This is a genomic window from Bradyrhizobium sp. 197 (assembly GCF_023073375.1).
Classification (GTDB): domain Bacteria; phylum Pseudomonadota; class Alphaproteobacteria; order Rhizobiales; family Xanthobacteraceae; genus Bradyrhizobium.
Window position 1 is genome coordinate 286,499 of the sequence record NZ_JADPJJ010000092.1, and the last position, 55,262, is coordinate 341,760.

At 64.0% G+C, this 55,262-nt stretch carries 56 protein-coding genes and 1 pseudogene (2 of these 57 running past the window's edge); 19 read left to right on the forward strand and 38 right to left on the reverse strand.

What is annotated here, in order from left to right; all coding sequences use genetic code 11:
• Positions 1-678, reverse strand: the 5' portion of a protein-coding gene (locus tag IVB27_RS21835) for an aliphatic sulfonate ABC transporter substrate-binding protein (RefSeq protein ID WP_247445283.1). It extends 276 nt beyond the left edge of the window; the window shows 678 of its 954 coding nt (coding positions 1-678); it begins with the start codon at positions 676-678; its stop codon lies beyond the left edge, outside the window.
• A gap of 21 nt (positions 679-699) precedes the next feature.
• Entirely contained in the window at positions 700-921 is a 222-nt protein-coding gene (locus IVB27_RS21840; protein ID WP_247445464.1) for a hypothetical protein, read from the reverse strand.
• A 390-nt stretch (positions 922-1,311) separates the two neighbouring features.
• On the opposite strand from IVB27_RS21840, the gene IVB27_RS21845 reads away from it, so the two are divergent.
• Positions 1,312-2,043 (forward strand): SDR family NAD(P)-dependent oxidoreductase, encoded by a 732-nt coding sequence (locus IVB27_RS21845; RefSeq protein ID WP_247445284.1) that lies wholly within the window; start codon positions 1,312-1,314, stop codon positions 2,041-2,043.
• Between the two features lie 274 nt (positions 2,044-2,317).
• Here IVB27_RS21845 and IVB27_RS21850 read toward each other — a convergent pair whose 3' ends face one another.
• Genes IVB27_RS21850 through phnG form a run of 9 tightly spaced genes read right to left on the reverse strand, consistent with a single transcriptional unit; the run spans position 2,318 to position 9,313 of the window.
• Positions 2,318-2,929, reverse strand: a complete 612-nt coding sequence (locus IVB27_RS21850; RefSeq protein WP_247445285.1) for a pyridoxamine 5'-phosphate oxidase family protein — start codon at positions 2,927-2,929, stop codon at positions 2,318-2,320.
• A 25-nt stretch (positions 2,930-2,954) separates the two neighbouring features.
• Entirely contained in the window at positions 2,955-3,548 is a 594-nt protein-coding gene (gene phnN, locus IVB27_RS21855; RefSeq protein WP_247445286.1) for a phosphonate metabolism protein/1,5-bisphosphokinase (PRPP-forming) PhnN, read from the reverse strand.
• Complete coding sequence (locus IVB27_RS21860) at positions 3,545-4,702, reverse strand: alpha-D-ribose 1-methylphosphonate 5-triphosphate diphosphatase (RefSeq protein WP_247445287.1); 1,158 nt, start codon at positions 4,700-4,702, stop codon at positions 3,545-3,547. The genes phnN and IVB27_RS21860 overlap by 4 nt, the downstream gene beginning before the upstream one ends.
• A 12-nt stretch (positions 4,703-4,714) precedes the next feature.
• On the reverse strand, positions 4,715-5,413 hold the full coding sequence (gene phnL, locus IVB27_RS21865; RefSeq protein WP_247445288.1) for a phosphonate C-P lyase system protein PhnL: 699 nt from the start codon (positions 5,411-5,413) through the stop codon (positions 4,715-4,717).
• Positions 5,414-5,435: 22 nt separating this feature from the next.
• Entirely contained in the window at positions 5,436-6,248 is an 813-nt protein-coding gene (phnK, locus tag IVB27_RS21870; protein WP_524536498.1) for a phosphonate C-P lyase system protein PhnK, read from the reverse strand.
• Entirely contained in the window at positions 6,241-7,131 is an 891-nt protein-coding gene (locus tag IVB27_RS21875; protein ID WP_247445289.1) for an alpha-D-ribose 1-methylphosphonate 5-phosphate C-P-lyase PhnJ, read from the reverse strand. Before IVB27_RS21875 ends, phnK begins: the two co-directional genes overlap by 8 nt.
• Positions 7,128-8,231: a carbon-phosphorus lyase complex subunit gene (locus tag IVB27_RS21880; protein ID WP_247445290.1), complete on the reverse strand. Its 1,104-nt coding sequence runs from the start codon at positions 8,229-8,231 to the stop codon at positions 7,128-7,130. Before IVB27_RS21880 ends, IVB27_RS21875 begins: the two co-directional genes overlap by 4 nt.
• Before the next feature lie 4 nt (positions 8,232-8,235).
• Positions 8,236-8,844 carry a phosphonate C-P lyase system protein PhnH gene (gene phnH, locus IVB27_RS21885; protein ID WP_247445291.1) on the reverse strand — a complete coding sequence of 203 codons (609 nt, stop codon included), beginning with the start codon at positions 8,842-8,844 and terminating at the stop codon, positions 8,236-8,238.
• Between the two features lie 4 nt (positions 8,845-8,848).
• Positions 8,849-9,313: a phosphonate C-P lyase system protein PhnG gene (gene phnG / locus IVB27_RS21890; RefSeq protein ID WP_247445292.1), complete on the reverse strand. Its 465-nt coding sequence runs from the start codon at positions 9,311-9,313 to the stop codon at positions 8,849-8,851.
• A 119-nt stretch (positions 9,314-9,432) separates the two neighbouring features.
• Here phnG and phnF point away from each other — a divergent pair, with 119 nt between their 5' ends.
• A complete protein-coding gene (phnF, locus tag IVB27_RS21895) occupies positions 9,433-10,161 on the forward strand; it encodes a phosphonate metabolism transcriptional regulator PhnF (RefSeq protein ID WP_247445293.1) in 729 nt (242 codons plus the stop codon).
• 13 nt (positions 10,162-10,174) lie between these two features.
• On the opposite strand, the gene phnE (IVB27_RS21900) is transcribed toward phnF, so the two are convergent.
• From phnE (IVB27_RS21900) to phnC, 4 genes are all read right to left on the reverse strand, one after another.
• Positions 10,175-11,023, reverse strand: a complete 849-nt coding sequence (gene phnE, locus IVB27_RS21900) for a phosphonate ABC transporter, permease protein PhnE (protein WP_247445294.1) — start codon at positions 11,021-11,023, stop codon at positions 10,175-10,177.
• Positions 11,020-11,904: a phosphonate ABC transporter, permease protein PhnE gene (gene phnE / locus IVB27_RS21905; protein WP_247445295.1), complete on the reverse strand. Its 885-nt coding sequence runs from the start codon at positions 11,902-11,904 to the stop codon at positions 11,020-11,022. The genes phnE (IVB27_RS21900) and phnE (IVB27_RS21905) overlap by 4 nt, the downstream gene beginning before the upstream one ends.
• Positions 11,905-11,979: 75 nt before the next feature.
• Positions 11,980-12,915, reverse strand: coding sequence for a phosphonate ABC transporter substrate-binding protein (phnD, locus tag IVB27_RS21910; protein WP_247445296.1), 936 nt, complete (start codon positions 12,913-12,915; stop codon positions 11,980-11,982).
• Positions 12,916-12,976: 61 nt separating this feature from the next.
• Positions 12,977-13,786 (reverse strand): phosphonate ABC transporter ATP-binding protein, encoded by an 810-nt coding sequence (gene phnC, locus IVB27_RS21915; protein WP_247351362.1) that lies wholly within the window; start codon positions 13,784-13,786, stop codon positions 12,977-12,979.
• 183 nt (positions 13,787-13,969) lie between these two features.
• On the opposite strand from phnC, the gene IVB27_RS21920 reads away from it, so the two are divergent.
• The 3 genes from IVB27_RS21920 to IVB27_RS21930 are packed head-to-tail and all read left to right on the forward strand — an operon-like array spanning position 13,970 to position 16,578.
• Entirely contained in the window at positions 13,970-14,644 is a 675-nt protein-coding gene (locus tag IVB27_RS21920) for a transferase hexapeptide repeat family protein (protein WP_247351363.1), read from the forward strand.
• Positions 14,641-15,834: an alpha-D-ribose 1-methylphosphonate 5-triphosphate diphosphatase gene (locus IVB27_RS21925; RefSeq protein ID WP_247445297.1), complete on the forward strand. Its 1,194-nt coding sequence runs from the start codon at positions 14,641-14,643 to the stop codon at positions 15,832-15,834. The genes IVB27_RS21920 and IVB27_RS21925 overlap by 4 nt, the downstream gene beginning before the upstream one ends.
• Positions 15,835-15,852: 18 nt before the next feature.
• Complete coding sequence (locus IVB27_RS21930) at positions 15,853-16,578, forward strand: DUF1045 domain-containing protein (protein WP_247445298.1); 726 nt, start codon at positions 15,853-15,855, stop codon at positions 16,576-16,578.
• Here the strand turns inward: IVB27_RS21930 and IVB27_RS21935 are convergent.
• From IVB27_RS21935 to IVB27_RS21965, 7 genes are all read right to left on the reverse strand, one after another.
• Positions 16,556-17,149 carry a hypothetical protein gene (locus IVB27_RS21935; protein WP_247445466.1) on the reverse strand — a complete coding sequence of 198 codons (594 nt, stop codon included), beginning with the start codon at positions 17,147-17,149 and terminating at the stop codon, positions 16,556-16,558. The two genes, IVB27_RS21930 and IVB27_RS21935, sit on opposite strands and share 23 nt — an antisense overlap.
• 77 nt (positions 17,150-17,226) lie before the next feature.
• A complete protein-coding gene (locus tag IVB27_RS21940; protein WP_247445299.1) occupies positions 17,227-18,627 on the reverse strand; it encodes a selenium-binding protein SBP56-related protein in 1,401 nt (466 codons plus the stop codon).
• Positions 18,628-18,858: 231 nt separating this feature from the next.
• The gene (locus IVB27_RS21945) at positions 18,859-19,800 is read right to left on the reverse strand and encodes a dihydrodipicolinate synthase family protein (protein WP_247445300.1); all 942 of its coding nucleotides are present in this window, start codon (positions 19,798-19,800) and stop codon (positions 18,859-18,861) included.
• Positions 19,801-19,924: 124 nt separating this feature from the next.
• Positions 19,925-22,006 (reverse strand): methyl-accepting chemotaxis protein, encoded by a 2,082-nt coding sequence (locus tag IVB27_RS21950; protein WP_247445467.1) that lies wholly within the window; start codon positions 22,004-22,006, stop codon positions 19,925-19,927.
• A gap of 121 nt (positions 22,007-22,127) precedes the next feature.
• Positions 22,128-22,913, reverse strand: a complete 786-nt coding sequence (locus tag IVB27_RS21955; RefSeq protein WP_247445301.1) for an enoyl-CoA hydratase — start codon at positions 22,911-22,913, stop codon at positions 22,128-22,130.
• Positions 22,914-22,924: 11 nt separating this feature from the next.
• The gene (locus tag IVB27_RS21960) at positions 22,925-23,365 is read right to left on the reverse strand and encodes a MarR family winged helix-turn-helix transcriptional regulator (RefSeq protein ID WP_247351374.1); all 441 of its coding nucleotides are present in this window, start codon (positions 23,363-23,365) and stop codon (positions 22,925-22,927) included.
• A 44-nt stretch (positions 23,366-23,409) separates the two neighbouring features.
• Positions 23,410-24,018: a TetR/AcrR family transcriptional regulator gene (locus IVB27_RS21965; protein ID WP_345946905.1), complete on the reverse strand. Its 609-nt coding sequence runs from the start codon at positions 24,016-24,018 to the stop codon at positions 23,410-23,412.
• A gap of 142 nt (positions 24,019-24,160) precedes the next feature.
• Here IVB27_RS21965 and IVB27_RS21970 point away from each other — a divergent pair, with 142 nt between their 5' ends.
• From IVB27_RS21970 to IVB27_RS21980, 3 genes are all read left to right on the forward strand, one after another.
• Positions 24,161-25,408 carry an HlyD family secretion protein gene (locus IVB27_RS21970; protein WP_247445302.1) on the forward strand — a complete coding sequence of 416 codons (1,248 nt, stop codon included), beginning with the start codon at positions 24,161-24,163 and terminating at the stop codon, positions 25,406-25,408.
• Complete coding sequence (locus IVB27_RS21975; protein ID WP_256468459.1) at positions 25,356-26,969, forward strand: DHA2 family efflux MFS transporter permease subunit; 1,614 nt, start codon at positions 25,356-25,358, stop codon at positions 26,967-26,969. The genes IVB27_RS21970 and IVB27_RS21975 overlap by 53 nt, the downstream gene beginning before the upstream one ends.
• A 107-nt stretch (positions 26,970-27,076) precedes the next feature.
• The gene (locus tag IVB27_RS21980) at positions 27,077-28,783 is read left to right on the forward strand and encodes an ATP-dependent Clp protease adaptor ClpS (RefSeq protein ID WP_247445303.1); all 1,707 of its coding nucleotides are present in this window, start codon (positions 27,077-27,079) and stop codon (positions 28,781-28,783) included.
• A 34-nt stretch (positions 28,784-28,817) separates the two neighbouring features.
• On the opposite strand, the gene IVB27_RS21985 is transcribed toward IVB27_RS21980, so the two are convergent.
• The 5 genes from IVB27_RS21985 to IVB27_RS22005 form a co-directional block, all read right to left on the reverse strand.
• Positions 28,818-30,479: a tannase/feruloyl esterase family alpha/beta hydrolase gene (locus tag IVB27_RS21985; RefSeq protein ID WP_247445304.1), complete on the reverse strand. Its 1,662-nt coding sequence runs from the start codon at positions 30,477-30,479 to the stop codon at positions 28,818-28,820.
• An 89-nt stretch (positions 30,480-30,568) separates the two neighbouring features.
• Positions 30,569-32,023, reverse strand: coding sequence for a GntP family permease (locus tag IVB27_RS21990; protein ID WP_247445305.1), 1,455 nt, complete (start codon positions 32,021-32,023; stop codon positions 30,569-30,571).
• A 3-nt stretch (positions 32,024-32,026) separates the two neighbouring features.
• Positions 32,027-33,046 (reverse strand): patatin-like phospholipase family protein, encoded by a 1,020-nt coding sequence (locus IVB27_RS21995; protein ID WP_247445306.1) that lies wholly within the window; start codon positions 33,044-33,046, stop codon positions 32,027-32,029.
• A gap of 127 nt (positions 33,047-33,173) precedes the next feature.
• Positions 33,174-34,418: a phosphoglycerate dehydrogenase gene (serA, locus tag IVB27_RS22000; RefSeq protein ID WP_247445307.1), complete on the reverse strand. Its 1,245-nt coding sequence runs from the start codon at positions 34,416-34,418 to the stop codon at positions 33,174-33,176.
• A gap of 99 nt (positions 34,419-34,517) precedes the next feature.
• Positions 34,518-35,750: a rhodanese-like domain-containing protein gene (locus IVB27_RS22005; protein ID WP_247445308.1), complete on the reverse strand. Its 1,233-nt coding sequence runs from the start codon at positions 35,748-35,750 to the stop codon at positions 34,518-34,520.
• Between the two features lie 12 nt (positions 35,751-35,762).
• On the opposite strand from IVB27_RS22005, the gene IVB27_RS22010 reads away from it, so the two are divergent.
• Positions 35,763-36,602 (forward strand): hypothetical protein, encoded by an 840-nt coding sequence (locus tag IVB27_RS22010; protein ID WP_247445309.1) that lies wholly within the window; start codon positions 35,763-35,765, stop codon positions 36,600-36,602.
• Here the strand turns inward: IVB27_RS22010 and IVB27_RS22015 are convergent.
• Complete coding sequence (locus IVB27_RS22015; protein WP_247445310.1) at positions 36,548-36,925, reverse strand: PepSY domain-containing protein; 378 nt, start codon at positions 36,923-36,925, stop codon at positions 36,548-36,550. The genes IVB27_RS22010 and IVB27_RS22015 overlap by 55 nt on opposite strands.
• Positions 36,922-37,806: a dihydrodipicolinate synthase family protein gene (locus IVB27_RS22020; RefSeq protein WP_247445312.1), complete on the reverse strand. Its 885-nt coding sequence runs from the start codon at positions 37,804-37,806 to the stop codon at positions 36,922-36,924. Before IVB27_RS22020 ends, IVB27_RS22015 begins: the two co-directional genes overlap by 4 nt.
• A gap of 180 nt (positions 37,807-37,986) precedes the next feature.
• On the opposite strand from IVB27_RS22020, the gene IVB27_RS22025 reads away from it, so the two are divergent.
• The gene (locus IVB27_RS22025; RefSeq protein ID WP_247445313.1) at positions 37,987-39,399 is read left to right on the forward strand and encodes an FAD-binding oxidoreductase; all 1,413 of its coding nucleotides are present in this window, start codon (positions 37,987-37,989) and stop codon (positions 39,397-39,399) included.
• 8 nt (positions 39,400-39,407) lie between these two features.
• Positions 39,408-40,073 (forward strand): GntR family transcriptional regulator, encoded by a 666-nt coding sequence (locus IVB27_RS22030; protein ID WP_247445315.1) that lies wholly within the window; start codon positions 39,408-39,410, stop codon positions 40,071-40,073.
• 6 nt (positions 40,074-40,079) lie between these two features.
• On the opposite strand, the gene IVB27_RS22035 is transcribed toward IVB27_RS22030, so the two are convergent.
• Entirely contained in the window at positions 40,080-40,244 is a 165-nt protein-coding gene (locus IVB27_RS22035; RefSeq protein ID WP_247445316.1) for a hypothetical protein, read from the reverse strand.
• 146 nt (positions 40,245-40,390) lie between these two features.
• Between IVB27_RS22035 and IVB27_RS22040 the strand changes: the two are divergent.
• The 3 genes and pseudogenes from IVB27_RS22040 to IVB27_RS22050 form a co-directional block, all read left to right on the forward strand.
• Positions 40,391-41,293: pseudogene (locus IVB27_RS22040) on the forward strand (DUF3362 domain-containing protein); the annotation flags it as partial.
• 518 nt (positions 41,294-41,811) lie between these two features.
• Complete coding sequence (locus IVB27_RS22045; RefSeq protein ID WP_247445317.1) at positions 41,812-42,270, forward strand: Rrf2 family transcriptional regulator; 459 nt, start codon at positions 41,812-41,814, stop codon at positions 42,268-42,270.
• A 27-nt stretch (positions 42,271-42,297) separates the two neighbouring features.
• Complete coding sequence (locus IVB27_RS22050) at positions 42,298-42,981, forward strand: class I SAM-dependent methyltransferase (protein ID WP_247445318.1); 684 nt, start codon at positions 42,298-42,300, stop codon at positions 42,979-42,981.
• 240 nt (positions 42,982-43,221) lie between these two features.
• Here IVB27_RS22050 and IVB27_RS22055 read toward each other — a convergent pair whose 3' ends face one another.
• The gene (locus IVB27_RS22055) at positions 43,222-43,497 is read right to left on the reverse strand and encodes a hypothetical protein (protein WP_247445319.1); all 276 of its coding nucleotides are present in this window, start codon (positions 43,495-43,497) and stop codon (positions 43,222-43,224) included.
• A 662-nt stretch (positions 43,498-44,159) separates the two neighbouring features.
• Between IVB27_RS22055 and IVB27_RS22060 the strand changes: the two genes are divergently transcribed.
• Positions 44,160-44,462 carry a DUF1127 domain-containing protein gene (locus IVB27_RS22060; RefSeq protein ID WP_247445321.1) on the forward strand — a complete coding sequence of 101 codons (303 nt, stop codon included), beginning with the start codon at positions 44,160-44,162 and terminating at the stop codon, positions 44,460-44,462.
• A 229-nt stretch (positions 44,463-44,691) separates the two neighbouring features.
• On the opposite strand, the gene IVB27_RS22065 is transcribed toward IVB27_RS22060, so the two are convergent.
• Together IVB27_RS22065 and IVB27_RS22070 are read right to left on the reverse strand one after the other, a co-directional pair.
• Positions 44,692-45,054 (reverse strand): hypothetical protein, encoded by a 363-nt coding sequence (locus IVB27_RS22065; protein WP_025576246.1) that lies wholly within the window; start codon positions 45,052-45,054, stop codon positions 44,692-44,694.
• A 17-nt stretch (positions 45,055-45,071) separates the two neighbouring features.
• Positions 45,072-45,767, reverse strand: a complete 696-nt coding sequence (locus tag IVB27_RS22070; protein ID WP_025576406.1) for a hypothetical protein — start codon at positions 45,765-45,767, stop codon at positions 45,072-45,074.
• A gap of 167 nt (positions 45,768-45,934) precedes the next feature.
• On the opposite strand from IVB27_RS22070, the gene IVB27_RS22075 reads away from it, so the two are divergent.
• The 3 genes from IVB27_RS22075 (at position 45,935) to IVB27_RS22085 (ending at position 49,695) form a co-directional block, all read left to right on the forward strand.
• Positions 45,935-47,497 (forward strand): winged helix-turn-helix domain-containing protein, encoded by a 1,563-nt coding sequence (locus tag IVB27_RS22075; protein WP_247445322.1) that lies wholly within the window; start codon positions 45,935-45,937, stop codon positions 47,495-47,497.
• Between the two features lie 577 nt (positions 47,498-48,074).
• Positions 48,075-48,545 (forward strand): hypothetical protein, encoded by a 471-nt coding sequence (locus tag IVB27_RS22080; protein ID WP_247445323.1) that lies wholly within the window; start codon positions 48,075-48,077, stop codon positions 48,543-48,545.
• A gap of 127 nt (positions 48,546-48,672) precedes the next feature.
• A complete protein-coding gene (locus tag IVB27_RS22085) occupies positions 48,673-49,695 on the forward strand; it encodes an LLM class flavin-dependent oxidoreductase (RefSeq protein WP_247445324.1) in 1,023 nt (340 codons plus the stop codon).
• Between the two features lie 376 nt (positions 49,696-50,071).
• Here the strand turns inward: IVB27_RS22085 and IVB27_RS22090 are convergent, their stop codons facing one another.
• From IVB27_RS22090 to IVB27_RS22100, 3 genes are read right to left on the reverse strand one after another with little or no spacing between them, the layout of a single operon-like run.
• On the reverse strand, positions 50,072-50,671 hold the full coding sequence (locus IVB27_RS22090; protein WP_247445325.1) for an NADPH-dependent F420 reductase: 600 nt from the start codon (positions 50,669-50,671) through the stop codon (positions 50,072-50,074).
• Between the two features lie 32 nt (positions 50,672-50,703).
• A complete protein-coding gene (locus tag IVB27_RS22095; RefSeq protein ID WP_247351414.1) occupies positions 50,704-51,456 on the reverse strand; it encodes an SDR family NAD(P)-dependent oxidoreductase in 753 nt (250 codons plus the stop codon).
• Positions 51,457-51,506: 50 nt separating this feature from the next.
• Positions 51,507-52,241, reverse strand: coding sequence for an SDR family NAD(P)-dependent oxidoreductase (locus tag IVB27_RS22100; RefSeq protein WP_247445326.1), 735 nt, complete (start codon positions 52,239-52,241; stop codon positions 51,507-51,509).
• Positions 52,242-52,510: 269 nt separating this feature from the next.
• On the opposite strand from IVB27_RS22100, the gene IVB27_RS22105 reads away from it, so the two are divergent.
• Positions 52,511-53,407: a LysR family transcriptional regulator gene (locus IVB27_RS22105; RefSeq protein ID WP_247445327.1), complete on the forward strand. Its 897-nt coding sequence runs from the start codon at positions 52,511-52,513 to the stop codon at positions 53,405-53,407.
• A 330-nt stretch (positions 53,408-53,737) separates the two neighbouring features.
• Here IVB27_RS22105 and IVB27_RS22110 read toward each other — a convergent pair whose 3' ends face one another.
• Both IVB27_RS22110 and IVB27_RS22115 read right to left on the reverse strand, forming a co-directional pair.
• Complete coding sequence (locus IVB27_RS22110; protein ID WP_247445328.1) at positions 53,738-54,508, reverse strand: TIGR02391 family protein; 771 nt, start codon at positions 54,506-54,508, stop codon at positions 53,738-53,740.
• Positions 54,505-55,262, reverse strand: the 3' portion of a protein-coding gene (locus IVB27_RS22115) for a hypothetical protein (protein WP_247445329.1). The gene runs 34 nt beyond the window's last position; the window shows 758 of its 792 coding nt (coding positions 35-792); its start codon lies beyond the right edge, outside the window — the gene reads right to left on this strand; the stop codon is at positions 54,505-54,507. Before IVB27_RS22115 ends, IVB27_RS22110 begins: the two co-directional genes overlap by 4 nt.

The window sequence follows — 55,262 nt, forward strand, 5'->3', positions numbered from 1 at the left end:
GGGATACTTCTCGACGAAATCGGTGTTGGCGATGTAGTAGGCGTTCGGCTTGTGCACATCCTTGTCGAAGACGAGAACCCGAGCGTTCTCCTTCAATTCGGCGAGCGCCAAATAAGGATCCCAGATCGACCAGGCATCGACCGCGCCCTTGACGAAGGCCGCCGTCGCATCGGCCGGCGCGAGCGGCGCCGGGGTGATATCGGACCAGGACAGGCCTCCCTTTTCGAGCGCCACGACCAGGAGATTGTGTGCGCTCGATCCTTTGCCGAAGGCGATGCGCTTGCCCTTGAGGTCCGCCAGCGATTTGATCGGCGAATCCTTCGGCACGATGATCGCTTGATTGTCGCCGTCGGACTTCACGGCCGCGACATAGCGGATCCTGGCGCCGCCAGCTTGCGCGAAGATCGGCGGCGTATCGCCGACAAAGCCGAAATCGACGCTGCCGACATTGATGGCCTCCAGCAGCGGCGGGCCGAACTGGAAGTCGATCCACTTGATCTCGATGCCGAGCGGCTTGAAGGCGCTTTCGAGCGTTTGACGTTGGCGAACCGCAGGGAAGAAGCCGCCCTTCTGCGTACCGATGCGGATTTCGACCGGCTTGTCCTCAGCGCGCGCCGGTGCGGCAAAGGCGGTCGCGAGCAGAAGCGACGTTGCGAGAATGTGTCGTCGATTCATCATGACGTGGCCCTTTCGGTGGGATCAGTTGGCGAAAAGTAGGGAATTCGCGCGCCGGCTTCGTTCGGAGAACACGGCACGTGCGGCGCGCTCGGCCTCGCGCGCGGACCGGAACTGCCGGCCTTCGAGACTGTCGAACAGGCGCTCGGAGGAGAAGAAGCGAAAGCCGCGCTGATCCCTCGTGACGATGCCGGCGGCGCGGTCGTGGATTTCGATGATGTAGGCGTTCGACTGAGTTTGGGACATGACTGCTCGCTCGCCGGGGTCTCGGCGTTCCTGTCTTGCGATTTGCTGCGTGAGGTGCTGTGAGGCGGCGGTCAGCAGCAACAACAGGCGCCGGTTGCCGCCGAGAAACAGCGCCGCGTCATGCACGCATGCATGTCGTTATTGTTGCGCTGGTGATCGGTTCTCATGTGGCGGCTTCGGCTCGAGGAGCAGTTTCGATGCTGCGAATATCGAGGGATTGACGCGTTCGGTCAATGAAATGGGTATCCATATTTGCCACCGGCGCGCATCGGCACTTCTCCCGGTGCGAGCGCAGGCAAACGAATTTATCTCGCGATGAGTTCAACGCCGGTGCGCGGCCGGCCGTGATACTGTCCGCTCCATAAGCAACAGCTGACAGGGAGGCCGATCATGGCGGAGGTTCTGAAGGGACGCACGGCGCTCGTCACCGGCGGCTCGCGGGGAATCGGCGCTGCGGTCTGCGGTGCGCTGGCCGAGGCCGGCGCGGCCGTGGCGATCAACTGCCGCGAGCGGATCGGGCAGGCCGAGCAACTGGCGGATGAGATCGGCAAGCGCGGCGGCCGCGCCATCGCCGTCGCTGCGGACGTATCGCAGCGCGAGGCCGTGACCGCGATGGTCGACCGCGCCACGGCCGAGCTCGGCCCCATCGACATCCTCGTCAACAATGCGGGTATCGCCATCACGCGCGGCATCGACGATCTCACCGAGGACGATTTCGACCGGACGATCCTGGTCAACCTGAAATCCGTCTTCCTGTGCACGCAGGCGGTGCTGCCGACGATGCGCGCGAAGAAATGGGGCCGCATCGTCAACATCTCCTCCGGTGCCGCGCGCGGCGCCGGCGCGATCGGACCGCACTACAACGCGTCCAAGGCCGGCCTGGAGGGCCTGACGCGCGGCTATGCGGCGCGGCTGGTGAAGGAAGGCGTCACCGTCAACGCGGTGGCGCCGTCGCTGATCGAGACCGACATGATGAGTGGCCAGCCGCAGCTCGTCAGCCGCATTCCGCTCGGCCGCTTCGGCACGGCGGAAGAAGTAGCGAAGGCCGTGATGCTTCTGGTCGACAACGCCTACATGACCGGGCAGACGGTCGCGCTCAGCGGCGGCATGGCGTTCAATTAGGGGCAGCACTCGCAGCGAGCTCCCCCTTCACTCTCTCCTCCAGGACGGGGCTATCGCATATGAAGAAAAACGTGGCGGGGAGCTCGCCTGCGGCCATCCTTCGAGACGCCCGCCTCACGGCGGGCCCTCAGGATGAGGTCGCGTTTCGCGGCGAGATGATCCTCATGGTGAGGAGCCCGCCAAAGCGGGCGTCTCGAACCATGCAGGCCGAGCACGTCACGCGACCTCAGAGCCCCTCTCCCCGCACGAGCAGGACGAGGAAGACGAGAGAGCGTCACCACATCGTCGCGGCCGCGCGCTCCGGCCAGATTCGGTCATACTCCGCACCGCCGATCTTGTTCTCGCTCATCTCGGCGAGGATCTGCCCCGGTGTCGGCAGCGTCTTGGGGTCGATACGCTTGTCGGGATTCCAGAGGTCGGAGCGGACGATGGCGCGGGCGCACTGGAAGTAGATTTCGTCGACCGTCATCACCATGACACTGCGCGGCGCCTTGCCTTCGACCTTGAACGAGGCGAGCAATTCGGGATCGATGGAGAGATGCGCCCGCCCATTGGCTCGAACCGCATTGCCGGAGCCGGGGATCAGGAACATCAGCGACACCCTGGGGTCACGCACGATGTTGCGCAAGGAATCGACCCGGTTGTTGCCGCGGCGATCCGGCAGCATCAGAGTCTTCGGGTCATGAATGCGGACGAAGCCGGAGAGATCGCCGCGTGGCGAGCAGTCGATGCCCTCGGGTCCGATGGTGGCAAGCGCTGCGAATGGCGCCTTCTCGATGAAGACCCGATAGAGCGGGGTGACGTGGTCGGCGACTTTCACAGTCGAGGCGTCGTTGGTGACGCCGTAGATGGCCTCTAACTGCTCGACCGTTTCGATCACCGACATTCCAACCTCCTTGGTGCGCCGACCGCTATTCGTGCCAGCCTTCATTCCTGATCACGCGCACGAGATGGCGGCTGTGATATTCGGCGCTGCCCGCGTTGAGGATGGTGACATCGGCATTGCCCGACGCGTCGACGCTGCGCGACAGCCTCTCCGCGACGTTGCCATCGCTAATCCGCGCTCGGGCGGCAAGCCGCTGCGCCAGCACATCCGGCGGCGCCGTGACCGCGACCACGACGACGTTTGCATACGCTTGACGCAGTGCGCCAATGACGGTGCGTGAAACGTTGATGACGACAGCGCGCCCGGCACGGATATCGTCGTTGATCTCAAGCGGCAAAGCGTAGGAATGCCCGTGCGCCTCCCAATGCACGGCAAAATCGCCGTGCTCGCGCGCGCGCCGGAATTCGTCGGCGCTCACCGCGACATTGTCCTCGTCAGCGGAGGATTCGCGCGTCACGACACGGCGCGGAAAGACGACGTCGCGATCATCGACACAAGCCGCCTGCGCGAGCCGCAGCAAGGTGTCCTTGCCGGCGCCGCTGGGGCCGACCACGAGCACGAGCCGCCCGGGTCCAATCCCGCCTGCCGCGTCCTGCGCCATGGTCACAGTCTCGCTCATGCGACACGGCTTCCTTCGCGCCAGACGCTGCGGACGACGGGAACGCTGCCCGCGACGTGCACGCGGATCAGATCGGCGCGCTTGCCTATCGCGACCTCGCCGCGATCGGTGAGGCCAACCGCTTCCGCAGGCGCCTTCGTCACGGTGCGAACCGCCGCCGAAAGGCTGATGGCGGGCACGTGCTCAGGCAAATGCAGCGCAGCCATCAGGAGGCTCGAGGGAATGTAATCCGACGACAGAATATCGAGCAGGCCTTCGCGGGCGAGATCGACCGCGGCGATGTTGCCGGAGTGCGAGCCGCCGCGCACGACGTTCGGTGCGCCCATCAGGATGTCGATGCCGGCCTGGTGCAGGCTGCGCGCGGCCTCCAGCGTGGTCGGGAACTCGGCGACCGAAACGCCATCGCGCAGGGCGTCCGCGACGTTTTCCTCGGTGGTGTCGTCATGGCTGGCGAGCGGGATCTTGTACTCATGCGCCAGCGCCACGATCTCACGCATGTTGGCCGCGGCATAAAGCTTCTGATATTCGAAGCGCTTCGCGAACAGCTCGTCGAGCTCGGCATCGGTCTTGCCGCCACCCTTGCCGCGATAATAGTCACGCAGCTTGACCTCGTCGCGGAACTGGCGCTGGCCGGGCGTGTGGTCCATCAGCGACATGAGCCGCACGTCGGGACGGTCGATCAGCTCCTTGGCCTCCTCGACCACGCTCGGCATCGGGATTTCGCAGCGCAGATGCAGGAAGTGGTCGGCGCGCAGCAATTTGGCATCGCGCGCGGTCGCGATCGCGGCGGCAAGCACGCCAGCGCGGCCATCGACTTCTTCAGCGCCGTCCTCGCGCCAGACCCGGAGCGAGTCGAACACCGTGGTGATGCCCGATGTCGCGAGCTGGCCGTCATAGGAGACGACGGCAGCAACCGGATTCCAGAACACTTTTGGCCGCGGCACGTAATGCGCTTCGAGATGGTCGGTGTGGAGCTCGATCAGGCCGGGCATGATCAAATCGCCGCCGGCATCCTCGGCGCCCGCGGGCGCCCTGCCCTCACCGATCTCGGCAATGCGTCCGTCCGCGAGAGCGAGCCAGCCCTGCTCGATCACCCGTTCCGCCAACACGATCCTGGCGTTGGCGATCACGATGTCGTTCGGCTTGGCGTTCATTTCCCTCTTCCTTCAGGCGGCGGCGGCAAAGCTGGTGACGTCGACGATGCGGTCGGCAATCAGATGACGGATTTCGTCGTCATGGACAATGGCGACCATGGCGACGCCCTGGCGCTTCTTTTCGGCGACCAGCTCGACCACGACGGCGCGGTTTGCGGCATCTAACGAGGCGGTTGGTTCGTCGAGCAGCAGGATCGGCAGATCCGAGATGAAGCCGCGCGCGATGTTGACGCGCTGCTGCTCGCCGCCGGAGAAGGTCGCGGGCGGAAGCTGCCAGAGCCGCTCGGGGATATTGAGACGATGCAGCAATTGGCCGGCACGGGCTTGCGCCTCCGCGCGCGCCAGGCCGTTGACGATCAGGGGCTCGGCGACCACGTCGACGGTCGCGACGCGCGGCACCGCGCGCAGGAACTGGCTGACGTAGCCGATGGTTGCGCGGCGGACGTTGAGGATCTGGCGCGGATCGGCCGTGGCGAGATCGATCACCGCGCCGCGATGGCGGATGCCGATGCGGCCGGAGTCGCAGCGATAATTGCCGAAGATCATCTTCAGGATCGACGATTTTCCGGCGCCTGACGGCCCCGACAGCACGACGCATTCGCCGGGATTGACGTGGAAGGTCACGCCGCTGACGACAGGCAGCTCGATGCCACCCTGCAGGTGCATCGTGAAGGTCTTGTTGGCGTCGGCGATGTCGATCATGGCGGTCATTAGAAAACTCTTCCTGGCAGGCTCATGGCGGCAGAATCGAGGAGACGAGGAGCTGGGTATAGGGCTCGCGGGGGTCGTCGAGCACCTGGTCGGTGAGGCCGGTCTCGATGACGCGGCCCCCCTTCATCACCATCACGCGGTGCGACAGCAACCGCGCGACCGCGAGATCGTGGGTGACGATGATGACGGCGAGACCAAGCTCGGCGACCAGGCTGCGCACGAGGTCGAGCAGGCGGGCCTGGACAGAAACATCGAGCCCGCCGGTCGGCTCGTCCATGAAGACGAGACGCGGCTCGGTGACGAGGTTGCGGGCGATCTGGAGACGCTGGCGCATGCCGCCGGAATAGGTGCGCGGCGCATCGTCGATGCGTGCGATGTCGATCTCGACGCGGGTCAGCCAGTCCGACGCGGTATCACGGATACGGCCGTAGTGATTCCACCCCACCGCCATCAGCCGCTCGCCGACATTGGCGCCGGCCGAGACCGCCATGCGCAGGCCCTGCGCGGGATCCTGGTGCACAAAACCCCAATCGGTGCGGAACAGGAAGCGCCGCTCGGCCTCGCCCAGCGTGGCAAGATCGCGGGTGACGCCGTCACGCATCCGATAGGACACCTGGCCGCCACTGGCCGCGAGCTGACCCGACAGGAGCTGGAGCAGCGTCGATTTGCCCGAACCGGATTCGCCGACGATCGCCAGCACTTCGCCGGGATAGAGCGAGAACGACACATCGCGGCACGCGGCGATGCGGCCGTAGGACTTGCTCAGGGACTCGGCAAGCAGCAGCGGCTGGTCGTTTTCGAGCGTATCGAGATCAGCCAAGTCTTGATCAGCCATGTGCGCCCGCCTTCTCCTTGTACGGCGCGGCGCTCAGGCTGCCGTGGTGGCCCGCGGCCTGGCGGCCCTCGCAATAGTCGGTGTCGGAGCAGACGAACATGCGCCCGCCCTTGTCGTCGGTGACGATCTCGTCGAGATAGGAATTTTCAGCCGCGCACAGCGCGCACGGTGCGTTGAAGCGATACGGATCGAAGGGATGGTCTTCGAAGTCAAGCGACACGACCTGCGTATAGGGCGGGATCGCATAGATGCGCTTCTCGCGGCCGGCGCCGAACAGTTGCAGCGCCGGGCAATAGTCCATCTTGGGATTGTCGAATTTCGGCGTCGGCGACGGGTCCATCACGTAGCGCGCGTTGACCTTCACGGGATAGGCGTAAGCCGTCGCGATGTGGCCGAAGCGAGCGATGTCCTCGTAGAGCTTCACATGCATCAAGCCGTATTCGGCCAGCGCGTGCATGCGCCGCGTCTCGGTCTCGCGCGGCTCGAGGAAACGTAAGGGCTCCGGAATCGGCACCTGATAGACCAGCACCTGATTCTCGTGCAGCGACGTCTCCGGGATGCGGTGGCGGGTCTGGATCACGGTTGCATCTTCCGTCGCCGTCGTCGTGGCGACGCCGGCGGTCTTGGCAAAGAACTTTCGGATCGAGATCGCGTTGGTGGTGTCGTCGGAGCCCTGGTCGATCACCTTCAGCACGTCCTGGGGGCCGAGGATCGCAGCGGTCACCTGCACGCCGCCGGTGCCCCAGCCATAGGGCATCGGCATTTCACGGCTGGCGAACGGCACCTGATAGCCCGGGATCGCGATCGCCTTGAGGATCGCGCGGCGAATCATCCGCTTGGTCTGTTCGTCGAGATAGGCAAAATTGTAGGCGGGCGCGTTCATTCCGCGGCCTCCTTCATGGCGTCAGGTGCATTGGCCTCTGCGAATTCCTTGCGCAGCTTGCGCAACAGGCCGAGCTCGGACTGGAAGTCGACATAATGCGGCAGCTTCAGATGCTCGACGAAGCCGGTCGCCTGGACGTTGTCCGAATGCGACATCACGAATTCTTCATCTTGTGCCGGGGCAAGTGCCTCTTCGCCGAGTTCGCGCGCGCGCAACGCGCGGTCGACCAGCGCCATCGACATGGTCTTGCGCTCGCTCTGACCGAAGGCGAGGCCATAGCCGCGGGTGAAGCACGGCGCTTCCGTCGCAGAGCCCTTGAACTGGTTGACCATCTGGCACTCGGTGAGCTCGATCGAGCCGAGCGGCACGGCGAAGCCGACGTCTTCCGCCGAAAATTCGACCTCGACCTCGCCGAAGCGGATCTCGCCGGCGAAGGGATGGTTGCGGCCGTAGCCGCGCTGGGTGGAATAGCCCATCGCCAGCAGAAAACCTTCGTCGCCACGCGCGAGGTTCTGCAGGCGCAGGTCACGATCCGCCGGAAAATTGAGCGGCTCGCGAGTGAGGTCGCCGACGCTGGCGCCCTCCTCGGCCTGCGGCGAAGATTCGATCAGACCGTCGCGGCCGAGGATGTCGGTCACCCGCGGCGTTGGCGCTGTCGACGCTTCGGCCGTCGCGGGTGTTTCCGGCACAAAACCTTCGGCGAGCGAGGGATCGAGCAGGCGGTGGGTATAATCGAAGGTCGGGCCGAGGATCTGGCCGCCGGGAATGTCCTTGAACGTCGAGGACACCCGCCGCTGCACCCGCATCGCGCCGGTCTCGACCGGCTCGCTGGCGCCGAAGCGCGGCAGCGTGGCGCGGAAGGCGCGGACCAGGAAGATCGCCTCGATCAAATCGCCGCGCGCCTGCTTGATTGCGAGCGCCGCGAGCTCGCGGTCATAGAGCGAGCCTTCGCTCATGACGCGGTCCACGGCGAGGCCAAGCTGCTCCGAGATCTGGTCGAGGGACATTTCCGGAACGCTTTGGTCGCCGCGCCGCGCACTGGCGAGCAGGCGATGGGCGTTCTCGATGGCGCGTTCGCCGCCTTTGACTGCGACATACATGCGGCTAGCTTCCCTTGTTCACGACACGCGTGGTGCGGGGGATCGCAACCACGGCGTCATCGGCGACCAGCACCACATCGGTGCCGCGCGGAAACAGCGTCTCATTGACGCGCAGGCGCTCGAACAGGTCGAACGGCCTGATCGAGGCCTGGAGCGTCGCGACACCGTCGATGCCGGGGCCGCGCAGCTCGAAGCTGCGCCCCGAGTCCAGGCTCTCGACCTGAAGGATCAATGTGGTCGAACGATCCGGATATTCGCTGGTGCCGAGCGCGAAGCGCTCGAGCGAAGGCAGCGCTCCGCCGTCGCTGATCAGCGCGAAGCCTGCGATCGAGGAATCCTGCACCACCGGCGCGCCGGTGTGGAACTTCAGCCATTTTGTCACGTCGGTGCTTTCCGACATGCGCGCATTGAGCCAGAGCGGCGTGTCGTGGTCGAACAGCGTCAGCGCGATCGCGGCGGTGCCGCGCATCATTATATGAGGCGCTCCTGATGTCGGCACGATGCGCTGGACCGACCCCGGCCGAGCCATCGCGTCCATGACCGAACGAAAGGTCGATTGCGCCGACAGCACCTTGTCGGCGAACCCCGGCGGCAGTTCCGCAATCGTAGTCATGATCTCACCCTTCACCGCGCACCATGGTGTAGAAATCAACCTTCGTCGCGGCGGTCTCGGCCGCCGCCTGCTTGCGCCTGACCATAAGCTGCTCACGCAACGGCGCGATAATTTCCCGCTCCACCGCGCCGCCGAAATCGCTGGATTGCACCAGCGCATCGCACAGCGCGATCAGCCGCGCCTTCTCACCGTCGCGACCGAGCGTGTAACCGAAACCGACCTCGCCGCTCGCCAGCCTGACCGCAGCGCGCGACACCGTGGCTTCGCCGAGGTTGAACGGCGCACCGTCGCCACCGACCCGGCCGCGCAGCATGACGAGACCGTTTTCCGGCGCGCGCAGATCCTGATGCGCCGGCAGGGCGAGAGCGCGGAGGCGAGCGGCGATCTCGCCCGCCTCCGCGTGCGCCAGCACGGCCATTGCGGCCTTGCGCTGGGCTTGCTGATTGTTGTGCTGGGTCACTAAATCCACCAAACTTTTCTGCAGAACTTGTCGAATCCAAGTTGTCTATGATACTAGACAACTTGATACGTGAGCGCCATGACTGTTTCGTGACAAAGGCGTGATTTCTGGAGTAGCTTCCCGGCCACATGAGCATTCAGGACACAGCCTCCTCGGGCGTCGCGTTGTGGCGCCTCGTTGCCGACGGCATCGAGCGCGGCATTGCCGACGGCCGCTTTGCGGCTGGCGACAAGTTGCCGGGCGAGATGGAGATCGCCGAAACCTATCGCGTGAACCGCCACACGGTGCGGCGCGCGTTGGCCGCGCTTGCCGAGCGCGGCATCGTGCGGGCCGAGCGCGGCAGCGGAACCTATGTCGAGGCGCAGAAGCTCGCCTATCCGCTGCGCTCGCGGACCCGCTTCTCCGAGATCGTCGGCGCGGATGGCCGCGAACCGCATGGCCGGTTGATCGAAGCGTCCGATGATGCCGCGACCCGCGAACTCGCGCGGGAACTTGGATTGAAGGCCGGCGCACCACTGGTGCGGATCGAAGCGATGCGCCTCGCCGACCGCACGCCGATCTGCGTCTCCACCACCTGGCTGTCGGCGGAATTGTTTCCGGGGGCGGGCAATGTATTCGCCGCGACGCGCTCGATGACGAAACTGCTCGAGCATTACGGCGTCCGCGACTATCGGCGCGGCGCGACCCGGATCACCGCCGGCATCGTCGACGCAACCGACGCCGCACGGCTCGATCTGGCGCTGGGACGGCCGATCCTGGTGGTCGACGCGACTGACCATGACCTCGACGGCAAGCCGCTGGTGACCAAGCATTCGCGCTTCGCCGCCGAGCGGGTGGAGTTTCTGGTGGAGTCGTAGAAGGGAAGAAGAGCTACGCCACTGCCCTTCGCCCGATGATGGCGAAGCGGAGTTTTCCCGAGACGAAATCGATCGCGGCGACTGCCACCAGGATCATCAGGATCAGGAACGACACCTTCTGCCATTCCAGCACGCGGATCTGCTCGGCGAGCTGGAGCCCGATGCCGCCGGCGCCGACGATGCCGATGATGGTGGCCGAGCGCGTATTCGACTCGATGAAATAGAGCACCTGGCCGGCGACGACCGGCAGGACCTGCGGCAGCAAACCGAAACGGATCTCGTGCAGCGCACTGCCGCCGGAGGCGCGGATGCCCTCGACCTGCTTCTGGTCGGCGCCCTCGATCGCCTCCGAGAACAGTTTTCCGAAGGCGCCGAAATCGGACACGGCTATGGCGAGCACGCCGGCAAACGGACCGAGCCCGACCACGTTGATCCACACCAGCGCCCAGATCAGCGTATCAACGCCGCGAATCGAATCCAGGAAACGTCGCACCGGGAAGCGCAGAATGCTCGACGGCACCACGTTGCGGGCGGCCAACAGGCTGACCGGAAGCGCGAACACGGCGGCAAGCGTCGTGCCGAGCAGCGCAATCGACAGCGTCTCGCCCAGCGCCTTCAGATAGATCGGCAGCGACGAGCCGGGATCCGGCGGGATCATCATCAGGCTGATCCAGCCGAGCTGGTTGAGGCCCGCGAAGAACCGCGACGGCGAGAAATCGAGATCGACGAGGCCGTAGACCAGGATTGCGAACGCCGCGACGATCATCGCCGGCATCGCAAGCCGCGCGGAGGCCGGCCGGTCGAACATTTCAGGATAGCGCGCGCGAAGCGCTGCGGTGTCGATCTCCTGCCGCCCCGTCACGTCCGCGTCTCCCTGCCGAACAGCTGGCCGCGCAGCCAGCCGGTGCTGATGTCGATGACGAAGACCGCGACGATGATGGTGAGCAGGATCGCGCTGACGTCCGAGTAATAAAACTTGCGGATGGCGACGACGAGCTCCTGGCCGATGCCGCCGGCGCCGACGAAACCCATCACCGAGGCTTCCCGGACATTGACCTCGAAGCGCAGCAGCGCGTAGCTGGCATAGCCCGCGGTCACCTGCGGCACGACGGCAAAGCGCATGCAGGAGAGCCAGCTCGCACCGGTCGAGCGGATGCCTTCGACCGGCTTCATGTCGGCGTTCTCGACGATCTCCGAGAACAGTTTTCCGAGCGCGCCGGTGGAGTGGATCGCGATCGCGAGCACGCCGGCCATCGGCCCGAGCCCGAAGGCGATCACGAAGATCAGCGCGAAGACGATACCGGGCACGGTGCGGGCGAATTCGAGCAGGCGGCGCACCGTGAAGCGCAGCCAGGGCGACGGCGAGGTGTTTTCGGCCGCAAAGAAGTTGAGCGCGAAAGCGAACGTTGCACCGATCAGCGTGCCTACATAGGAGATCAACAGCGTCTCGCCGAGCATCCTCAGCCATTTGCGCCAGCCCCACAGCCACTCGCCGACATCGGTCCAAACCCGCTGGCCATTGTCGAGCGCGAAGATGCGGTCGAAATAGCTGAGGAAGTTACCGTAATGGGCGAAGAGGGTGCGCAGGTTCACTTCCGCGCCGATCGCGGCGAGAAACAGTGCTGCAGCGAAGATCACGGCTCCAAACAGGAGTCGCAGCCGCTTGCGCGCGACCGCCTGGCGATAGGCGGCGTTGAGCACGGCGAGCTGCTGCTCGGGGAGGATCGAAACCGCGACGGTCATCTGGCCAGGAAAAATGGTCGATCAAAGAGAAACAGCCGGGTCCATCGACCCGGCTCCAATGCCATCGTCCTGAAATCAGGACGCCTTCTTCTTACGCAGTGCATCGACGAACTTGATCAGCTCGATCGTGCCATCCCAGTCCTTGGTGGTGGCGGGATGAAAACCCTTCTTCTGGCCGTCCTGGAGACGGTCGAAGGCCGCCTTGTCCTTGGCCGGCGCGTCGAAGAACGCCTTCGCGATGGCCGCCTTCGCCTCTTCCGGCAGGTCCGAATTGTAGGCGTAGGGGCCGTTGACGATCGGCGCCGACTTGTGGATGATGCGGAAATCGTCCTTCTTCATCGGCGAACCGTCGGCATTCTTCAACATGCCCTTGGTCAGCATTTGCGCCAGCGTCGAATCGTCATCGCTGGTCCACTGGTTGGCCGCAACGTCGACGGTGCCCTGCGCGAGCGCCAGGATCGCATTCTCATGGCTGCCGGTGAAGACGACCTTGCCGAAATAGGTGTCGGCGTCCGCGATGCCCATCTTGTCGAGCTCGAAGCGCGGCACGTTGTTGCCGGAGGTCGAGTTCGGATCGACGAGGCCAAGGTTCTTGCCCTTGAGCTGATCGACGCTCTTGTAGGGGCTGTTCGCCTTGACGAAGAACACCGAGTAGTAGCCGGTCGAGCCGTCCGCGTTGATGTCGTTGGCGAAGGCGTCGGTCTTGACGCCGGTCAGGCGGGCGCGGGCGAACGAGGCCGAGCCATAGCTCGCGATATGGATGTTGCCGGCGCGCTGGCCTTCGATGACGGCGGCGTAGTCGTTGGCGATGCGCAGCGTGACCTTCACGCCCAGCTCCTTGGAGAGATAGTTCATGAACGGCGCCCAGCGCTCGGTAACGCCCGAGGCGTTTTCCGCCGGAATGACCGCGAAGGTCAGTTCGGGATATTTGGCTTTCCAGTCGTCGGCGGAGGCTGAGGTCGTGAACGCGAGCGCGGCGGCGCCGGCAAGAACTAGTCTACGAGTGATCATGATAGCCTCTTCATCGGTTGGGGTCGGTTGACGCAAGAACTGAAAACAAAACAAGCGCGGCTCAGGCGGCGGCCGCCGTTCCAAGTGCCGGAACGCCCTGGGGCGCCGGCACGGGCATGCCGCCCATGATTTCGGCGGCTTCGAGATCGTAGAGCTCGCGCGCAACGTAATCGGTCAACTCAGCCGGCGCGCCGTCGAACACCACGCGGCCCTGCGCCATGCCGATCAGGCGGTCGCAATAGCTGCGCGCCAGATCGAGCGAGTGAAGATTGCAGAGCACGGTGATGCCGAAATGCTTGTTGATGCGCAGCAGCGCATCCATCACGATCTTGGTGTTGCGCGGGTCGAGCGAGGCGATCGGCTCGTCGGCGAGGATGATGTCGGGCTGCTGCACCAGCGCGCGGGCGATCGCCACGCGTTGCTGCTGGCCCCCGGAAAGCTGGTCGGCACGCTGGGCTGCGAGCGGGGCGATGTCGAACTGCTCGAGCGCGGACATCGCCAGCGCCTTGTCCTGCTCAGGCCAGGTCTGCGTCAGGGAGCGCCAGGCCGGCATCGTCGCGAGTCGCCCCATCAGGACGTTGGTGAGCACGTCGAGCCGGCCGACCAGGTTGAATTGCTGGAAGATCATCGCGGAACGTGCCCGCCACTGCCGCAACTCCTTGCCGCGCAGCGCCGTGACGTCGATGCCGTCGAACAGGATGCGGCCTTGCGTCGGCGTCGCCAGGCGGTTGATGGTCCGCAGCAGGGTCGACTTGCCGGCGCCGGATCGCCCGATCACGCCGACGAAGCCGCCGGGGGAAACTTGAAACGAAGCGTCGTCCACCGCGGCTTTCACGCCGAAGCGACACGTCAGACCTTCAACCACCAGCATGCAGGGCTCCAGAGTAGCTTGGGCCCACCGCTAACGCCGGCGCTTGACACTTGTGTGACACGCGCGTTGCGGTGCGGCGATCCTACACACCTCATCGCCTGTTCATCCCCTGTCATCGCGTCGTCATGACATTGTCATCAAACCGCTCGAAGAGAAATGCCCGCCCTCTCGTTCGGATGCAACATGGCCGCCAAAACTCTTTCGGTCCAGCCGACCATCGATCCCTCGGCCAGGCTGCACGACACCAGGCTTGGGGCCTACACCGAGGTCGGCGCGCGCACGATTTTGCACGACGTGACGATGGGCGATTACTCCTATGTCGTGAACGACGCCCAGATCACCTACACCACCATCGGAAAATTCTGCTCGATCGCGGCGATGACACGGATCAATCCGGGCAATCACCCGATGCACCGCGCCACGCAGGCGCACTTCACTTATCGTTCGAGCGCCTACTTCGAAGGCGAGAGCGACGATACGGAATTCTTCGACTGGCGGCGCCAGCATCACATCCATATCGGCCATGACGTCTGGATCGGCCATGGCGCGATCGTGCTGCCGGGCCGCAACATCGGCACCGGCGCGGTGATCGCGGCAGGCGCCATCGTCACCAAGGACGTGCCGGCCTACACCATCGTCGCCGGCAATCCGGCGCGCATCGTCCGCCGCCGGTTCTCGGAAGAGATCGCCGGGCGGCTCGCCAGGCTCGCCTGGTGGGACTGGGATCACGACAAATTGCGTGAAGCACTGCCCGATTTTCGCAAGCTCGGGATTGAAGATTTCCTCTCGACATATGAAGCACGGGCAAGTTCTCTCAACAGTCCTCTTGGCAGCAGCAAACAAAGCGCGGTCGCGTGACAGACATTTTCCTTGAGGGCGGCCGGACCCTGATCGGCTCCGAGCTCGTCGAGACTTCACTTCTCGTATCCGGAACGGACATTGCGCAGCTCGACGCTTCTCGCGGCCGGACGCGGCTTGCGATCGACGCGCGCGACCTGCTGGTGCTGCCCGGCATCGTCGATCTGCATGGCGATGCCTTCGAGCGGCAAATGATGCCGCGTGCCGGTGTCGACTTCCCGATCGATGTGGCGCTCGCCGACAGCGACCGCCAGGCGATCGGCAACGGCATCACCACGGTGTTTCACGCCACGACCTGTTCGTGGGAGCCGGGCCTGCGCAGCGCCGACAATGCGCGCGGCCTGATGGAAGCGATCGAACGGCAGCGCCCGCAATTCGCGGCCGATACCCGCTTCCACCTGCGCCACGAGACCTACAATCTCGATGCCGAGCAGGAGATGAGCCAATGGCTCGCCAAAGGTCGCGTCGACCTGTTCGCCTTCAACGACCACATGGACGGCACGGTCGGGGACATGGCCAAGCCTCGCAAGCGCAACCGCATGGTGGAGCGTACCGGCCTGTCGGGCGAGGAATTCGACCGGCTGGTGGGACACGTGCTTTCGCGCGCCAGCGAGGTCCCGGCTTCCGTGTCGCGGCTTGCCGCGACTGCCCGCGCCGCCGAGGTGCGGATGCTTTCGCATGACGATGCGACGCCGGCGGTGCGCCAGGGCTTTCGCGCCATAGGCGTGGCGATCGCGGAGTTTCCGATCAACGAGGAGACGGCGCGGGAGGCAGCCAGCCACGGCGATGCCATCGTCTACGGCGCGCCGAACGTCGTGCGCGGCGGCAGCCACACGGGCTGGACCAAAGCGTCCGACATGATCGCCAAGGGGCTCTGCTCGGTGCTGGCCTCGGACTATTATTATCCCGCGCAGCTGCTCGCTGCGTTCCGCCTCGCAGCCGATGGCGTGCTGCCGCTGACCGAGGCCTGGAACCTGGTCTCCGCCGCACCCGCGCGCGCGACCGGCCTTGCCGATCGCGGCGTGCTCGCGGAAGGACGGCGCGCCGACATTCTGCTGGTCGACGACAGCGTTCCGCTGCGACCGCGACTCGTGGCCGTCATCGCGGGCGGCAAGCTCGTGCATCTCACCGATGCGACGCGGCTGCTCGCAGCAGTGGCAACGCCGCGCGAGGCTGTCGTTGCGGCCTAAACCGGTTATGCTGCGGCGATGACAGGTCTTTCCCGCTACGCGATCTATTTTGCGGCAGGCAGCAACAGCGCCCTCTCCCGCTTCGGCGCCGAGCTGCTCGGCTACGATGCCCATACCGGCAACGAATTGCCGTTTCCTAGCGACACACTGCATGCCGCGCCCGATTGGCGCGACATCACCGCCGATCCCCGCAAATACGGCTTTCACGGCACGCTGAAGGCGCCGATGGCGCTCGCGCCCGGCAAGACCGAAGCGGAGCTTTTGTCGGCCTGCGCAACCTTTGCCGGCGAGGCGCGGAGGATCCCGGTGATCCGCCCGATCGTCGATTCCATCAGTGGTTTTATTGCGGTCATTCCGGCCGAGCCGGTCGATGCGCTCCAAGAGCTCGCCGCCGATTGCGTCCGCGAGTTCGATTCATTCCGTCCGGCCCTGACGGCGGAAGATCGCGGGCGGCGGAAGCCCGAGAAGCTCAACGAGCGGCAGCGCGACTATCTCGATCGCTGGGGCTATCCCTACGTGATGGAGGAATTCCGCTTCCACATGACGCTGACGGGGCGGCTGGATGCGGAGCGCCGCGGCCCGATTTTGAAGATGCTGCAGGCAAGGTTTGCTGCGCTCGGTCTCAACACGCTAGCGATCGATCGCGTCGCGCTGTTCAGGCAGGGTGACGCCAAGGCTCGCTTCCGCATCATCGGCGAGTGGGCTTTGACGCAGTCAAGCGTCAGTGCCAGCTCGCGAGATTGAAGGCGAGGGCCACAACGCCAACCAGAATGAGGCTGGTCGCCCAGATGACATCCAGATTGAACCAGCTTCGCGAGACGAATTTCAATCCCAGATGGCGGTAGACCAGCCACGCCAGACATCCGCCGGCGCCGACCATGGCGGCAACGTGCACCAAAGACACCAGCACCGCCATCCCGAGACTTGCCTTGATCAGCGCGCCAGCGGCCTCGTGGCCGGCATCGAGTTCGAAGGCCTGGCAGAGCCCGAGATAGATCGGCACAAGCATCAAGGCGGCGCCGTGGGCAATGGCGACGGCAAATGACCAGAGCGCCAATTGCGTTGGCGGAATTCGTGCCAGCGTGCGCGGATGGCGCCGCTCGACCAGCCGATAAACGCCGAAACCAATGACGAGAAGGCTCGCGCCGAGCTGGATCGGACGCTGCCACTCGGCCAGCACGAGCAGGAACGCGAATGGCAGCAGCACGATAAATGTTGCCAGGAGATGTCCGGCCGCCAGAGCCCACAACGCGCGAAAGAGCGCGCGCGGGCTCTTGTCCATGAGCCCGGCCGAAACGGCGAGCGGCCAGCCCATTCCCGGATTGCCCCCGTGATAGAGACCGCTCGCAACAAGAGCGAGCCACAGCCCGCCGAGGCTTGCGTGTGCCCAATCTAGGCCGACGGGTAGCAAAACGAGTCCGTCGAACAATCGCCGCCTTCCAGCCTGATCTGGTGCGCACGATATCCGTCGGGGAAGCTCACGAAGTAGTCCTTGTCGAGCTCGAGGCCGCCATTGCGACCGACATTGGCCATGACTTCCACACCCGGAACGCCATCGGGATAGAACTGGTCATCCCAGGTGGAATAGAGCGAATTGGTCCAGTATACGCGCCTGCCGTCGCGGCTGATCTCGACCATCTGCGGACCGGCCGCAAATGCCTTGCCATTCGGATGGGGGGTGCGGCGCGCGACGCCGCCGATGTGAACCGAGCCCGCAAGCTTCGGCTTTCGCGGATCGCTCACGTCGTACTGGCGCATTTGACCCGTGCCCCAGCACGAGACATAGAGAAACCGGTCATCCATCGACAGGTCGATGTCGGTGACCAGCGGCGGTACGGCGCCAAAGCCCTGGAGCAGCGGCGGGAGCTTCTCTTTTGGCGCGGGCTCGGGCGGGATCGTCGCCGTCTTCTCGGCATGGAATTTTCCGCCTTCGCGCCACCAGGTCCAGATCGAGGCTTCGAGATTCGTGGTGTCGACCACAACGCCTACGAAGCCGTATTCGCGAACCGGATCGTGCGCCGGCCGTACCTCCAGCGCCATCTGATGATTGGCGCCGAGGTCGATGGTCTGCACATTGCGACGGGCGCGAAGATCCCAGAAGTGGAGACGGTGGCCATATTTGTTCGCGAGCAGATCTTCCGGGACAATCCCGTTCTCGAACTGCGGCGGCAACGCCCATTCACTCGTCACCATGTAATCGCGCGGCAGGTTCCACCAGAAATCATAGTGCAGCGTCTGCGGACCGCGGTCGATCTCCCACCGCCCGAGGACCTCGAACGTCTCGCAATCCATGATGAAGACGCCTGGAGGCCCGTTGGTGCCATCTTTGCCCCCGCCACCCAGCGTGCTCACATAGATGCCGTCCGGCCCGCAATGGATGGTATGCGGCCGCGAGTAGCCGGTCTTTTTGAAGACTTCCTCAGGCTCGATGATCTTGTGGATTTTGGCCTTGGTCGGATCGGGCTTGGTATCGATGATGTAAATCCGCGACGAGCGTATCCCGGGGATGATGAGATAGCGCCGCTCGATGAAGGCATGCCCGGCGAGCGGTGACAAGGCGGAGGAGCAGGCATTCCAGCCGAAGTGATGAAACTCATCGCCCTTGTTGGGCATCGTCACGGTGTGGACGATTTGGCTGTAGGTCGGCGATCCCGGCTTGACGTCGATGACCGCGAGAGCATCCGGTTTCGAGAAATCCGGACTGAGCAGCAACGTGTAGGCAAAGTTCTCCGCAGGTGCTTCCATCGCAAGCTTGGGCGATGCGTGAAAGGTGGGATCCGGCCTCATCGTCATGGCACTGCCTCCCTGTTTCGTCGGCTCGCTCCAGCCTGGCTCGGAATAGCGGCATAATGAAGAGCTGTTGCGCGATGTCTTGAGATGCTCCGCGGGCCTGGTTGGCGAGCGTACAATATGTCATCGGCGGCTTGCGGGAAACCGCGCGAACCGCGTTAATTCGACGCCTTCAACCAGATGGCAGCTGGCGGGATCAGGCCAGGGCGCGCTTGTCCGGGACGACGGCGGAGGCTACTTCCCCCACCGCAATGCCATTGCATCGCGCTCCTTGGCCAACTCCAGCAGCCCTGCCCGTGTCGCCGGATGCAACGGTTGCAACGGATGCCGCACTGCGTCCGACTTGATCACGCCGCCGGCCTGCATCATCGCCTTGCAGGCGATCAGGCCGCATTGGCGGTTTTCGTAGTTGATCAGCGGCAGCCAGCGTTCGTAGGCGGCTTTCGCCTCCTCGCGCTTGCCCGCGAAATAGGGATCGATGATCTGGCGGATGCCGTCGGGATAGCCGCCGCCGGTCATCGCGCCGGTGGCGCCGGCATCGAGATCGGCAAGCAGCGTAATCGCCTCCTCGCCGTCCCAGGGCCCCTCGATCGCGCTGCCGCCTGCCTCGATCAGGCTGCGCAGCTTGGAAGCAGCGCCCGGCACCTCGATCTTGAAATAGCGGATGTTGGCGAAATCGCGCGCCAGCCGCGCCAGCAGCTCGACCGACAGCGGCGTGCCGGCGACGGGCGCATCCTGGATCATGATCGGAATGTTGATCGCGCCGGACAGCACCTTGAAGAATTCGACGACGCCTTTCTCGGGCACGCGGAAGGTCGCGCCGTGATAGGGCGGCATGACCATCACCATGGCGGCACCGGCCGCCTCGGCCTGTTGGCTGCGCGCGGCGCAGACGGCCGAGCTGAAATGCGTGGTGGTGACGATCACGGGAACGCGGCCCGCGACATGCTCCATCACCGCATGCATCACGGTCTCGCGCTCGGCATCCGTGAGCACGAACTGCTCGGAAAAATTGGCGAGGATGCACAGACCATTCGAGCCGGCATCGATCATGAAATCGATGCAGCGGCGCTGTCCGTCAAGGTCGAGCTCGCCGCGCTCGTCGAAGATGGTGGGTGCAACCGGGAACACGCCGCGATAAGGGCGCTGGGCCTTGTGGTGTGGCGTGACCGGCATCGAACTCTCCATCCCTGATCTTCTCGACATCTGCCGCGGCGCTGGTGCAGCGTCACAGATGTACCCGCCGCGCGCAGCGGCAGCAATGCCGATTGCGCGACGTGGGGATAGAGGATTGTCGAAGCTACGCGGTCTTCACCGCACCCAAAAAGCCCTCGACCGCCACGCGGAGACGATCGGCGTCGGCCGACATCTTCTTCACGGACACCGACAGTACCGAGCCGGCGTTGCCGGTCTCCTGGTTGAGCCTGGCGACGCTGCCGATGGTATCGGTGACCTCGCGGGTTCCCTGCGCGGCCTGCTGGAAGTTGCGCGAGATCTCGGTGGTGGCGGCGCGCTGCTGTTCGACCGCGGCGGCAATCGCCGTCATCTTCTCGTCGATGCCGCTGATGGCGCCTCCGATCGCGCGGATGGCAGTGACCGCCTGGCCGGTCGCGCCCTGGATCTCCGCGACCTGGCGGGAGATTTCTTCCGTCGCCGTCGCCGTCTGCGAGGCGAGACTCTTCACCTCGCCGGCGACCACGGCGAAGCCGCGACCGGCCTCACCCGCACGCGCGGCTTCGATGGTGGCGTTCAACGCCAGGAGGTTGGTCTGCCCTGCGATGGCGTTGATCATCTTCACGACCTCGCCGATGCGGCTAGCGGTCTGATCGAGGATCTCGACCGTCGCATTGGTCTGTGCTGCCTGCGACACGGCTTCGCGGGCCTCGCGGGCGCTGGCCTGCACCTGCGCGGAGATCTCGCCGACGGACGCGGAAAGTTCCTCGGTCGCGGCTGCGATGGTCTCGAGATTGTTGGTGGCCTGCTCGGCGGAGGAGGAGACCGCCGCGGTCTGGCTGCTCGATTCCGAAACCAGCGAGCGCACGTCGGTCGCGGTGGCATCGAGTTCTTTCGTCGACGCCGCAACGCTGTGAATGACGGCTTGCACGGTGTCGTCGAAGCTGCGGCAGGCCGCATCGACGGTGCCGGAGCGGGCGAGCTGGAGCGCCTGCTGCGATTCGCGTTCCAGGCCCAGGCGTTCCGCGGTCGCCGCACTCTCGCGCAGGCTTTCGAGCGCAGCCGCCATGGTGCCGAACTCGTCGGGATGTCTGGATTGCGGAACGGGCGTGGCGTAGTCGCGGGCGCTGATCCTGGCGATGGCGTCCAGGATGGCGCGCACCGGGCGCATCAGGCGATTGCGCACCACGTACACGCCGGCCAGGGTCACCGCCAGAGCGAGCAGGAACGCGAGCGACTGCACGACGAGATTGGTGAGCGCCTTGGCCTGCACCGTCTCCGCCCGCGCGATCGACTGGTCGAGCGCCTTGTTCGCCACCGCCACGATGGACGGGAAGGGTGACTGGCACAGCGTATTCCATTCCGAGGCGGGAAGCGCGGGCTTGCCGCTGCCGTCGAAATTCTTGGTGAGCTCGCCGATCTGCTTCAGGACGCCATCGGTCTTGGCCTTCGCGTCCGTCGCTGCCGTAACCAGCTCCGCCGTCACGCCGGGCGCTGCCAGCAACTCGGCCATGCCCGCCCAGCCGGAGGCAATCGTGCCATCCCACTGCGCCACTGACCGCTTCTGCGCGTCGTCGAGCGGCTTGTTGCTGTTGACGTTGGATCGAAGGGACGAACAATGGATTCCATAGCGGTCGCGCACCTGCCAGGCGAAGCGGCGGACCTGGATCATGCGCGCGATGTAGGGATCGTCCGTCCAGGCGCGGTTCGACACCGCGGTGGAGGCGAGGTTCGCCGTGTCGATGACTTTGGTGACGGCATCGTACCAGGAACTGGTCCGCTCGATCTTGCGCTCGGCGCGCGGACGCTTGGCCTCGTCGTAGAACAGCTGGAATTGCGGCGCGGCGTCGCTCCAGCCCTGCTTCAATGTGCCAGCGAGTTCGTCGCGGCGGGCGAAGTCGACTGTGGCGAGCGCGGCGCCGATGGCGTCATAGCCGCCCTGCTCGGCCTTCTCCGCCGCCTCGAGTTTTGTCCGCGGGTCGTCCTCGCCGAGGATCGCGCTCTGCGCATCGCCGCGATTGTTGCGCAGCGCCAGCACGCCATGGAAGATCGCCTTGTCGGCGGCGGCAAGCCGCGCGGTTTCGAGACTGTCACTGTAGCGGCCGAACGCCCCGACCATCTGGATCGCCGTGGAGGCCAGCGCACCGGCAGCCAGCAGGGCCATCAATGTCAGGAGGAGCGAACTTACCGATTTCTTGAACATTGCCATGGTGTCGGGGGGCCTGGGTCGGGGGCCTAATCTTTCGAGCGCCACCTTGCCCCGCGACATGCCAATGTTTCGTTAAGGTTTTAATCGAATTGCCGTGAGCTTCCGGCCCGACAAATCTTCATCATGCGGCCCCGATATCAGCAACTTTGGTGAAATCGGGCGGGCGGCGCTCGGCGAAAGCGGTGAAGGCCTCGCGCGCCTCGGCGGTGCGCAGACGCAGTCCGAACTGCTCGCCCTCGGCGTTCATCTGCGCGACCAGCGCTTCGCCATTGCGCATCAGCTTCTTGGTGGCGGTGAGCGCGCCGGCCGGCTGACGGGCAAGACGCTGCGCCAGCGCGAGCGCCTCGGCATCGAGCTTGTCGAGCGGCACCACGCGGTTGGCGAGCCCCCATTCCAGCGCGGATTTGGCCGGCACCGTCTCGCCGAGCGCGAACATCTCGTAGGCGCGCGCGTGGCCGATGCGCGCCGGCATCAGCAGGCTGGACGCGGCCTCCGGCACCAGCGCCAGGCTGACGAAGGGCGTCGACAATTGCGCGTTGTCGGCGAGCACGACGAGGTCGCAATGCAGCAGCATCGTGGTGCCGACGCCGACGGCGCGGCCCTGCACGGCGGCAACCAGCGGCCGGGTGCAGCGCGCCAGCGACTGGATGAAGCGCACGACGTTGCGGCTTCCTTCCGACTTGCCCGCTGCGACCGCGGCGAATTCTCCGACGTCGTTGCCGGCGGTGAACATGTCTCCCTCGCCGCGGATCAGGATCACGCGGGCCGACGGATCGAACTCGGCGGATTCGATTGCATCGGCGAGCTTGCCGTACATCGCATCCGTCAGCGCGTTCTTCTTGTCGGGGCGCGCCAACGTGAGCGTGAGGATTTCGCCGTTGTTCTCGATCCGGACGTGCTCTGTCATGGGTCTCTCCTTTATTCTCTTGGAAATTTCTCTTGAATGCTCGTCAGCCAGCGCGTGACGATGTCGATCTCCGCGCTGGTAAATCCGTCCGTCAACGCCGCGTTGACCTCTGCCGCGTTGGCCTTCGCCTGTGCGAGCGCCGTGCGGCCCTTCGGCGTCAGCCAGACGCGCCAGGCGCGCCCGTCCTCGCGATCGGCGCGCCGCTCGATCAGTTTTGCAGCTGCCGTGCGGTCGACGAGGCCGGAAATGCCGGCGGGCCCCAGATCGAGCGCCGCGCCCGCCTCGCCCATCAGCACGCCGTCCTGCTTGCCGAGGATGAACAGCAGTCCCGCCTGCGCCGGCGTCACCTCGCTCGAAGGCTGCGCCGCCATCCAGCGCTGCAAGCGCCGCTGCGCAACGCTCAGCAGGTAGATCAGCCGATGATGCCTCGCGCCGGCTGCTTTAGTTCGCATGCGAAGTAGATAGCCGAGGCCGACCGAGTTGTCAAAAGGACTTGCTAGGCCGCCGCTGCGCGGCAGCCGCCGAGGAACAGAACCGCGCAGGTCTGCACCCGACGCTCGATCTGCTTGCGTGACGGCAGAGGCAGGCCGCCATAGATCGCCGCGCGTTGCGGCGCCGATGCGACCATGCCGATCAGCATGCCGGCGGCCTCGTCGACGTCGTCGAGCGCGATGAGCTTCTTCTTGACCTGGACTCGGAGCCAGCGCGCGAGCGCAGCGGCGGTTCGCGATATGCCGTTCCTGTAGAAATTGGCGGCGAGTTCGGGGAAAGCGGCCGATTCCTGAAGCACCATGCGCTGCAACGCCACGACCTCTGGATCGAGCGCAAGATCGGCGCAGGCCAGCAGCGCGGCGCGCAGGCCGACTTCAATGTCGACTTCGTCGCTGGCCTGGAGATCGACGGCAGAGAGCAACCGCTCGAGCCGGTCCGCGCACATCGCCTCGAACAGCACGGCCTTGCCCGGAAACAGCCGATAGAGTGTCTTGGTCGAGATGCCGGCGCCACGCGCCAGCTCTTCGGTACTGGTCGCGGCATAGCCGTCGACGGCGAAGGCGTGGCGGGCGGCCTCGAAGACGATCTGCTTCGTCTCCTCGTCGCTGCGCAATTGCGGCCGCCCGCGCGGGCGGCATTCACTTGATGGTTTTGCCTGAGCCATGCTTTTGAATGATGCCTGTCATTCCATTGACAGTCCCAAAGCTAGTTCTATTTTGGAAATCGTCAAGTTTCCTAATTCAGGGGAGCCGGCCATGACCGTGCACACCAACCCGTCCAAGTCCGAAGCCGTCGTGATTCCAGGCGATGCATTGGAGGGCATTCTGCCCGCCACGCAATCCCCCGCCCGCACAAGAAAGCTGAACCTTCGCAAGCTGTTGCTGGCAGGTGCGGCGGCTGCCGCGCTAGCCGGCGCAAGCTGGTACGGCTACGATTATTGGACGGTCGGCCGCTTCCTTGTCTCCACCGATGACGCCTATGTGAAGGCCGACAGCACAACCATCGCGCCGAAGGTCAGCGGCTATCTCGACCGCGTCCTGATTGGCGATAACGAGCATGTGAAGGCCGGCCAGGTACTCGCGAGGATCGACGACCGCGACTTCAAGGTCGCACTCGACCAGGCCAAGGCCGACGTCGCTGCCGCCAATGCAACAGTGACGAGCAAGGAAGCGCAGCTCGACGTGCAGCAGGCCGTGATCGCAGCGGCGAGAGCGACCATCGATGTCGACAATGCCGCGAAACTTTTCGCCAAGCAGGAGAACAAGCGCTACACCGATCTCGCGGCGACGGGCTTTGGCAGCGTGCAGAACGCGCAGCAGGCGCAGGCGCGCGACGCCGCCGCCGATGCGGCGATCCAGCGCGATATCGCCAATCTCACCTCCGCCTTGAAGCAGGTCGATCTCCTGAAGGCCGAGATCCTGCAGGCCAAGGCCGCGGCCGTCCGCGCAGACGCGCTCCAGCGCCAGGCCGAGCTCAATCTCGGCTACACCACGATCGTCTCGCCTATTGAAGGCGTGGTCGGCAATCGCAGCTTGCGCGTCGGCCAATACGTGCAGGCCGGAACGCAATTGATGTCGATCGTGCCGGCCGAGGGCACATATGTCGTCGCCAACTTCAAGGAGACGCAGCTCACCAACGTGAAATCCGGACAGGCCGTCGATATCGAGATCGACATGTTCCCGGGCCAAGTCGTGCACGGTCACGTCGATTCCATCGCACCCGCAAGTGGCCAGGAGTTCGCGCTGCTGCCGCCCGACAACGCCACCGGCAACTTCACCAAGGTGGTGCAGCGTATCCCCGTCAAGATCGCGCTCGACGCCCGGCACGGGCCCGCAATCGCGCTCCGGCCCGGCATGTCCGTGATCCCGACCATCGCAACACGTTCGACCGCGCCGACCGCCAATGCGGCCGCCGCGCCCAAAGCGAAGCTCGTCTCCGGAGGGTCGTGCCATGTCAAACAGCCTCTCACTTTCGACGCAAGCAACACCGGCCGCGACGTCTGATCGCCCGGTCGCCGATCCCAACCGTGCGAGTGCCGCGACCTGGATCGCCGTGCTTGCCGCCATGATCGGCTCGTTCATGGCGATCCTGAACATCCAGATCACCAACGCCTCGCTGCTCAACATCGAGGGCGGCATCGGCACCGGCGCCGACAACGGCTCCTGGATCTCGACGTCTTATCTGATCGGCGAGATCATCGTGATCCCGCTGACCGACTATCTGAGCCGCGTGTTCTCGTTCCGCCGCTACATGCTGGCGAGCGCGGTACTGTTTGCGGCGTTCTCCGTCGCCTGTGCCTTCACCCACGATCTGCCGTCGATGATCGCGATGCGCGGCTTGCAGGGCTTTGCCGGCGGCGTGCTGATCCCGATGGCGTTCACGCTGGTGCTGACCAAGCTGCCGAAGCCGCAGCAGCCCGTCGGGCTCGCGATCTTCGCGCTGTCGGTCACCTTTGCGCCGGCGATCGGTCCGACCATCGGCGGCTATTTCACGGAAAACTACGGCTGGCGCACCATCTTCTTCGTCAACGTGATCCCGACCGCTGTCATGGTGAGCGCGCTCTATCTGACGCTGGAGCGGCAGAAGATGCAGCTCGGCCTTCTGAAGGATGGTGACTGGGCCGGCATCGTCACCATGGCGATCGGTCTGTCGGCGCTGCAAGCCGTGCTCGAGGAAGGCAACAAGGACGACTGGTTTTCCTCACCCTTCATCATCAAGCTGGCGGTGATCGCGGCCGTCAGCCTCACGCTGTTCATCACGATCGAGCTCACGATCGAGAAGCCGCTGATCCGGTTGCGCCTGCTGACCCAACGCAATTTTGGCTTCGGTACCGTTGCCATGACCATGGTTGGCTTCGCGTTGTTCGGCTCGGTCTACATGCTGCCCGCCTATCTCGGCCAGGCGCAGGGCTACAATGCCGAGCAGATCGGCAATGTGCTGGCATGGACCGGCCTGCCCCAACTCGTGCTGATCCCGCTGATCCCGAAACTGATGCGGCGCTTCGACACGCGTTATATCGCGATCACCGGGCTTCTGATCTTCGCCTACAGCTGCTTCATGAACACGGCGATGTCCCCGGACTATGCCGGCGACCAGCTCTGGATCCCGAACATCGTGCGCGCCGTGGGGCAAGCCATGGTGCTGACGCCGCTGACCTCAGTCTTGACCGGCGGCATCGCACCGCAGGACGCGGCAGCGGCCTCCGGCATCAGTAACATGTTCCGCAACCTGGGCGGCGCGATCGGCACGGCGACGCTCGCCACCATCATCACCAAACGCGAGCAATTCCACTCCAACGTCATCGGCCAGTCGGTCACGCTCGGCCGCGAGGAAGTCCGCACCCGGATCGCGCAGATGACCGAGTATTTCATGGCGCATGGCGTCCCCGATCCGAACGCCGCGCGCGAGCAGGCCATCATCGCACTCGGCAAGACCGTGAAGCGCCAGGCGCTGGTGATGGGTTATTCCGACACGTTTGCCGTGATCGGCGTGGTGCTGGTGCTCGCCGCGATTGCGGTGCTGCTGACGCGGCGCGTGAAGGCGGCTGGCGGGCCAGCGCATTAGGACCTCGCCCATCACTCGCAGTTTGTCGCAGCTATCAGGCTTGACGGCCGCTTCTTTTTATGTTCTCTTTTCGTTCTTATCTATTTTAAGTTGTGTAAGGGCATTTGATGAACGAAATTGTGCCGATTCAACTCGTCCTGCATAACGACGGAGACGTTCCGCGCGAGTTTTTCGTCGACCTGTTGCGCCGTATCTTTGGCAAGTCGGAGGACGAGGCAGCCTCCGTCATGGCCAGCATCGAGAAGCACGCGACCGCTGTCTGTGGTCCTTATCCACCATCCGTTGCGGACGCACTACTGGAGTCTGCCCGGCGGCGCATCGCCTTCGCCGGCCATCCTCTCCTGATTACGAGCGAAACGGCGAAGCCGTGCTGCGGGCTTTGCGACCAGCCTACCGCAAAATCGGAAGTTCATTTGACGAACCGCACAGTCTGGCTGTGCGCCGAGTGCGTGCTCGCTGCAGCAGCCGCATCCCAAGAACTACCCGAGGAAGAGTTCAACTATGCGTTCGGTGTCTCGAATTGGCATTTCTCCGACTTCTCGCGTAGCCAGCTCGTAACCACCGTCCGCCAGTTTCCCGGCCACATGCGAGCAGACGTCCAGACTGCCATCGACCGTCTATTCGCCTCGCCGATCCGGTTGCTAGGCATCGCCGAGAATCGTCACGAAACAGTATCCGTGGCCCGACTGATGCAGAACGATAATTTCGCGGTGGCGATTGCACCACTTCAGTACAACGACGTGGACATTGGCGAGCAGGCACCGGCCAAGTGCCTCGACAATGGTCTCTGGCTTTGCTCTGCATCCGGCCTTCGCTACGCGGTGCTGCTGGCCGTTCATCGGGAATATAGCCGCGAGACCGGCGTGCGGATCGAAATCATGGTGCCGGCCGGGGTCGCGGGAGCAGCACTTGTCCAACAATGCTTCACCGCACTGGAGGACGCAGTGCAGGCCGCGCGCACCTATCGCGGCAAAATTTTATCGCTCGATGTCGATTCCGACTATCGCGGCCGTTCTCGCGGAATCACAGTGCACAGACTTCCCTCGGTCGGGCGTGACGAGGTGATCCTGCCCGAGCAGACGTTGCGACTACTCGATCGCAACGTATTGAACTTCGTAGGGACGCGAGACATGCTGCGCCACCTCGGGCAATCGACCCGCAAGGGCATTTTGCTCTACGGACCGCCCGGCACCGGCAAGACACACACCATTCGCTATCTTGCGACCCATCTGCCCGGACATACGACGCTAATCATCACGGCCGAGCAGATCGGCCTGCTCGGCGCCTATATGAATCTTGCCCGCCTCTTGCAGCCCGCCATGGTGGTTATCGAAGACGTCGACCTGATCGCACGGCAACGCGAGAGCATGAGCGGCTGCGAGGAACCGCTGCTCAATCGGCTCCTCAACGAAATGGACGGTTTGAAGCAGGACGCCGACATCCTGTTCGTGCTGACCACCAACCGTCCCCAGCAGCTTGAGAGCGCTCTCGCCGGTCGTCCCGGCCGCATCGATCAGGCCATCGAAGTGCCGCTCCCCGATGAGACCGGCCGCGGCAAGCTGGTCCGTCTCTATGGCAGAGGACTGCCGCTCGACGACGCGGTTATCGCCGAGGCGGCCCGGCGCAGCGCGGGTACAAGTTGCGCTTTTATCAAGGAGTTGATGCGACGGCTGGCGCAGGCGAGCCTCGCGCGCGATGGCGGTAACTTCGTCATTTCCACCGATATCGACGAGGCGCTGGACGACATGTTGTTTTCCGGCGGGCGGCTGAATGCACAGTTGCTGGGAGGCGCACAGGCGATGGCGGCGGGATGAGACCGCCGCAAACGCGGTCCGGCGTCCCCGGACCTCACGGCGCGCAGGTAAAGCTTGCCGCCTCCGTCACTGGGCCGCTCTTGTAGTGCGGCCAGGCCGGCCAGCGGCACAGCGGCAGCGCGCGAAGCGTCGCAAACGACGGTGCTTCGACCTTCTGCTCGGCGACTTCGAGGTCGCCGGGCGCCTTGTCCTTCTCGACCCAGTCGACCAGCGCGCTCAGCATGTCGATATTGGCCGGCGCGCCGGAGCCGACATGGTCGACGCCGGGCGCGGTGTAGAGCCGCGCGAACTCCGCCGTCTCGGCCTTGCCGAGCTTGCGTTCGACGCTCTCGAAATAGCGGATGCCGGCATAGGGGCTCTGCGCATAATCGGCCATGTGCTCGAGCATGATCAGCCGGCCGCCGCGGCTGCGAAAGCGGCTGAGATCGGGATCGGTGGAATCCATCAGGCTGGAGACCTCGAGCAACCGCGCCTTGTGCTGTTCGGGCTTGTACGTCGTCACGTCGAGCTTGGGATCGCGCGCGAACACATATTGAATCCCGCCGGCGCCGTAGATCCAGGCGATGCCGTTATTGGCCGCAGGCGGTTGCGCGGGCGGTGCCGTGCCGAGCCACCACGCGACCCAGCCGCCAGTCGGGCCAACCGCGGGCGTGTCCTCACCCGACACGCCCCAGCCCGGATAATCGTCGAGGCCGTTGGCCAGCGCGAACGGGAATTTGTAGGCGGTATGCAGCGTGTCGACCGCCTTGATCTGCGCGTCGGTGAGGCACTGGTCGCCCGTCTTACCGCTGGTGCAGCGCAGGGTCTCGACCTTGAACGCCGCCTTGCAGGCGACGGGGTCCTGCACCAGCGCGTCATCGGAGCCGTCGGCCTTGTCGCAAGCGGCCCGCACGGCGTCGCCCACGAGCTTCACCTGCTTCGGATTGATCCAGCCGTCGCCCATGGTCGCGAGACCCGAACGGGTGCCGGCATGCTGCAGCCCGACCCAATTGATGACGGGCACGCGGGCAAAAATGCCATCGAAATCGTCGGGATAGCGCTGCGCCATCGTCAGGCCTTCGCGGCCGCCTTCGGACGAACCCATGAAGTACATTTTCTCAGGCCTTTTGCCGTAGGCGCGCTCCATCAGCGCCACGGCCACGTCCCGCACCTTCTTGTAAGCGCGGTGCGCAAAATTCTCGAAGGCTTCGTCGTTGAGCGCAAAAAGCTGCGGCGGCTCGCCCGGCTTGGACTCATGTCCGGAATCGGTGCCATAGGTGACGAAGCCGCGCGCTAGCGGCGACGGCTTATCGAACGGATAGGCCGGCGGCAGCCCAAGGCCGGTGATCAGCACGCCGTTGAAGCCGCCGCCGCCATATTGCAGCGAGCGGCCGTTCCATTCGACGGGAAGATTGACCTGAAATTTGATCGGCGGCGCCTTGGGATCGGTGGGATCGATATGGCCGAGCACTTTGCAGAAGCCGGGATTGGCGGGCGTGACGCGCCCCGACGGCGTCGGGCCGCGTTCGGCCACGGCCAGTTGCGACGGCGCCTGCAACGTTGCGGAATCGATCTTCACGGCATCGGTCCCGCCGACGAGGCCCTTGCAGACCGCGTCTGCACTCTCGGCCATGGTCGCTGCCGACGCGCTGCTTGCGCCCAGCGCAGCTGCCGTACCTACAAGCAATGCACACAGCTTCGGACTCGCTCGCGTCATCGTTTTCACCCCGGCCTGTTGCGTTCGACAGTTGGCCGTATTGAATGCAACCTTCGCTCCTCCGTCAATCGCGCATGCCAGAATTCCGTTCAGAACGATCCCAACGCGCCGCCCAAAACGATCACGGCCACCAGCGCCAGCAGCGACGTCACGATGCCGACCATCACGATGTCGAAATAGCTGTCGCGATGGGTCAGGCCACAGATCGCGAGCAGGCTTACCACGGCACCATTGTGCGGCAGGATGTCCAGCGTCCCCGAGCCGATCACCGCGACGCGGTGCATCAGCGAGAGGTCGACGCCGGTGCGCGCGGCAAGGTCGACATAGATCGGGCCGAGAGCGTCGAGCGCGATGGTCAGGCCGCCCGACGCCGAGCCGGTCAGCGCAGCGAGAATGTTGGTGGCGACCGCGAGCGAGACCAGCGGACCGCCTTCGATCGCAAGCACCCAGTCGCGCACCGTTTCGAAAGCCGGCAGCGCCGCGATGACCGCGCCGAATCCGACGAGGCTTGCAACGCTGAGTGCGGGCAGGACCGATGCATTGGCGCCGGCGTCCATGGTCTGCCGCAACGAGGGAAGCCGGGTCCAGTTCAGCACGATGGTCGCGACGATGGCCGCGCCAAGTGCGACACTGACCGACCATACGCCGGCGACCGCGGCCAACGATATTCCGCCGAAGCGCTGCTCGCTCAGATACGACACATCGAGCCGCGGCAACACCAGGAGTGACATCACGAGATTGACGGCTACGACGACTGCCAGTGGCAGGATGGCGCTCGCTACCGGAGCAGCCCCGTCGCTGCGGCGACCGTGCCGGATCTCGGCCGGATCGAACTCGCGTGCGGTCGTCGCGCGCTCGCGGACCAGTTCGTCATCGGCGGCGTGCTCGGCCGCGCCCCGCACGTCCTCGCCATAACCTTCTCCGGCACGGCGGGCCGCAGCCTCGGCTCGCTGCAGCCACCATAGGCCCGCGCCGAGCATGATGAAGGACGCGACGATACCGAGGCCTGGCGCGGCAAACGGCGTGGTGCCGAAGAACGGCATCGGTATCGCGTTCTGGATCGACGGCGTGCCCGGCAGGGCCGACATGGTGAAGGTCGACGTCCCGAGCACGATCGCGGCCGGAATCAGCCGGCGCGGAATCGCGGCCGCGCGGAACAGTGACTGGGCCATCGGAACGATGACGAAGAACGCGACGAACAGGCTCACGCCGCCATAGGTGACAAGCGCGCCGGCCAGCACGACCGCGAGAATCACGCGTCGCTCGCCGAGGCATTGCGCCATGAAGCCCGCCACGGCCCTCACCGCGCCGCTGTCGTCCATCAACTTGCCGAAGACGGCGCCGAGCAGGAAGATCGGGAAGAACTGCGCCAGAAACCCCGCCGCATTCACCATGAAGATCTGGGTCAGGTTCGCGAGCAGCGGCTCGCCGCCGAACAGCGCCGCGACGAGCGCAGCGAACGGCGCGAGCAGCAGGACGCTCCAGCCGCGGAAGGCAAACAGGACGAGCAGACCGAGCCCGACGAGAATACCGAGAAGACCCACGCCTCAGCACTCCGCCAGGAGGACGTCGAGATCGGCGGTCGAACGCTGGCCGATATCGGCGCCGTGCTCGTCGAGAAACGTCTGCGCCGCCAGACGTCCCTCGGCGCGCAGCATCGAGACGAACTCCCATTCCGCGTTGAGCTTCGACGACGCCCCGAACTTCGCCAGCATGTCACTCTTGACGCGGTGGGTCCGCATCTTTGCCCAGCGCGCGCCCTCGCCGCTGCCGGGATCCGCCGCCTGGCGCAGCAGCGCGATCATGCGCAGCTCCTTCATCAGCGGCGAATTGAACGAGATCTCGTTCAGACGGTTGAGAATCTCCGCAGCCGTCCGCGGCTCCTCGAACGTTTCAGTCGGATTGATCTGCACCAGGATGGTGTCGTGCGCATCGCTCTCGCGCACCAGCGGCGTGATCGTCGGGTTGCCGGCATAGCCGCCGTCCCAATAGGGCTCGCCGTCGATCTCGACCGCCCGGAACATGGTCGGCAGGCAGGCCGATGCCAGCAACACATCCGCCGTGATCTCCGCGTTGCGGAAGATGCGTCCGCGCCCAGTGCGCACCCGCGTCGCGGTGATGAACAGCTTGATGGGTGAGCTCGCGAGCCGCTCGAAATCGATGCTCTCGGCCAGCACTGCGCGCAGCGGATTGTAACCGGTCGGATTGAGATCGTAGGGCGACAGCACCCGCGACATCAGGTCGGTCAGGATGTAGAAGGGCGACGTGTCGAGCGTCCAGCGCCCCATCAGCCGGTCGAGCGGCGAGCGCTGGAGCGGACTGAAGGCCGCGGCCTTCGAAACGCGGCGCCAGTATCTTTCGAGCGCGTCGCGCGCGCCCTCGGCGCCACCCGCGATCCAGCCATCCGCCAGCACGGCCGCATTCATCGCGCCCGCGGATGTCCCGGAGATCGCGGCGATGGTGAGCCACTTTTCTTCCAGGAGACGGTCGAGCACGCCCCAGGCGAAGGCGCCGTGCGAACCGCCGCCTTGAAGCGCGAGATCGATCAGTACGGCGTCCCGTTCCATGGCGGTACTCACGCAACTGAAACTCAAATTCGACGCGATTTGTCACACGTGGTCGAACACCATGGCGTACTGTAGAGAGCTTTTGCTGCGAGATGCAACTGGAACGTGGGACCTCCCGCGATCTAGCCTAGTGCTCGAACACCAGCCGCGCGCCGACCGTGCCGTCGAGGGCGCGGATCTGCTCCAGCAGCGCGCCTGAATCCTGGCCGCCGAGGTCGGCGTCGAGCACGACGTAACCGAGGTCGCCGGCGGTCTCCAGATATTGCGCGGCGATGTTGATGTCGCGCTGGAGGAAGACCTCGTTCAGCCGGCGCAGCATGCCCGGCACGTTGCGATGGACGTGGCTGAAGCGCGCGCCGGAGGGCCGCAAATGCAGCTGCACCTCCGGGAAATTCACCGCCCCCGTGGTCGAGCCGGTGATGAAAAAATCGACCAGCTTGCGCGCCACCTCGCCGCCGATGCGCTCCTGCGCCTCCTCGGTCGAGCCGCCGATATGCGGGGTGAGGATGACGTTGCCGAGGCCCTGCACCGGGCTCTTGAAGCGGTCTGAATTCGAGGACGGCTCGACCGGAAACACGTCGATGGCGGCGCCGGCGAGATGGCCATCGCGCAGGGCCGCCGCCAGTGCTTCGAGATCGACGACGGTGCCGCGGCTGTTGTTGATCAGGAGGGAGCCGGGCTTCATCGCCCGCAGCTCCTTCTCGCCGATCATGCCTGATGTCTCCGGCGTCTCCGGCACGTGCAGGCTGACGACGTCGCTCTGCGCCAGCAGCTCTTCCAGCTTCTCGACCGGTTCGGTGTTGCCGTGACGGAGCTTGTCGGTGCGGTCGAAATAGATCACGCGCATGCCGATCGCCTCGGCCAGCGTCGAGAGCTGCGAGCCGATATTGCCGTAACCGATAATGCCGAGGGTGCGGCCGCGTACCTCGCGGCTGCCGGTCGCCGACTTGTCCCAGCCGCCCTCATGCGCCGACACCGAGCGCGGGAAGATGCGCCGAAGCAGCATCACGATCTCGCCGATCACGAGCTCGGCGACGCTGCGCGTGTTGGAGAACGGCGCGTTGAACACGGGAATGCCGCGCTTGCGCGCCGCCAGCAGATCGACCTGGTTGGTGCCGACGCTGAAGCAGCCGACGGCGAGAAGCTGGTCGGTTGCCGCGAGCACCTCATCGGTGATCTGGGTGCGCGAGCGGATGCCGAGCAGCGACACGCCCTTGAGCGCCCGCCGCAAATCTTCGCCGTCCAGCGCCTTGGTCAGGCGCTCGACATTGGTGAAACCCGCAGTTCTGAACAGGTCCACGGCGCTGTCGTTGACGCCTTCGAGCAGCAGCGCCTTCGCGTTCCGCTCAGGGCTTTGGCCTGGGGCTGGCATGAAATCTCCGTGGGTCACAGCTTTGCCGCAGCTCATAGACCGCGGCGGATGCGCAGCACAATAGGGTTGGGATACGGGGAGAAGATGGCGGGGCGGTCGTCAGATCACGTAAAACCCGTGCGTTCCGTCAAGACGCAGTTGTTCGACCAGGCCGTATTCCCATTCGAGATAGGCCTGCATCGCACGCTCGTCGACGCCGGTGCCTTCATAGGGGCGGCGGTAGCGGTGGGCGGGGTCGGGCTTGGGCAGGACGCGCGGCGGGCCGATTTCGAGCGCGCCGTCATAGCCGCCTTCCCGCACATGGACCTCCCAGCCCATCTGCGCGAGCCAGGACGCCGTCATGTCGGCGCGGACGCTCTTGTCGTCGGTCAGAACAATGTGCGCGCCGCGCACCGGTGCGGCCATATCGGTTTCCTGGACGAGCTGGCCGCCGGGATAGTGGCGGAAGCCCGGAAGATGGCCAGCGGCATATTCTTCCGCGTCGCGCACGTCGAAGCGATAGAGCGTGCGATCGGTCTGCGCGACAAGCGCAGCCATCTCGCGCGCGCCGATATGGCGGACACCGGCGCGATAGGCGACATCGCGTGCATTGGCCGGGCCGCTTTCGAATGGGCCGATCGCGCCGCGCCGGTCGGCACCGTGGTCGAGCGTATGCCGCGCCAAGGTCCAGCCGATGGTGCCATTGCGCAGCGCGCGGACCTTGTTCGGCACGCCGGCATTGATCAGCGATTGCGTGCCGATGATCGAGCGGGTGCGGCCGGCGCAATTGACGATGATGGTGGTCTCGGCATCAGGCACGGCCTGGCCCGCCCGCAGCACCAGCTCCGCGCCGGGCACGCTGACCGAGCCCGGAATGTTCATGGTGGCGTATTCGTCGAAGCGGCGAACGTCGAGGATGGCGATGTTGGCCTTGTCCGCGATGAGTTTTGCCACCTCGTCGGCACTGAACGAGGGCGTGTGCCTGCGCGATTCGACCAGCTCGCCAAAGGCCTTGGAGTAGGAGTTGACGTCCTCGAATACTTGATAACCCGCCGCGCGCCAGGCCTTCAGCCCGCCGTCGAGCGCACAAATATTGGTATAGCCGAGGGCGGCAAGCCGTTCGGCGCCGGGCGCGAGGAGCCCCTCCCCGTCATCATAGAGCACGATCGGCACATTTTTACGCGGCAGCTTCACCTCGGCTTCGACCGCGATCCGGTCCGCGGCCATGTTGGCGGCGAACAGCGGATGACCGGTGGCGAAACCAGCCTCATGCCTGAGATCGAGCAGCGCGATCTCCTCGCGCAACATCAGTGCGCGGCGGATATCGGCGGGGGTGACGGTGGGAATCGTCATGGGCGGCTAACCATGGAGGGTTTCGGACAGGAGCGTTTTTGGCCGATCGGCGCCCGATTGACCAGCACAATCGAGGCATACTGTCCCTGCTTGGCAATGCCGCAAATCCCAGTCGTCCGCACAAAGAATCGTTTTTTCTGCAGGATCAGACGGGCTACAGTTCTGCCTCAGGCTGGGGGGCGCACGATGAGAATCATGAAATTCCTGATAATCTTCCTCGTGCTGCCAAGCATGGCGATGGCGACATTGACCGATGCAGAGCGAAAATCACAATTTGAACGAGCGATGGCTGCGATTATCGCGGCGGCAACCCCCGCTTTGAACACCTCTCGCGATACGCTGATCAAGGACTACGTCGTCTGTAAGTCCAACAAGGGACAAGCCGTAGAACTTATCGGCGGAAGCTATTTTCGTTCTTGCGAGCATGAAGACGCGTCTGTCACCGGCGACCGTTCGCTCGAAGCGTGTCAGCTGCGCTACGGCAAGCCATGCGCTCTGCTGGCTGTGAATGAGGAGATCGTTGTGGAGGGCGAGCTGATGTCGAAAGACATGCCGCGGCTGCACTATGCAGGCAAATACGACTTGTCGCAGATTCCGATCATCCGGCGGATCACGCGGCAGCGCCCTGAGGTGCAGAACTACGACAAGGCCATGGAGCCCAAGGCGATCGCGATCCATCCCTGGGGCAAGCTGTTCATCTCGGCAGGGGATCCCAGCCTGAAGGACGCTCAAACCTCTGCGCTGGCGAAATGTAACAGCGATCCCGCGCGGAATGGCCGAGATGGCGGCTGCTTCGTCTACGCCATCAACACCGAGGTCGTCATCGACGAACGGCGCATGCAGGCGAAATGACATGAGGACGGCGGGCCATCCGGGCGCCGCAGCTTACGGCGCGACAGATAGAGCAGGACGTCGGTGACCGCGAACTGCGGCATCAGCGCAGCCGCGAGCATCAACGCGAGCTTGCCGGGCCAGCCCAGAAATGCGCCGCGATGGATGTCGCGCAAGTTCGCGATGATCTTCTCGCCGAACGTCTTGTCGGCGTAGCGTTCCGCGAAAACGAATTTGGCCGGTGACGGCATCGACGCGGAATTCGCGGCCACGCACCGCGGCGGACGGGCCGGTCGCCAGCGCGCGAATTCGCGGCAACGTCTCGCGGTTTTGCGCGATCTCACGCGATGGCGGGAACCATCAGCTCGTCGAGCTTCCGCTTGAGCGCGGTGCCGTCGGACAAGGCCCGGAGCGGCGGCCGCACGCGCAGCCAGCTCGCATCGCCCGTCTGTGCCGCGAGGATGGCTTTCAGCGTCGTGAGGAAGGATGAGGATTTCACCACGATGTCGACCGCGGCCTGCATGCGTGCTTCGACATCCTTGCCGTCGATCATTGCCTTGACTAGCTCCGGCGCGATGTTGGCCATGCCGCAGATGGTGCCGACACCGCCGGCGGCGATCGCGCGGGCAATGTCGGTTTCGTTGCCGACGGTAATGGCGAGCTCGGGGGCGGCGGCACGGAACGCCTGGAACTGCTTGAAGTCGCCGCTGGAGTCTTTCAGCCCAGCAACCATCCTGCCGTAGCGCTTGCGCAAATTCCCAGCCACGCTGGTCGGGATCGCAACACCCGAGATCTGCGGGATATGATAGAGGTAGGCACGCAGGCGATCGTCGGCGACGCCATTGAGGATCGACGCAAAGGCATCTTCGATGCCTTCAGGGCTGACGCTACGGTCGAAGTAAGGCGGCAACAACAGCACGTGGCGCAGGCCGAGACCGAGCACGGCGCGCGTCAGCGCGATGCTGTCGCTGATCGCGGGGAAGCCGCCGCCGATTCCAATTCGTTCCGGCGCCACCCCGGCCTTGAGCACGGCCTCGATGGTCGCGACGCGTTCGGTGACATTGAAGGAGGTGCCCTCGCCGGTGGTGCCGAACAGCACGACGCCATCGACGCCCTTGCCGAAGAGTTGCTTGGCGTGAGCGGCGAGCTTTGCTGAGTCCACGCTGCCGTCGGTTGCCAGCGGCGTCGCTGACGCTACCCAGAACCCGCGAATTGCCTCCGTCATCACACCCACCTGTTGCTGCGGCTTCGGGCCAAGCCTCGGATCTTGAAGGATCTGAGGAGGGTTTCCCGAGCCTTGTTTTTGCTTTACTTTTCGTCTTGTACCTTACATACAAGAAAGGCGCAAATCTTTTCCGCCATCCCGGCGCGCATGAGACGCAGCCAGATTCCGAGGAGGTCTCGCATGAACATGGTGACCCCCATTGGGCGGCCCGACCATTTGCTCGGCGCGTTGCGCGACAAGCTCGGCGCCGCCGCCGTGCTTGTTGGCGCCGACGTGCCTGCCCGCAATTGCAACGACTGGAGCGCGAGCCTGCCGCAAACGCCGCTCGCGGTGATCCGGCCGGTCGACGCGCAAGGCGTTGCGGATGCGATCGCGACCTGCCGGCAGGCGCATCTGCCGTTCGTGCCGCAGGGCGGATTGACCGGGCTGTGCCGCGGCGCATCGCCGGAAGCAGGTTGGGTCGCGATCTCGCTGGAGCGCATGAGCGGCATCGAGGAGATCGATCATGCGTCGATGACGATGACGGTGAAGTCAGGCACGCCGCTGGAGACGATCCAGAAGGCCGCCGACGAAGCCGGGTTTTTCTTTCCGCTCGACCTCGGCTCGCGCGGCTCCTGCGCGATCGGCGGCAACCTCTCGACCAATGCCGGCGGCAATCGCGTGATCCGCTACGGCATGACGCGCGAGCTGGTGCTCGGGCTCGAAGTCGTGCTGCCCGACGGCACCATCATCACCAGCCTCAACAAGCTGATGAAGAACAATGCCGGCTACGATCTGAAACATCTGTTTATCGGCTCGGAAGGCACGCTCGGCATCATCACCCGCGTGGTGCTGCGGCTGTTCCCGAAACCGCGCTCGACCATGGCCGCGCTCTGCGCGCTCAAGGACTATGCCGCCGTGATTGCGCTGCTCGGCGCCGCGCGCAGCGGGCTCGGCCCGCTGCTGTCGGCGTTCGAGGTGATGTGGCCGGATTACTGGGACGTGATCACGAATCGCGCCGGCGTCAAGCCGCCGGTCGCCGCAGGCCACGGCCTCTACGTGCTGGTGGAAGCGCAAGGCACCGACGAGAGCGTCGACGCGCCGCGCTTCCAGAACTGGCTCGAACAGCTGATGGAACGCGGGCTGCTCGCCGACGCCGCCGTGGCGAAATCGCTGGCGCAGACGCAAAGCTTCTGGCGCGTGCGCGACATCTGCGCCGAGTTCGGCCAGGTGCTGGGGCCGCACATCTCCTACGACATCGGGCTTGCGGTGGCGCGGATGGACGAGTTCGTCACGCGCTGCAAGGCCGCGCTGGCTGACGGCATCGAGGGATGCGAGAGCGTCTATTACGGCCATATCGGCGACGGCAATCTGCATCTCGTCTCCTGGGTGACCGGCCTTGCCGTCGAGCAGCAGCCGAAGGAAGCGATGGACGCGATCATCTACGGTCTCGTGCGCGAGATGGGCGGCAGCGTCTCCGCCGAGCACGGCATCGGCACGCTGAAGAAGAAGTGGCTGGGGCATGCCCGGAGCGAGGCCGAGATCGCGCTGATGCGGACGCTGAAGGCCGCGCTCGATCCCGACCATCTGCTCAATCCCGGCAAGGTGATCTGAGGGAACCTATGCGATCGATGAAGCTCGATGCGCCGAAATCGCTGTCCCAGCGGGTGATGCAGCGGCTGCGTCAGGCCATCATCGACGGCGAGTTCGCGCTCGGCGCCGCGATCTCCGAGGAGATGGTGGCAAACTCCTTCGGAGTCAGCCGCACGCCGGTGCGCGAGGCGATGGGCCAGCTGCAGGCGCAGGGCCTCGTCGTGATCCGGCCGCAGGTCGGCAGTTTCGTGTTCACACCGAGCGCCGAGGACATCACTGCGCTCTGCACCTTCCGTATTGCGCTGGAGCCCAAGGCCGCCGAGTTCGCCTTCTACTATGATCGCGACGGTGCGATCGCGACGATGAGCGAGGCGATCGCGGCGATGGAGCCGGCGATTGCGGCCAAAGACAATATCGCCTATGGCCGCGCCGACGCCACCTTTCACGAAGGGCTGTTCGCCCATTGCGGCAACCGCTATCTCGCCGAATCCTATCAGCTCGTCTCCGGCCGCGTCGCCGCACTGCGCACCAATTTGACCTCGCCGATCGACGTGCGCACCCGCACGTCCTTCGACGAGCATCGCAAGCTGCTCGACTTGTTTTCCCGCGGCGAGTTCGCCTCCTTCGCAGCGCTGATGACCACGCACGTCACCAATTCGGGCATGGTCTACGCCAAAGCGCTGAAGGTCGACTGAGCGCTGCTATCGCGCGCCTTTCGAGCCAGACCTGTCCAGGAATTCCAGCGCGGTGTTGATCTGTTCGAGCTGATGCTCGATTTGGTCGCGGTCCTCGACCGACGGCGCCTTCTCGAGTTGCTCGACGAGCTTTTGCTTTCGCAACAGCAAGTTCTCTATGACTGTACTCACGAGTTCCCCATCCGCCAGAGAGCGCGCGCGAACCGGGCCCGGCGCAAACCCTGCATCAGAATGTTCGTTGAGACGGATGGTTCCTGCGATTGAACCACGACACAAGCATTGGAACCGAAGGCCGCGGCTTGCTTCACGCCCACCTTCAGATCGAGAAGATCCGCGACAAGACGCCCGGCTTCACCGGCGTCATCTCCGACATCGGCGGTCCCACCGCCAACATGTACCGGATGGCGTGCAAGGATCCGAAGGTCGAGGCGGCGTGCCGGCGGCCGCCCTGTGTCTTCCCCGAGATCTGCCCGAACCTCAACACCTCGCATGACGATCTGATCCGGCTCTATCGCAAGGTGCGCGAGACCAAGGGCATCAAGAAGGTCATGGTCGCCTCCGGCGTGCGCTACGACCTCGCGGTCGAGAGCCCCGAATACATCAAGGAGCTCGTCACCCATCACGTCGGCGGCTACCTGAAGATCGCGCCCGAACATACCGAGCGCGGCCCGCTCGACAAGATGATGAAGCCGGGCATCGGCGCCTACAACCAGTTCAAGCGGATGTTCGATGCCGCGGCCGAACAGGCCGGCAGGAAATATTACCTGATCCCGTATTTCATCGCGGCGCATCCCGGCACGACCGACGAGGACATGATGAACCTCGCGCTCTGGCTCAAGAAGAACCGCTATCGCGCCGATCAGGTGCAGACCTTCCTGCCCTCGCCGATGGCGACTGCAACCGCGATGTACCACACCGGCGTCAACCCGCTGCGCGGCGTGCGGCACGGCGGCAGCGACAAGGTCGAGGCGATCAAGGGCCTGCGGCAGCGCCGCCTGCACAAGGCGTTTTTGCGTTATCACGACCCCGACAATTGGCCAGTGCTGCGCGAAGCGCTGAAGGAGATGGGCCGCGCCGACCTGATCGGCTCCCGCCCCGAGCAATTGGTCCCAGCACATCAGCCGCCCGGCACCGGCAAGGCCGCGGGTACACCGCGGCCGGTTCGCCCCGGCGAAAGGACGCAGCGGTTTACGACCAAGGGCTTGCGGGTGATGAAGTAGCGGCAAGCAGGATGCGATCGGGTTTCAGCCTGACGCTTTCGTGCCCTCCAAAACAAAAATGTCGAAAACAACCCCATGCACAGTAGCCCGCACGAGTGGGATCAATGGCTTAGGCGTTTGGCGAAACCATTGCCTCGTCGGGCAAAACAGGCGCAGGATGGCATGATCGGACAGATTGCCATTGCGCGGTGGGTCAGGCCGCATCGGCTCGGCGTCGCGACCAAGATCGCCGATCCCCGCACCAGCGCCGTAGCAACGTCGAGACCAGAGCCAGCGGCCATCCCCTTGCTTCGCGAACAGCACTCAGGAAGATCGGCGGCCTATAGAAGCCCAAACCCCGGGCCGAGAACGGCGAGACCAAAGGCCGCGGCGACAAGGCCCATGGGACGTTCCGTTTCGCATCGTCGTCAGCCGCCTGAACTTTGCGACGAGATTCTGCTTCCGGTCGAAGCGTGAGATCGGAAGGCTCGCGCCGAAATCAGTTGACCTTGCCGCCATCATGTAACATATAAAGTTACATGAAACGAGACAGTCGATTATCCGGCGTGCTGCACGTCATGCTGCACATGGCGCAGCAGCCCGGCACCTTCACATCCGAGACCCTGGCAAAGGCCATGGACACGAACCCGGTGGTGATCCGGCGCATCATGGCGGGCCTTCGGGACCTCGGTTACGTCCGCTCCGAAAAGGGACATGGCGGCGGCTGGACGCTGGCTTGCGACCTCACGAAGGTGACGCTGCGCGACGTCTACACCGCGCTCGGCAGTCCCTCGCTTCTGGCCATGGGCAACCGGACAGAGGCGCCGGGTTGTCTCGTCGAGCAGGCCGTCAACGCCGCCCTCGATCAGGCATTCGGCGATGCGCAGGCGCTGCTGCTGTCGCGCTTTGGCGAGGTGACGCTGGCGATGCTGAGCGACGATCTGCGCAAACGCCTCGGCTCCCGAAAGCTTCAGGGCATGAGCGCACATGGCGCGTGATCGGCTCCATTCAGCAAGGACGACATCATGATCGACGTTCAGAACATGTTTTCCGATCCGCAAGCGGTGGCGAGATACACGGAAGGACCGCCACGGTTCGTCCCGGGCTACAATGCCATGCTGTCCATGGCGGCGATTCTTCTGGCCGAGCGCGCGCGTGAGGATGCGCGGATTCTCGTGCTCGGCGCCGGCGGCGGCCTCGAATTGAAGACGTTTGCGCAAGCGCAGCCGCGCTGGAGCTTCGACGGTGTGGACCCCTCCGCGGCGATGCTGGCGCTTGCCGGGCAAACCCTGGGCCCGCTCGCATCGCGCGCGCGCCTTCATCAGGGCTACATCGACGATGCTCCGCAGGAATTGTTTGACGGCGCCAGCTGCCTGCTGACGCTGCACTTCGTCGACGTCGAGGAGCGACGCCGCATCGCCTCGGAGGTCCGCCGACGGCTCAAGCCGCGCGCAGCTTTCGTGATCGCCCATTTAAGCGCGCCCGATGGCGATGAGGAGCGCCCGCTGTGGCTGTCGCGGTACTCTGCGTTCCTGGCCTCCTCCGGCGTCGAGCCCGAGCAGGCCGCGGCCGCGCGGAACGCCGTTACCAACCATCTGGAAATCCTCACGCCCGCGCAGGATGAGGCGATTCTGCGCGAGGCCGGCTTCTCCGAGCCGACCCTGTTCTACACCGGGTTCACCTTCCGCGGCTGGGTGGCCTACGCGTGAGGTGGCCCGGCTTCGCCAACGCGGCTGAGCATCATGCAAAGCCGGATGTATCCGGGGGTGCGGTCACAATCTATGAGTCGCGACATTGGCCGCGTCCGTTCTGCCTTCAATACCGGACATCGCCAGCTCGCCCCTGCGTATCGGCAAGGGGCCAAGAGCCGACGTCAGCGAGCGCGCCGCTGCGATCGATTTTGAGGTCCTCGCTTTCCAATCCGCTATCCACCACCGCCAGCGAGGCAATCAGTTGGAGCGCCGGGAGCGCGAAAGCTTGGTAGCAGCGGTTACAACCCTGTCGTAGGCCTCAAGGGCAGCGTCGGTCGATAGTTCGATCATCTCTCGGAAGCGTGCATCGCTCACCTGCGTGAAGCTTTGGCCTATAGCGTCGGTGAGTTGATCATCGCTGACCGATTGCTCCTTCGGAGCTGTTCGCCCGGTGAGCTGACTGAATAAGTTCAGCCGATAGGTGTCTGCCGCAACTATCCAGGCCCAGTCATGCAGGTGCACTGTCTTGCGCATCTTTCCAGCTGCCCAGAACGGTCAATCACCCGGTCAGAATATCCTCACACTTTTCAACATCAACTATAATGTTCTCGTCCTTTTAGGGCAGGCTAAGCAAAGACTGCCGCCATGTGCCCAATGGGCCACAGGCTGACTTCCGCCCGAGTTGAGCTGGGATCGGCTTATTTCCTGAAGGCAGACATAGCGGCTGTGTTGGCGGAGGTCGGTAACGGGCCAGATTCAGTCTCATGCAGCGCAGCAAATCGCGCCCGATGATCAGCCCGTCGATGCGGCGAGCACGGTCTATTCGGGCAACCCCGCTTTCCTAAGTCCCTCACCGCTTCCTCCGGCAGCCCCGCATTCTTGCACGTGGCGTCTGCCACACCATGCGGCAGATGAGTTAATCAAGCAGATCGAACACCTGTGGTGCAAACGAAGACGGCGTCCGCCCCGCGATACAGCTCGCGCGCGTCATTGTCGAATACGTACTCCGCGAAGGGATAGCGCAAGATGCGGATCCCATTGGATGAGGGTTCCCGTAACCGGGTAGCGCTTTGGCCTCGCCGACAATCGCGAGAATAAGCCGCCGGTAGAGAAAATGTAAGCTGCCGGTTAAGCGTCCCCGCCAATCTCGCGGCACTCTCTCGTCGGTGGAAAAACACCATCGAGGAGACACCGCAATGACCACGACCACGACGCACAGCACTTCGTGGCTGGAACGGACATCCGTATCGACCCGGCATGTCGCCAATTTCATCTGGAAATGTTGGAATGCCTTTCAGGAGCGCCGCGAGCGCCAAAAGTTGAGCGCCACCTTATCCGACCTAAGCAACCGAGAACTGACGGATATCGGCACCACGCGTGGCGAGATCGACTACGTCGCCTCGCACCGAGGTATTGACCCGCGGGGCATCCGATCCGGCGAATGGCCGCGATATCTGCCAACGGTGGATGGCCAGATTGGGCCTACCGACTCCCGATAGGGGTCAGGAGCGCCGTTTTTGCTGCGCCCGAAGTCCCTTCTGATCTTCCTCAGACACCAGACATTGGAATTGGGTGCGGTAGGCCCAGAAGGGCCACTTCCGGATGCACGCACCGTAACAGTAAAGAGACGAAGCCTCTTGTCTTAACGAAACTGAGCAACCGATCTCAATGCTTGGGACCATCGAACTTGGATCATGCACTGGGTGCATCAGAGGATGGTCCGACGTATCAGGTCATGCTGCCCGGGATGAAACAGCGGACGCGAGGATGTCCATCGATGTAGTGCTTCCAGACCATCGTCCGTCCGGCAAGGTTGGGTTGCTTGATGACGGCGCCATCCGGCACGAGCACCCATTCGTCGTCGATGCGAACGCGATATTGTCCGTGATCGGACTTCCAATTGGGTTCGGAGACGACGTAGGCGTCAGACTCCTCACAGCACTTCCCGAATTCGCTTTGCAGACTCTCGAACCAGGGCTTCAGCGGGGAATTCGCATAGCGCCCATCATCTCGCGCAAGTATCGCGGTTGACGGCAGCAGCAGCAGACAAATTGGAACCGCCATGTGCTTCATCGCTCTGATCGCCAGCATTTCGCCCCTCGGCCATCTCAGTTTCGAATCAGCGCCGCTGGCGTCGTGGGCAAGGAGCGCAGGAACACGAAGCGGGAGGTCACTGGTATTTCCGCATCGGCGCGACCATCCTGGCCAACGAGGATGAGGCCCGCTCCCCCATTTGCCACGGTCAGGATGACTTCTTCACCAGCCCATGTCCGGATCGGGTTCATCCCGATGACGAGAAACTCACCTACGGGCTGGTCCAGATATTGAAGTCTGAGCTGCGGAGCGATTTCGGGCGGCGCAAGCCGGAAGCCCAGTTGCTGCGCGAGTTCGTAGATTTGCCGCAACGGCACCGTCTCACTCTTGAAGCCCAGGTCGGCCGCGGTCACTGTCAGAAGCGTCACCGCCGTTCTGGTGCCGCTAACGGTAAACGCAGGTCGAGCAAGGGCCTCCGCTGCCGAGTTACCGACGCCACAACCAATCGCACTCAGTGCGGTGAGGACAGCAAACGTATCCGGGAACGTCCCGATGCTTATTGTTTTCCATTCGGCAACATCCGAAACGGACGTTACTGGACCCATGCGTGTTGGGACAAATGGCGTCGCCTTGAGAGTCAACTGCCTCTGCAGCACATCACGCGGCGAGCATTGAGCGTGAGCGCGGTTCGCAGAGGCGAGAACGCAAACGACCCAGACCAAGAGCCTCGCTGCAGCCGCCGCTCCCGTCAGCGCAACCATCCGACTCATGATATCCTCCCTCGTGACGCGGGATCGGCGAGCAGTTCATACTGTTCAGCCGCGCACGAGGATGCACCGAGATCATGGGAAGCGCTTTACAAGCGGCTTCCATTCTTCTTACCGTCTGCTTACATCGCAGCTCTGCTGGGGTGCGATCGTACAATAGGAGGACGCATTTGCTTTACTCCTTTGCGGACTTCACGCTGGATACGGACCGGCGGGAGCTGCGGCAGGGAGCCGACACGATTGCTGTCACGCCGCAGGTATTCGACCTTCTGAACTATTTGATCCGGAACAGGGAACGTGTCGTCAGTAAGGACGACCTCATCGCTGGCGTCTGGAATGGTCGCATCGTCTCGGACGCCGCTCTGACGACGCGCATCAATGCCGCTCGGAGCGCCATCGGTGACACCGGCGAGAAACAGCAGTTGATCAAAACATTGCCGCGCAAAGGTTTTCGCTTCGTTGGTGCAGTGCAGGAAGCCCGGAGGCCCGCAAATGAGACGGTTCGCGCAGTCGAGCGAACCGGCGACACGCCGCCGCGCCTATCCATCGTCGTGCTACCCTTCACGAACCTGAGCGGTGATCGTGAGCAGGACTATTTCGCGGATGGTGTAACCGACAGTTTGACCACGGACTTGTCGCGCATCAGTGGTTCATTTGTAATCGCACGGAACAGCGCCGTCTCGTACAAGGGTAAAGCAGTCGATGTACGGCAAGTTGGCCGCGAATTAAACGTTCGCTACGTGCTCGAAGGCTCAGTGCAATGCAGCGGCAGTCGGCTTCGGATGAACGTGCAGTTGATCGATGCTGAGAGCGGCCGGCATCTTTGGGCCGAGCGCTTCGAGAAGCCTGTCGTAGACCTGTTCGACATGCAGGACGAAATCATAGCGAGGCTCGCCAATACATTAGGTGCCCAGCTCATCGAGGCTGAGGCGCGACGAGCCGAGCGTATGGTGCATCCCGATGCGATGGACCTGTACTTCCAAGGCCGGGCCTGGTTGATGAAGGGGTTTAGCCTTGAATGCGTGACGCAAGCGCGGAGCTTCTTCGAACGCTCTCTAGAGTTCGACCCCTGCAACGTCGAAGCAATGATTGGCCTGGCAAGTGTTGATACGGCAGTTGCGACCAGCTTTACGACGGATGACGGGCCTGCGCGGCTTGCAGCTGCCGAGGCGATGGCGAATAGGGCATTGTCCATCAGGCCAAACCGTACTTCGGCCCACTTGGCCCTGGGTTACGTCCAGATCTTTACGAACCGGGCCGCCCAAGGCATCCGCGAATTCGAGCATGCGTTGGCGCTGGATTCGAATAGGGCCAACGCTCATGCTGCCCTTGGCCTCGCCAAGTTCTGCATGGGTCGCGCTGCCGAGACCGAAGGCCATATACGCGAGGCTTTACGTCTCTCCCCTCGCGACGTTGAAGCCTACCAGTGGACGTGTTATGTGGGTGTGGCCAAGCTACAGCTTGGTTCGGACGTCGAAGCCGTCAGTTGGCTGCGACGAAGCACCGAGGCGAACCGCAACTTTCCTCTCGCTCATTTGTCGCTCGCCGCTGCATTGGGCCTGACCGGCGCGCTCGATGAGGCGCGAAATGCTGCAAGAACGGGACTTGCGCTCAACTCGGGTTTCACCATCCGTCGCTTTCTTGCTGCTCAACAAAGCGACAATCCGATTTACCTTGCTGGGGTCGAGCGCGCGTGTGAAGGCTTCCGCCTCGCTGGCGTGCCGGAAGGGTGACGGGCGCTTCCGGTCACAACTAGGTCCGCGACCCGCGTCAGCGACGCGCGTAGGTTCCCCGTTTGAATACCAGCACTAGCGTGACGCCGGCCGGCGTGCGTGGATTCGCTCCGAACAGTTTGGAATATGAACTCGTCTCTATGTTGACGTGGATCTTGGTGGCCTCGTCCACTGTGTACGTCCCGGTGTGGGGCACCACACCCGACGCAATCGCATGACCTCCTCCGGCGAGAGACGCGCGGAATCTCCTGATGCGTATTTCGGCGCATCGAAGGAGGCGCAACTGCCGCTTTGGGCCAAAAGCAGCTGTTGGCCAATCCGTCAGGCGGCGTCAGGCTTCCCCCCAAACAGCAGACATGACGATCGCTCTCGTGGTGTTCGGCTCAGGCTTCACAGTCCTTCTTGTGACCAGATTCGGCCTGCCAACACCTGAGCGGGAGCATTCTTGGCACGTGCGGGAGCATCGCCGACGTTAACCCTGTCGGCAAATGATTCCTCGCGCGTCGGCAGCCGTCGACAAGTCGCCTCATTGCCGCGGAGAATTTCCGGCGGCACGAACCTGGATCGGAGGCGCATTATGCTGAGAATGGCGTTGTTGGGCCTTCTGATCCTGTTCAGTGTCGGAGTGCTGTCGGCAATGGAGCTGAGCGCGCCACCGCGTCGCGTCGTCGTGACCGTCCAGCCGCTTGCCGAGCGGCGCGCAAACATCTCTGCTCCGTATGACGCGTCGGCGAAGGCCGATCGCCTCGAGGTTGCCGCTGTGAGCAGCGCGATGCCGACAGAGGCAGCTTCAGTCGAAAACCCCGGTGCTCCGCAAGACATCCATGTCCGCTCGCCCGCGCCGGAACCGATCGTTCGTCACCGGCCCGATCCGAAGACGATCGCGGCCGCCAAACCTCCCAAGCCGAAGCCAAAGCCAAAGCCAATTGTTGTCAAGCGGACCGCCAATGTTCAGCGCGCAAAGTCTGCCAGCGAGACCGAGCCCTGTCGGCTCAAGGCGTTCGGCGGCTTGCTCAAGGCTTTGAATTTGACGCGCTGCGAAATCTGAAAAACTCCACGAGCAGTCCAAGCTCGTGCCTGCTTCCTCTAGGAGGCGCTTACGGGTCCACACTTGTCGCCATCTTTCCTCCGGCCGAGGTGTCGCAAATTCTTGCCGTCATCCATATGTTGCCTCCATGAAAAAAATCGGATTCCTCTCCTTCGGGCACTGGACGCCCTCGCCGCAGTCGCAGACCCGCTCGGCGGCGGATACGCTGCTGCAATCGATCGAGCTCGCGGTTGCGGCAGAACAGCTCGGCGCGGACGGCGCCTATTTCCGCGTGCACCATTTCGCGCGACAGCTTGCTTCGCCCTTTCCGCTGCTCGCCGCCGTCGGCGCCAGGACCAGCAAGATCGAGATCGGCACGGCCGTGATCGACATGCGCTACGAGAACCCGCTTTACATGGCGGAGGACGCAGGCTCCGCCGATCTCATCGCCGGCGGTCGGCTTCAGCTCGGCATCAGCCGCGGCTCGCCCGAGCAGGTGATCGACGGCTGGCGCTATTTCGGCCATCAACCGGCCGACGGCGAGAGCGATGCCGACATGGGCCGGCGACATGCCGAGGCCTTTCTCGACATCTTGCGCGGCGAAGGGTTTGCAAAACCCAATCCGCAGCCGATGTTTCCAAATCCGCCGGGGCTGCTGCGCCTGGAGCCCCATTCAGAAGGCCTGCGCGAGCGGATCTGGTGGGGCGCCGGCTCGAACGCCACCGCGATCTGGGCCGCCAAGCTCGGCATGAACTTGCAGAGTTCGACGCTGAAGAACGACGAGACCGGCGAAGCTTTTCACGTGCAGCAGGCCGCGCAAATTCGTAGCTATCGCGCCGCATGGAAGGAAGCCGGCCACACGAGGGAGCCCCGCGTCTCGGTGAGCCGCAGCATCTTCGCGCTGCTCGACGATCGCGATCGCGCCTATTTCGGCAGGAGCGGCGAAGGCGAAGACCAGATCGGCTTCATCGACCCGCGCACGCGGGCAATCTTCGGCCGCAGCTATGCCGCCGAGCCGGATGCGCTGATCGAACAGCTCCGGCAGGACGAGGCGATCGCCGAGGCCGACACGTTGCTGTTGACCGTGCCGAACCAGCTCGGCGTGGACTACTGCGCGCACTCAATCGAGGCGATCCTGACACAGGTCGCGCCTGCGCTGGGATGGCGGTGAGACGTACGCGCGCGTAAATCTTCCAGAACAAAATCACCAAAGAGGGTTGAATGACCTCTCGGAAGGTCATCTCCCGAACCACTGAACAGAACCGTCATGGCTAAGCGGACATGGCGCGTTCGTCTCGACGCTGTTGCGGAAGTCGACTTTGCCAACATCCTGAAATGGACCATCGACGAGGTCCGCCGAGACGGCTTCGATGTTCTCTCGGCCCGGCTCCTTCGCAAGCGGCCGCATGCGGCCTGCGTGTCGATGTACTCCCGGATGCTCGTCAGTCTGCCGTCCCGAACCGTAGCCATTTCTCCATTTCGCTCGGATCGGATCGCTCTCGATCCGATCCCATGCGTCGTCCCCAACGGTGGGGACGTCGTGTTCATCAGTCGAACTTGACCAGGTCCTTGAAGATCAGTTGACCCCAGCTATTTCCGCGCGCCTGCACAAGCAGTCCTCCTTCCGAAAGCCCGCCGAGTTTGATCGGCGCGAAGCCGAGCTTTTCCGCAAGCGCGCCAATGTCCGCGGCGGCAGCGTCATCGTCGCTCGCCAGGAACACGACTCTCCTGCCACCATGTGCGGCCGGATCTTGGCCGAGGACGGCAGCACCCAAATGGTTGAAGCCCTTGACCAGTCTACCGCCAGTGAAGGCCTGCGCGACGGCCTTGGAAGAAGGCTGTCCTCCCAGTTTCTCAGGGGGCACGCCGTAGGCATTGGTCACATCGACGATGGTCTTCCCCTGCCAGGTGGGCAGCGCCTTCGCGACCTCCTGGTGCGACTCGAAACGGACGGCCAAAAAGATTGTGTCCGCCTTGGCCGCTTCGGCCAGCTTTTTGGGAATGATCGTGGGTCCGATCGCGGCCGCGGCGGATGCAAAGCTTTCCGGGTCGCGCGTCGTTGCAACGGATACTTCGATGCCGTTGCGGGCAAACGCCCTGGCCAGCGCCTGGCCGATATTGCCGAAGCCGATAATTGCGTAGCTCATGATGTTTCTCCGATCTAGTGTTGATGCCCGGGTCAGACCTGCGCCATGCCGCCATCGACGGCGAGATCCACGCCGGTGATGAAAGAGCTTTCATCGGAGGCGAGGAACATGACGGCAGCCGCGATTTCCTCTGGCTTGCCCCTGCGACCCATTGGGATCTGTGAAGCAAACTGAGCGGCCGCTTGCTCGGCTTGCTCGGGGGTGAGGCCGGTCGTTGTCTCCAGGGCGGGAGTCTCGGTTGGTCCGGGGCTCATCGCATTCACGCGGATTTTCCGGTCTTTCAGCTCCAGCGTCCAAGCGCGCGCGAAGTTGCGCACAGCCGCCTTGCTCGCGGCGTAGGCGCTAAACCCCGGCAGCCCCAACACGTTCGACACCGAAGAGTTCAGGATAATCGAACCGCCGTCTTTGAAGAGGGGAAGCGCCTTCTGCACCGTAAAGAACAGCCCCTTCACGTTCACGTCGAAGGTCTGGTCAAAATGGGCCTCAGTCGCTAGCGCGAGCGGTGCGATTGTCCCGGAGCCCGCGTTCGCGAAGAGAATGTCGATGTGACCATGTTTCTCTTTCACGACGGCGTAGAGCCGGTCCAGATCTTCCAAGCGCGACACGTCGCCCACGACCGTCGTAACGTTCCGCTCGATGAAGGCTGTGGCCTCCTTCAGCTCTTTCTCGCGTCGCCCGGTGATCACGACGTGCGCACCTTCTTCCACGAAGCGCTTGGCTGTGGCCAACCCAATCCCGCTGCTTCCGCCGGTGATGACTGCGATCTTGCCTTCTAGTTTTTTCATGATCTTTTATCTTTCGTTGTGTGTGGGCCAGCCGCGGGACCGCGCCGGCGTCAGAGTTGCGCCAGGCCGCCGTCGACGGCGACTTCGCTGGCGGTCATGAAGCTGCTGTCCGACGATGCGAGAAAGGCCGCCACGGCCCCGATCTCCGCCGGATCGGCCATGCGCTGGAGCGGAGTCATCGAGGCGAAGACCTTCTGGCCCTCCTCGCCCAGCGCTTCCTTCGCGAGTTCGGTCGCAGTCGCCCCGGGCGACAGCACGTTGACCCGGATGCCGCTGCCTTTCAGGTCCTCCGCCCAGGTCCGCGCGAGGTTGCGCACGGCCGCCTTGCTCGCGCTGTAGGCGCTCATTGCCGGGGCGCCCGTGGTGCCGGCGCTCGATCCGGTCAGGATGATCGAACCGCCCTGACCCATCAGCGGCAGCGCCTTCTGGACCGTGAAGATCGTACCCTTCACATTGGTGTCGAAGGTTTCGTCAATGTGCGCGGCGGTGATCTGGCCGAGCCGAAGCTGGCTTCCCGCGCCTGCATTGGCGAAGACGATGTCGAGGGTTCCGCGCTCGGACTTCACCGCCGCATAGAGTCGGTCGAGGTCGGCCTCATCCGAGACCGAGCCCTTCACCGCGCGGGCATTGGGCCCGAGGGCGGCGACAGCAGCGTCGAGCGCCTCCTGTCGGCGGCCGAAGATGAAGACGAAGGCGCCTTCTTCGATGAAGCGCTTTGCTGCGGCGCGCCCAATGCCGGTAGCGCCACCCGTGATAACTGCAACCTTACCGTCTAGCTTTCGCACAACTTCTCCTTTCGTGATGTCGGGACGGCATCTGCCCCCGAGAACCTCGACATAGGTCCGCCGGCGTCAGGCGTTGAGTGCGGAAGCGCGCACATCGGTGGTGCGAAATCGATCCGGCCGGACGACTGACGGCAGCCGCGACGATCGGTGTCCGCCGTTCGGGAATTGGGCGGTGCTTGCGGGCATAGGCTATGATGACGGCCCATACTGCTGTACGAGACGTTAGATACGGGCTTTGGAAGGCGCACCGCGCGGTGCGGGATCGCACCATGATCGACTGGGATGACGTTCGCTACTTTCTTGCCGTCGCGCGCGGAGGCTCGGTGCGGGCTGCCGCCGAGCGCCTCGGTGTGAATCACGCGACCGTGCTGCGACGCATCGCCCAGCTCGAGGAACGGCTCGGGGTCCAAATGTTCGAAAAGCTGCCTTCGGGCTACCGCCTGACGGCTGCGGGCGAGGAGGTCCTCGAGTTCGCGGACCAGATGGAAGCGTCGTCGCACCTGCTGGAGACGCGCGTCTTCGGGCGCGACCAGAGCGTGCGCGGGCTTCTGCGGGTGACGCTGGCGCCGCCGCTGGCGACACACCTGCTCATGCCGGACTTCGCCGACTTCGCGCGTCTGCATCCGGACATCGAGATGGAAATCCTGTCGTTCGGCGAGCTGGCAAATCTGACCAACCGGGAGGCCGACGTCGCGATCCGCGTCGTCTACGACCGCAAAACCCTGCCGCTCAATCTTCACGGCATGAAGGGACCGGAGCTGTTCGGCGGCGTCTACATGTCCAGGGATCGACTAGCCGCGTGGCGTGCGGGCGCGCCGGATCCCATCCGGTGGATCGTCATCAGCATTCATGGAATACCCGACTGGGCCAGCGAGGGTGAGGTTCGCACCACGGGGGTTCCGTTCAGGATCACGGACGCCGAGGCGCAGATCGTTGCAGTACGGCAAGGGCTCGGGATCACGACGCTGCCGTGCTTCATTGGCGATGCCGACCCCCTGCTGGTGAGGGTGCCGGGCACCGACCTGCACATGTACGGAACGCTCTGGCTTCTCACACACGGGGAGACCCGTAAGACGAAGCGCGTGCGGCTCTTCACGGAGTTCGTATCCCGCAGGCTCGCCGCATACGCTCCGCTTCTCGCGGGGCTGTCCATATCGCGCGACTGACGCCCGGCAGGTCGCCGGCGATGCTTGCATCCTTTCGTCGCATTTAGATCGCACCAGATTTAATCGGATGCGATTTATATCGGCACGATATCGCAAACTCCGGAGGGATCCATGAGCCGTTTCCGAAAGCCTGCATTAAAGGAAGGAAGGATGTGCTGGAGAGAGCCGAGCTGGCCAGTCAATCGGGGCCAAACCGCATTCGGAGATGAGTACCAAATGGCGCGCCCGGAACGAGGCGACCGATGCACAGCTTCGGCGTTGAAAAACCAGCACAAATCAGCGTAGCTGCTCGCGTGTTCGTACCACCGTCTGTGACCACCCAGCAAGGCTTCATCGCACGCGCCGCGCACCATCGACCAACTTCGCGAGGAGGCTAACGAAAGCAATGAATTCTAAGGCACGCTCTGGATCGTCCTTCATCAGCCGATGAGCCCGTGGGTTCCGAAGGCCCGAAACCGCCCCGGACAACATCCCCAAGAAGCCTTTCTGCTCGTTCCTATCGCTCTCGTCCTTCAAATCATTGAACGCCAAGACCGGGTTCTTGATGCTGAAGACGTATTCCATGAGTTCGTTGCCGTCTCTGTCATCGACCCCGCTCCTCAATCGCACGAAGGCGTTGAGAGCTTTCACCGCATCCTCTATCGCGTTCGCGTAGTGCCCATCCAGATAGAGTTGGCTTGCGGCGCGCGCGATTTCCACTTGCAAATCGAGACCTTCGTAAGCGCGCAGGTGGCGAGCTTCCATCTCGTGCTCTGCGTCGCTTTCAAGTTCTTGCAACCTCTTGATGGCATCCCTTATGGCGTTTCGTGCCCGGGACGTTCCGCGTTTGAACTCAGCCACCTTGTCCGATTGTTGGGCAGGATACGTCGGAAGGAACCAAGCCTCTTCGACAGAAAAATCATGGGCCTCCACTGTCCCTTGTCCGAAGACGTCATCCATCGTGGCGCTGATGGCAACCGCTATGCGTTGCGCCTCGTTGTACCAGTCTAATGTTTCGACCTCAGCCTCATCTATGTCGGGAAGTTCAGAAAGCCGTCGCTCGAGCTTCTTTATCGACGAGGGGATAGTGTGCACCTTTATCTTTGCGCGAGACCGGCTCATTTTCGTGCTCCTCGCCTCTTTCGCGACCTCGCGGCTTGCGGCTTGTCACTTCCGTTAATCAAAGAATGAAGATACTGCTCGCCCGGACCAGTGATGTGATAGTTCCCCTCACGAGCCTTGTGAACGTAGCGAGCGTCCTCAAGCCGCATCAGCGTCCGGGTCACCGTGGATGGCGGTAGCTTCGCTGCTTGGCCGAGCGCCGTCCTATCCAGGCCAACCGGCCCGATACGAGCAAGCAAGAGAAGGAGTTCGCAATCCGCCGATACCTTGCGCGTGACAACGAACTCGTCTCCAAACTGCTCGATAAATGGGATGTGAGGGCGCATCAAACTCTGCAGTGCGAGATTGACGGATGCTTCATCATCGGAGTGAAACTGTCGAAGTAGCTCAGCGACTACCCACGAGGCCGCTTGCACGCTCAGCGCCACGTCAATCCCCCGCGGATCGACCTCTTTGACGTGGATTGCGCCTCGCTTACTGCGAACGTCGTAGATCATAGAGTGCGCAATGCGGGGAACGAGCAATCGCAAGCCCTCCGGCAGCGCGTTGCCCTTCTCGATGTCCTTGACAGTTTGCTGTGCAGATTTGATTTCCAGTGGAGCGGTTCCAGTCCGAATGAACTCGACGGCACGGAGAGTATGTTCCACGAACTTACCGCTGGCTGCGAGCGCCGCATCGACATCGCCTCTTTGGGCGCGCGCAACGAGGTTCTCGTAGCTGGTCAGCAAGTCTGCAAGCAGCTTTGGCTCAATGG

Coding starts and splice junctions, on each gene's coding strand:
- IVB27_RS22025 (WP_247445313.1), top strand. CDS start 37,987: ATGAACATGGTGACCCCCATTGGGCGGCCCGACCATTTGCTCGGCGCG.
- IVB27_RS22110 (WP_247445328.1), bottom strand. CDS start 54,508: ATGAGCCGGTCTCGCGCAAAGATAAAGGTGCACACTATCCCCTCGTCG.
- IVB27_RS21880 (WP_247445290.1), bottom strand. CDS start 8,231: ATGTATGTCGCAGTCAAAGGCGGCGAACGCGCCATCGAGAACGCCCAT.
- IVB27_RS22090 (WP_247445325.1), bottom strand. CDS start 50,671: ATGAGCTACGCAATTATCGGCTTCGGCAATATCGGCCAGGCGCTGGCC.
- IVB27_RS21955 (WP_247445301.1), bottom strand. CDS start 22,913: ATGACAGAGCACGTCCGGATCGAGAACAACGGCGAAATCCTCACGCTC.
- IVB27_RS21920 (WP_247351363.1), top strand. CDS start 13,970: ATGGCCGCCAAAACTCTTTCGGTCCAGCCGACCATCGATCCCTCGGCC.
- IVB27_RS21995 (WP_247445306.1), bottom strand. CDS start 33,046: ATGGAACGGGACGCCGTACTGATCGATCTCGCGCTTCAAGGCGGCGGT.
- IVB27_RS21940 (WP_247445299.1), bottom strand. CDS start 18,627: ATGACGATGAGGCCGGATCCCACCTTTCACGCATCGCCCAAGCTTGCG.
- IVB27_RS22065 (WP_025576246.1), bottom strand. CDS start 45,054: ATGCTGGCGATCAGAGCGATGAAGCACATGGCGGTTCCAATTTGTCTG.
- IVB27_RS22050 (WP_247445318.1), top strand. CDS start 42,298: ATGATCGACGTTCAGAACATGTTTTCCGATCCGCAAGCGGTGGCGAGA.
- IVB27_RS21985 (WP_247445304.1), bottom strand. CDS start 30,479: ATGACGCGAGCGAGTCCGAAGCTGTGTGCATTGCTTGTAGGTACGGCA.
- phnF (WP_247445293.1), top strand. CDS start 9,433: ATGAGCATTCAGGACACAGCCTCCTCGGGCGTCGCGTTGTGGCGCCTC.
- IVB27_RS21930 (WP_247445298.1), top strand. CDS start 15,853: ATGACAGGTCTTTCCCGCTACGCGATCTATTTTGCGGCAGGCAGCAAC.
- IVB27_RS22005 (WP_247445308.1), bottom strand. CDS start 35,750: ATGACGATTCCCACCGTCACCCCCGCCGATATCCGCCGCGCACTGATG.
- phnK (WP_524536498.1), bottom strand. CDS start 6,248: ATGGCTGATCAAGACTTGGCTGATCTCGATACGCTCGAAAACGACCAG.
- IVB27_RS22020 (WP_247445312.1), bottom strand. CDS start 37,806: ATGACGGAGGCAATTCGCGGGTTCTGGGTAGCGTCAGCGACGCCGCTG.
- serA (WP_247445307.1), bottom strand. CDS start 34,418: ATGCCAGCCCCAGGCCAAAGCCCTGAGCGGAACGCGAAGGCGCTGCTG.
- IVB27_RS21970 (WP_247445302.1), top strand. CDS start 24,161: ATGACCGTGCACACCAACCCGTCCAAGTCCGAAGCCGTCGTGATTCCA.
- IVB27_RS21850 (WP_247445285.1), bottom strand. CDS start 2,929: ATGTCGGTGATCGAAACGGTCGAGCAGTTAGAGGCCATCTACGGCGTC.
- phnC (WP_247351362.1), bottom strand. CDS start 13,786: ATGCTGGTGGTTGAAGGTCTGACGTGTCGCTTCGGCGTGAAAGCCGCG.
- IVB27_RS21975 (WP_256468459.1), top strand. CDS start 25,356: ATGTCAAACAGCCTCTCACTTTCGACGCAAGCAACACCGGCCGCGACG.
- IVB27_RS21935 (WP_247445466.1), bottom strand. CDS start 17,149: ATGGGCTGGCCGCTCGCCGTTTCGGCCGGGCTCATGGACAAGAGCCCG.
- IVB27_RS21840 (WP_247445464.1), bottom strand. CDS start 921: ATGTCCCAAACTCAGTCGAACGCCTACATCATCGAAATCCACGACCGC.
- phnH (WP_247445291.1), bottom strand. CDS start 8,844: ATGACTACGATTGCGGAACTGCCGCCGGGGTTCGCCGACAAGGTGCTG.
- IVB27_RS22010 (WP_247445309.1), top strand. CDS start 35,763: ATGGAGGGTTTCGGACAGGAGCGTTTTTGGCCGATCGGCGCCCGATTG.
- IVB27_RS21980 (WP_247445303.1), top strand. CDS start 27,077: ATGAACGAAATTGTGCCGATTCAACTCGTCCTGCATAACGACGGAGAC.
- IVB27_RS21845 (WP_247445284.1), top strand. CDS start 1,312: ATGGCGGAGGTTCTGAAGGGACGCACGGCGCTCGTCACCGGCGGCTCG.
- IVB27_RS21960 (WP_247351374.1), bottom strand. CDS start 23,365: ATGCGAACTAAAGCAGCCGGCGCGAGGCATCATCGGCTGATCTACCTG.
- IVB27_RS22085 (WP_247445324.1), top strand. CDS start 48,673: ATGAAAAAAATCGGATTCCTCTCCTTCGGGCACTGGACGCCCTCGCCG.
- phnE (WP_247445295.1), bottom strand. CDS start 11,904: ATGACCGTCGCGGTTTCGATCCTCCCCGAGCAGCAGCTCGCCGTGCTC.
- IVB27_RS22105 (WP_247445327.1), top strand. CDS start 52,511: ATGATCGACTGGGATGACGTTCGCTACTTTCTTGCCGTCGCGCGCGGA.
- phnD (WP_247445296.1), bottom strand. CDS start 12,915: ATGATCACTCGTAGACTAGTTCTTGCCGGCGCCGCCGCGCTCGCGTTC.
- IVB27_RS21875 (WP_247445289.1), bottom strand. CDS start 7,131: ATGAACGCGCCCGCCTACAATTTTGCCTATCTCGACGAACAGACCAAG.
- IVB27_RS21945 (WP_247445300.1), bottom strand. CDS start 19,800: ATGCCGGTCACGCCACACCACAAGGCCCAGCGCCCTTATCGCGGCGTG.
- IVB27_RS22095 (WP_247351414.1), bottom strand. CDS start 51,456: ATGAAAAAACTAGAAGGCAAGATCGCAGTCATCACCGGCGGAAGCAGC.
- IVB27_RS22080 (WP_247445323.1), top strand. CDS start 48,075: ATGCTGAGAATGGCGTTGTTGGGCCTTCTGATCCTGTTCAGTGTCGGA.
- IVB27_RS22070 (WP_025576406.1), bottom strand. CDS start 45,767: ATGAGTCGGATGGTTGCGCTGACGGGAGCGGCGGCTGCAGCGAGGCTC.
- phnL (WP_247445288.1), bottom strand. CDS start 5,413: ATGACCGCCATGATCGACATCGCCGACGCCAACAAGACCTTCACGATG.
- IVB27_RS22060 (WP_247445321.1), top strand. CDS start 44,160: ATGACCACGACCACGACGCACAGCACTTCGTGGCTGGAACGGACATCC.
- IVB27_RS22030 (WP_247445315.1), top strand. CDS start 39,408: ATGCGATCGATGAAGCTCGATGCGCCGAAATCGCTGTCCCAGCGGGTG.
- IVB27_RS22045 (WP_247445317.1), top strand. CDS start 41,812: ATGAAACGAGACAGTCGATTATCCGGCGTGCTGCACGTCATGCTGCAC.
- IVB27_RS22055 (WP_247445319.1), bottom strand. CDS start 43,497: ATGCGCAAGACAGTGCACCTGCATGACTGGGCCTGGATAGTTGCGGCA.
- IVB27_RS21950 (WP_247445467.1), bottom strand. CDS start 22,006: ATGGCAATGTTCAAGAAATCGGTAAGTTCGCTCCTCCTGACATTGATG.
- IVB27_RS21860 (WP_247445287.1), bottom strand. CDS start 4,702: ATGAACGCCAAGCCGAACGACATCGTGATCGCCAACGCCAGGATCGTG.
- phnN (WP_247445286.1), bottom strand. CDS start 3,548: ATGAGCGAGACTGTGACCATGGCGCAGGACGCGGCAGGCGGGATTGGA.